Here is a 47885-nt window from a genome sequence, read left to right on the forward strand (position 1 = left end):
GGAGCGCCAGTGTGAATCCTTTTTGTCAACACAGCCTAGTGTGTTCAAACAAAAAGCAGTCCGCCACGTGTCGGCGCAACGGACAAAGGAGCAAGCCATGAGTCTGACGGTCTATCTTTCGGGTGAGATTCACACTGATTGGCGCGAGCAGATCATCGAAGGGGCCTATGGGCTGGACGTGCATTTCGAAAGCCCGGTGACCGATCATGCCGCCTCGGATGATTGCGGGGTGGCGATTCTGGGCGAGGAGCCGAACAAATACTGGCACGATCACAAGGGCGCGATGGTGAATGCCATCCGGACACGCAAAGGCATCGTCGGTGCGGATGTGGTTGTGGTGCGCTTTGGCGAGAAATACAAACAGTGGAACGCGGCCTTTGATGCGGGCTATGCTGCGGCGCTGGGCAAGTCTCTCATCATCCTCAGCCAGCCCGAACACCAACATCCGCTGAAAGAAGTTCACGCCGCCGCGCTGGCTGTTGCCGAGGAGCCTGTGCAAGTGGTTGAAATCCTGCGCTATGTGCTGACCGGCAAACTGCCGGGCTAAGTGGCGTAACGTCACTTTCGCGGACCGGTGTCAGCGGTCGCCCCCGCTGTTAGCGTTCTCACTCAGGAGGAGCAGCACATGGCATATGATTACGTGATTGTGGGGGGCGGCTCGGCGGGCTGCGTGATGGCGGCCCGGCTCAGCGAGGACCCGACAGTGTCGGTGTGTCTGCTGGAAGCGGGCGGCAACGGCAAGGATTTCGTGATCCGCGCGCCTGCCATGGTTGCCGCGATGATCTCGGGGCGACCCAAGATCAACAACTGGGCCTTCCAGACCGAACCGCAGCCAGAACTGAACGGTCGGCGCGGGTTCCAGCCGCGCGGGCGCACTTTGGGTGGGTCCTCGGCGATCAATGCGATGCTCTATATCCGCGGCCATCCCGGTGACTACGATGAATGGGCTGATCTTGGCTGTGAGGGCTGGGACTGGCAGAGCGTCCTGCCCTATTTCCAGAAAGCCGAGCGCAATCAGCGGGGCGGAGACGCGCTGCATGGGGATAATGGCCCGCTGCAGGTCGCCAACCAGTCGGAGCCGCGCGCGATCACCCGCGCCTTTGTCGAGGCCGCGACGCAGGTTCAGATTCGCGAGACAGAGGACTTCAACGGACCCGATCAGGAGGGGGCGGGCCTCTACCAGGTCACACAATTTCATGACGGGCAAAAGCGCGGAGAGCGCTGCTCGGCGGCGGCGGCCTACGTGCACCCGGCGTTGAGCCGACCCAACCTCACCGTGATCACCCGGGCCACGGCCCGTCGCATCCGCTTTGACGGGACCCGTGCAACCGGCGTGGAATATGCGAGGCGCGGTCAGGTTGCCGTGGCCGAGGCCAAGCGCGAGGTCATCCTGTCTGCCGGGGCCTTTGGCTCGCCGCAATTGCTGCTGCTCTCGGGCGTCGGGCCGCGTGACGAACTGGCCGCGCATGGGATCGCGCCGGTTCTGGAAAGCCCCGGTGTGGGGCGGAACCTGCAGGATCATCTGGACTATATCATCGGCTATCGCTCAAAACGCCATGACGTTCTGGGGCTGAACCCGCGTGGCTTGTATGATCTCGCCCGTGCTGGGCTGCGCTGGCGCAAGGATGGCGGCGGCATGTTCGCCTCGCCTTTTGCCGAGGGTGGTGCGTTTTTCAAATCGACCCCGGATGTCGGTCGTCCCGATCTGCAACTGCATTTTGTTGTGGGGATTGTGGATGATCACATGCGCAAGATTCACCTGCATCACGGTTTCTCCTGCCATGTCTGCGTGCTGCGTCCCGAAAGCCGGGGTCATGTCGGTCTGCTTTCGACCGACCCCAAGGCGGCGCCGCGCATCGACCCGGGCTTCCTCAGTGACCGACGCGATCTGGATCTGCTGATTGCGGGGGCGAAACGGACGGATGCGCTGCTGTCTGCCCCGCCGCTTGATCCGTGGCGTGACAAGCGATTGTATCCGCATGACGGAACGGATGCCGCGATCGAGTCCGATATCCGCGCCCGCGCCGACACGATCTATCACCCGGTCGGCACCTGCAAGATGGGCACGGATGACATGGCCGTGGTCGACCCGCAGGCCCGCCTGCATGGCTGCGAGGGGCTGCGGGTGGTCGATGCCTCGGTGATGCCGCGCCTGATCGGCGGCAACACCAACGCACCCACCATCATGATCGCCGAAAAGATCGCCGACCGGATCAAGGCCGAGATCAGTCGCGCGGCGGCGTGACCAGCCCTTTCTGCACGGCTGGGCGTTCAAGGAAGCGGTCGAGATAGGCCACGACATTCTTGTTGGCGTGCCAGCCGACAACGTCCTGCGCGCCGTAGAATTCCAGCCCCCGCAGCCAGGGCGCGATGGCGATGTCGGCGATGGAATACTCGCCCGCGATCCAGTCGCGATCCGCCAGTTGGCCGTCCACCACCGCCAGCAGGCGCATCGCCTCGGCGATGTAGCGGTTGCGCGGGCGCGGGTCCTCGATCTCGGCGCCTGCGAATTTGTGGAAATAGCCAAGCTGCCCGAACATCGGCCCGATGCCGCCCATCTGGAACATCAGCCATTGGGTGATATGCGCTTTTTCGGTTGCGGTCTTGCCGATCAGCTTGCCGGTCTTCTCGCCCAGATAGAGCAGGATCGCGCCGCTTTCGAACAGTTGCAGCGGCGCACCATCCGGGCCGTGTGGGTCGATGATTGCGGGGATCTTGTTATTCGGGTTCAGCGACAGGAACTCGGGGCTTTTGACATCCGCATCGGCCAGCGTGACCTTGTGGGCCTCATAGGGCAGCCCGATCTCTTCCAGCATGATCGAGGCCTTGACGCCGTTGGGCGTAGGAAAGGAATAGAGTTGCAGAATATCGGAGTTCTGCGGTGGCCATTTGCGGGTAATCGGGAAAGAGGAAAGGTCGGGCATGGGGCACTCCGTTATGATCCGGTTCCCAACATAAGTGCGCGGCTGTCGCGGAACAGCCATAATTCAGCCAACCCAGGGCACAGAGGATGTGTGTGTGCGAACAATCGGCCCCGGCTTGCCAGGGTGCCGCAAGATCGCGCGTTGCCTGAGCGGCGAGGTTCAGGGAGATTTTCCTGCTATCCGATATCGGCGGAAGCGGCGCGGCCTGCCTGGCGGCCCGAGAAGATGCAGCCGCCCAGGAAAGTCCCCTCGAGGCTGCGATAGCCGTGATAACCGCCGCCGCCAAAGCCCGAGACTTCACCCGCCGCGTACAGCCCCGGCAGCATCTCGGCCCCGCGCCCGTCTGCCTGTCGGAAACAGCGCCCGCCCAGATCGGTTTCCAGCCCGCCCAGCGTTTTGCGGGTCAGCAAGTGCAGTTTGACCCCGATCAGCGGCCCTTTGGAGGGGTCGAGGATTTTATGCGGCTTGGCGGAGCGGATCAGCCTGTCGCCGATATAGTTGCGGAAAGTGCGGATCCCCATGATCTGCTGATCCTTGGAAAATTTGTTGTCCATCTGCCGGTCGCGGTCTTCGATCTGGCGCTGGATATCGTCCAGTTTCAGCAGATCATTGCCAGCGACACCATTCATCTTTGCGACCAGTTCCGACAGCGTGTCGGCCACCACGAAATCCGCGCCATGTTCCTTGAACGCCTCGACCGGGCCGGTCGCTTTCGGGCCAAAGGCGCGGCCCAGCACCTGTTTCCAGTCGCGTCCCGTCAGGTCGGGGTTCTGCTCGGAGCCTGACAGCGCGAACTCTTTCTTGATGATGCTTTGGGTCAGGATGAACCAGGTATAATCATGCCCGGTCTTCGTGATCGCCTCGAGCGCGCCGAGGCTGTCATAGCCGGGATAGTTCGGCGCGACCATGCGCTTGCCGGTTGCGTCGAACCACATCGAGGACGGTCCCGGCAGGATGCGGATCGCGTGATCAGGCCAGATCGGGTCCCAGTTGCGCACGCCTTCGACGTAATGCCACATGCGGTCCTTGTTGATCGTGTTGGCCCCCGCCCGTTCCGAGATGCTGATCATGCGCCCGTCCACATGGGCTGGCACGCCCTTGATCATATGCGCGGGTGGGGTGCCCAGCCGCTCGGGCCAGCTTTGCCGTACCAGATCCAGATTGCCGCCGATGCCGCCGGAACAGACGATCACGGCGGGGGCGCGCAATTCGAAATCACCAACCACTTCGCGGTTTGATTCCTGCCCGCGCGGCTTGTCATCAGGGGCAAGCACCGAGCCCGTCACGCCCACGCAAGCCCCGTTCTCGATGATCAGGTGATCCACCTGATGGCGGAACTTGAAGGTGACTTTGCCCTCAGCTTCCATCGCCCGTGCGCGGGTCTCGAACACCTCGACCGTGCCGGGCCCGGTGCCCCAGGTGATATGGAACCGGGGCACCGAATTGCCCTGCGACGAGGCATCGACCCCACCGCGTTCGGCCCAGCCGACGATCGGAAAAATCCGGTGCCCCATGGCGCGCAACCAGTCGCGTTTCTCGCTGGCGGCAAACTCGACATACGCGCGCGCCCATTGTTGTGGCCAATGATCCTCGTCCCGGTCGAACCCGGCGGTGCCCTGCCAGTCCTGCCAGGCCAGATCAAAGCTGTCCCGAATGCCTAGTCGCCGCTGTTCGGGGGTGTCGACCATGAACAGCCCGCCAAGGCTCCAGAACGCCTGACCGCCCAGATTGGCCTCGCTCTCTTGATCCAATACAAGCACGCGGCGCCCGGCCTCGGCGGCCTCGGTCGCGGCGACGAGGCCTGCAAGCCCGCCGCCTACCACGATCACGTCCGATGTCTGGGCCATGGTTTGCTCCTGGGTGCCTGCGTTACCGTCTCCGATGCACTATTGTCTTGAAGCATTGCCGAGGCAAGACATGCGCTGATGGCTGTGTCACGGACAGGTAACATCCGTTACGCAATGTGGCATGACACCCCGAACAGGATATCCCGATGAGCCCAGCCAAGCTTTCCCCGACCGACGTATCCGGCCCGCGCCCGGCGTGGAGTGTCGACAAGTTCGACGATGCGGGCCGGGTGCGCGTCACGCCGGGCCTGACGACGCTGTGCCATATCGACCGGGGCTCTGCCGCGCATGCCGCTCTGGGCCGGATCGCCGCGGCGCTGCGGACGGGGCCGCATGCCCACGCCTTTGCCTTCCTGCCGCCCGACAGCTTTCACATGACCCTCTTCGATGGGGTCATCGACTATCGCCGCGATGGCGTGCACTGGCCCGAATACCTGCCATCGGACGCGCCCATAGCTCAGGTCGAGGCGGACTGGCGCGCGCGGCTGCAGGACTTCCATCTGCCGCAGCGCTTCGAGATCGACGTCAACGGAGTGGTCGGCGGCTATACCTGCCCGGTAAGCGGTGCCGACGCCGAGCATGAGCGGCAGTTGCGCGAGTGCCGCGATCAACTGGCAGAGCGGTTGCAGCTGCGCCGAGCCAATCACGACAGCTATGGGTTCCACATCACGCTGGCCTATCAGGTGCAATGGCTTGATCCGCAGGCCGGGCAAGACGTCGTTGCGCTTTCGGACCAACTCTTTGCCGATCATGGTGACGCTCTGCGGCGGGTCGAGATTGGCCCGGTTGAATTTTGTCGGTTCGAAAACATGTATCATTTCGAACCGCTTCTGAGACTGTAGCGCTCAGGGCTTGATGAATTTGGAGTTGCCGATCTGCCGCCTGTCGGTATTGCCCGCATTTGGGGCCGTGTCGCGCGACGCCTGCACGGTCTCGACCGACTGCGCCGGAATGGCGGCAATCGTCCGCGTCTCGCAGGCGACGCCGTTCCCGTCGGGATCATTGCGCAGGTGATAGCCGGGCATTCCTTCGCGCACTTCAAATACGCCGACCTTGGCAGCCGCCTCGCAGCCAGCCATCGCGACCAGATGTTGCAGGGCTTGTTCGGCCGGATAGGGACTGGTGCGGATATAGACACCGATCGCGGTGCTGCACATCAACAGCGGCAGGGCGGCAAGCAAGGTCGCGATGCGTGTCGGGGACAGCGCCTTGGCCCGTGTTGCGGCGGCGCGCTTTTCCCGGCGCATCCGGCGCTTGACTGATTTTCTTTTGGGCCTGAGTTCGCTGAGTTCCGTCATGCGCCCGACGTAAGGGATACAGATGGCAAAGACATGGCAGCAATGCGCCAAATCCGGTCAATACGGCAAAACCGCCGGTTTTTCAGCGGGCCGGATGTGGCTGAAATAACCGGGGAACAGTACCTGATGAAACTTGTCAACTATATGATTTATAATGATTTTCCCTCTTTACAATCGCTCATGGGCCGCCTAGTAAAAGTACAGAATACAGAGCCAGCCAGCCTCAGGCGCTCGCCCGCAGCACGCCATCCAGCGACCTGTCAAAGGTAGCCAGACAGCACGCCCCGCCCGCCAGCCAGATCTGAATCAAGCCAGCAGCGTATTCACCGCAGCCACCCGCCTTGCCGGGTGGCTTATTTGTTTGAATTGCCGCTGGACCCCGGCAATGGAATGTTACCGTTGCCGCCAGTCGCGCGCCTTGCGGCCCCGGTATTTCGCCGTCAGCTCCGGCGGCGCGTCATTCTCGTCATAAACGCCCAGCACGATGCCACGCTTGCCCGACTTCATGCGCATCTCTTCCAACTGGCGCAGCGACCGTGTGGTACGTTGCGAGGGGCGGCGCGCCCAGGCAAAAAGGTGGTCATAGAGCTCCTCGATCACTGCCTCATGCGCAGCGCTGACGCCCAGGTCATCCAATTCCTGCGGATCGTTCTCAAGATCGAAGAGCAGGGGCCGGAAGCCGCCTTCGCAATGGATCAGCTTCCATTTCTTGCTGGCGATCATGAACATCACCGCGTCGCGGGTTTCAACGCCCAGTTGTTCGGCAATCGGTGAGGTGGAGTAGTCGTATTCGCATATCGCATGGGCGCGGAACGTATCGCTACGCTGACCGCGCAGGATCGGCAGCAGGCTTTCACCTTCAAGGATGTGATCGGCAACCTCTCCGCCCGCTGCGTCGACAAAGGTCGGAGCGAGGTCGATGCTTTCGACCAGCGCATTGCAGGTGGTACCCCGCGTGGTATCGGCCTCTGGCGCAGGATCGTAGACAATCAGCGGCACTTTGGTCGAGGCATCCTGAAAGAACGTCTTTTCCCCAAGCCAGTGATCGCCCAGAAAATCGCCGTGATCCGAGGTGATTACGATCATCGTGTCCTGCATCCGCCCGGTATCCTCCATCCAGTCGAGCAGGCGGCCGATCTGGTCGTCGGCCTGTTTGATCAGCCCCATATAGGCGGGAATCACCGCCTCGCGCACATGGTCCTGCGAAAAGGCCTGCCCGACCTTGGTGTCCATGAAGGCCTTCAGCACCGGATGCGCCCGCTGCCGTTCGACATCACAGCGGTTGACCGGCAGGATGTGTTCCGGCCCGTACATCGAGGCATAGGGCTCGGGCACGATATAGGGCCAGTGCGGCTTGATATAGGACAGGTGGCAGCACCACGGGCCGTCATGGCTTTCCATGAACTCCATGCCGCGTGTCGTCAGATAGGGCGTTTCGCTGTCAGCTTCGTCGATATTTGCCGGGTGGGGCGCGTGTTTGAGGAACCAGCCGGACAGGACATTGCCATCACCATCCAGCGCCGAGTTTGCAAAATCATGCCACGGATTGTCGCTGTCATAGCCCTTGCCGCGCAGGTAGTCGTTATAGGCCCTGGCCCCGTCCGGATCATACAGCCCGTCCGGCCCCTCGGGTCGCATGCCGTCGTCACGCTCGAAGATGTCAAAGCCGCATTCCGCCACCCGCGCGCCGATCAGGCTGTCGTGGGCCAGGCCCAGCCGGGCCATCCCCTCGGCATCGGCGCGCATATGGGTCTTGCCCACCAGCCAGCTTTGCATCCCCGCCTTGCGCAGATGGTCGCCGATGGTCAACTCACCCACTTTCAGCGGGATGCCATTATTCGAGGCCCCATGGGACTGCACATAGCGCCCGGTATAGGTCGACATCCGCGACGAGCCACAGATGGGCGACTGGATGTAGGCGCGGGTGAAACGGACCCCGCGTTTGGCCAGACCGTCGATATGGGGCGTGTGCAGGTGCGGGTGGCCGTAGCAGCTCAGGTAATCCCAGCGCAGCTGGTCGAACATGATGAACAGGATGTTCTTTGCCTTGGCCATTGCGCGCCTCCGTGGTTGCCGACGTCATGCTAGTGGCATTTTGCCGGAACGAAAGGGGGCAGTCAGCGGGTGGCCGGGTCGGTCAGGGCATCCGCGATCAGAGCTGGCAGGGTGCCGCTATCGGCATAGGCCAGTTGGTGGGGCAGGGAGGCAACGGGGCTTTTGCGATAGCCTTCGGTAAAGAGGGCAAACGGAACCCCCGCGCGCTGTGCCGTTTCCGCGTCGACCTCGCTGTCGCCCACATAGAAACGCGGGCCTGCGCCCAATTGTTCGAACACGTGCAGCAAGGGGGCAGGGTCGGGTTTGCGTTGCGCCAGTGTGTCGCCGCCGACCACAACCGCAAAGAACCGCGACAGATCGAGCGCGTCCAGCACCTGGCGCGCCGCGGCTTCGGGCTTGTTGGTGCAGATACCCAGCGCATTGCCGCTGGTCGTGAAAGCCTCCAACATGTCCCGCACACCTGCATAGAGCACCGTTCGCGCGGTGGGCGCGCGCATGTAATTGTCCAGCGTGATCCGGGTCAGTTTGCTATGCAGGCCCATGTCGACTCCGCCATGGGTCATCACCCGCTCGACCAGTTTGGGCAGGCCATTGCCGACAAAACCGATGATCGTGGTCAGGTCCAGTTCCGGCAGGCCACGCGCGGTCAGCGTCAGGTTCACCGCCGCCGCCAGATCGGGCACGCTGTCGATCAGGGTGCCATCCAGATCAAAGACGATCGCCGGTTTCATCGCTGCTCTCCCATGTTTCACTGCATGGGTGACAGGGGGCGGGCCGCGTTGCAACTGCATTCGCGCGGGCGCCGTTCCGTGACGTAAAATACTGCGGCAGAACCAGCGCTTGACAAACCTTAGTGATTTACTCAGATTAAAGGTGAGACTGTCAGCCATCCTCGCCGAGTCCGAGCCAGCCAGACATATTCAGACCCTTACTGGAGCGCCGGAGTCGGACATGAAAACCAAGTTGACCTCTTCGACCGATGCCGGTGCGCCCTCCACACCTTGCAAATGTCACGGAGAGTCCCCCATGAACGCCCCGAACCCGACCCCCACACAGGCTTACCCTGTCCGCATGCTGCCCACGCACAAGGCCGAAGATTTGACCAAGGGCGGCAATCTTGCGCAGATCGAGCTGGGCGATCAGCTCTATACGTTGCGCATCACCCGCGCCGGCAAATTGATCCTGACAAAATGAGCGCGCGTCACCGTGGCGGAGAGGTCGTCGGGCGCGTCGACGATCTTGCCCCTGTCGAGGCGGGGGCGGTGCTGTTCCTCCGGCTATGGGGAAGCAGTGACCGCGACGCGCAACCCAGCGATCTGAGCCTGATGCGCGAGGTCGATGCAGGCTCGCGTGCATTGGAGACACTCGAGCGGATCTGCAGCCTCTGCGCCCAGCACGGGCGCAGGCCGCTCATGCGTCATTCGTTGGGGTGCGATTGTCTGGGGGCCGATGAGAATTTCTTTGCCCAGATGATCGGTGCCGCCGCTGATGGCGGGCGCGAGGATGCGATGATGCTGGCCACCCTGATCGTGCGGCCCGATTTCGCCCCGGCGCTGGCGGCCTTGTCCGAAGAGTTCGGTCTGGCGCTCAAGACCTTGTCCGGCCCGGTCAACCCCCGCGATCGCGTGTTACATTAACAACATCCGCACCCGCCGTGATGGTGGGTGTGGTCACATGTGGCGGGCGGGGCATAGTCGCCCACCTCACCCAGAATACCCCGCAGGGTGACCAGGATCATGTCCACATCCTCTGCCTCGATGGTCAGGGGCGGGCGGATTTTCAGGATGTTGTCCTTGGGTCCCTCGCTGCCGATCAGGATACGGTGATCGCGCATCCGATTCTTGACATAGGCGCAGATCTCGGTGGCTTCCGAGCGGTCCGGGTTCACCAGTTCGACCCCCAGAAACAGCCCCAGACCGCGCACGTCACCAACGCAGGTGAAATCGCGCTCGATCTGGCGTAATCCGTCGATCAACCGCGCCCCCATGCGCTGGGCGTTGTCCTGAAGGCCTTCGTCGTCGACGATGTCCAGAACCTCCTTGCCGACCCGGCAGGACAGGGTCGAGCCACCAAAGGTCGAGAAGAATTCCGGCCCCTGTGCGAAACTGTCAGCAATGGCGCGGGTGGTGACGACCACCCCGATCGGATGGCCGTTGCCGATGGGTTTGCCCAGCACCACAATATCGGGCACCGCGCCCTGCTGTTCGAACCCGAAATAATGTTCGCCCAACCGGCCCAATCCGGTCTGCACCTCATCGGCGATACAGACCCCACCGGCGGCGCGCACCTTGTCATAAACCGCGGGCAGATAGCCTGCGGGCGGGATGATCTGCCCGCCGACCGAGGGGAAGGTTTCGGCAATGAACCCGGCCAGCCCGTGCCCTTTGGCCTGCAGCGCGGCAATGGTCGGATCAACCAGATTGGCGAATTTGCGGGCGCGCTCGGGATCATCGCGCCGGAACCGGCCGCGATAGTCATCTGCCACTTCGACCAGTTCGACCCAGTCGCTTGGTCCGGTGCCACCCGGCGCGTTGAACTTGTAGGCCGAGATGTCGATCGCGCCGGTGGTGTTGCCGTGATAGCCGTGATCCGGCGTCACAATGCCCTTCGCGCCGCTATGGGCGCGGGCCAGTCTGAGTGCCAACTCATTGGCCTCGCTGCCGGAATTGACGAAAAAGCAGACCTGCAGAGGATCAGGCAGTTTCGATTGCAGCTTGTTGGCAAACGCCGTTTGCGCCGGGTGCAGGTAACGTGTGTTGGTGTTCACCCGGCCCAGCTGATCGGTGGCAATAGCCTGGATACGCGGATGCGCATGACCCACATGGGGCACGTTGTTATAGGCGTCCAGAAAGGGGCGGCCCCATTCGTCAAACAGATGATGCCGCCAGCCGCGTACCAGCATGACCGGTTCGTCATAGGTCAGCCGCAGATTGCCACCGAAATGCGCCAGCCGATCCTGCAAAACCTCTTGTCTGGATGTCGGCAGATAGGCGATTTTTTCGTCCGGCAAGTTCAGCAGCGCTGCCGGGTTCGGGCAAATCTCCGCCCAGAACGCAAGATCGTCGGGGTCCGCCACACCGGGCCAGTCCGGCGCCATGCCATCGGCCATCAGCGCCAGTTGAAAATGCGCGTGCGGCGCCCAGCCACCATTCTGCTCAGGCGTGCCCAACCGGCAAAAAGCCGAGCCCTGCGCCACCGGATCACCCGGTTTCAGCCGGTCGCAGACCTCGGGGTCCACATGGCCGAAAAGCGTATAAAACGCATCGCCCTGAGGCGTTTCATGATGCAGGATCACCACCCCGCCGTAATCGAGCGGATCGCTGCGGTTCTCGACCGCCTCGACCCGACCGCTGAGCGGTGCGTGCAGCAACGTCCCAGCAGGCGCTAAGACATCGACGCCCAGATGCACGGTCCGACGGTCCGACGCTCGCCACGGCCCGGCGCAAAAACCCGGTTCGGTATAGATCAGTCGCGGCTCACTGTAGTGGCCAAGCCAGACCGGTGCATCCGGCACCACCGCGCCAATTCTCGCCGCATCCTCGACCGGCATGTGAAACGGATCGCGTGGCCAGGTGGACCGCTCGACCGACAGATCCCCAATCGGCGCTTCGCTCAGGTCCTCACCGATCAGCGCCGGAAGCGCGCCGCGATGCGCATCGATATAGGTGCGGACGCGTTCTGCACCCTCGGTCACCGGCAGGCCACAGGCCGCCCGCAGGCGGGCGGTCATCAGCCCGTCACCCTGTGCGCCACGCTCCAGAAACCGCCACGCGGGGCGCTGGCTGATCGTTACATAAGGATCATCCGGATGATCCAGCGCCATCAGCGCCGAATTGACCACCGACACCGCCAGCCGCATCCGCAAGAGCGGCCAGATCAGGCCAATCTCTTCGGGTGAAAGCCGGTTCACTGCGTGATAGCCGCGCACCAGTGCCGCCAGCGCGCGCGCGGGCGTGGGGTGGTCCAGCACCACATACGCCCCGGCAATCGCAAGTTCGCAGACCTTGGGCGCGGCGCACATATCCCCGAAATCGATCAACCCCGAGATGCCGTGACGGCCCAGATCGCCCTCGACCAGAATATTGTAGTCATTGGCATCATTGTGAATCGCCTGTTTCGGCAAGGCATTCAGCCGGTCCTCAATCGCCGCAAATTCATCTGCGATGCCATTGATCAGCGCCCGCCGGGTATCGTCCCGAATGACATCCAGCTCGCCCTCGATCCAGCGAGCCGCCGTCAGATCCCATTTGAAGTCGCGTGACAACGCGGGATGCCCGAACCCGTCCAGCGCCCGGTCGGTGGCCCCCAGAACCCTGCCGAGCTTCAGGATCAGGTCTTCGGAATGTGGACATACGCGGGCATAACAGTCGCCGGTCAGGCCTTCCTGCAGCCAGACCAGCCGGGTCACCCCATCCGCATCCGCAACCTCGACAAGCTTGGAACCCTCCAGCGCCGCCACGGCCTTTGCAACAGGCAGCCCCGGTGCCGCTGCGCCAATATGATCGAGCGCTGCAATCTGCATCTCGACCAGTTCCGCACCGCAGCCTGCACGCATCACTTTCAGCAGATAGCGCGACCCGTTGGCGCTCTCGGCCAGAAAGTTCAGGTCATATTCCCCGTCGAGGCGTTTAAGCTCGGCGGCAATGCCCCAATGCCGGTTCAGCGCGTTCATCCAATGCTGCATCTTGCCTCTTTCGCCAAGCGCGGTGATCCGTTTTTCATCTGGCCAAAATATCCCGGTGGAGTCGCGCGCACGCGACGGCGGCAGCGCCCCCGATCCGTCAGCCCATTGCGCGCAACCGTTTGATCAGCGAGGAGGTGTCCCAGCGCCCGCCGCCCAGTTTCTGCACATCCTTGTAGAATTGATCGACCAGAGCCGTGACCGGCAGGCTGGCCCCGGTATCATCGGCGGTGTCCAGGCAGATGCCCAGATCCTTGCGCATCCAGTCGACCGCAAACCCGTGCTCGAAATGATCATCCAGCATGGTTTCATACCGGTTCGACATCTGCCAGCTTCCGGCGGCCCCCTGGCTGATCACCTCGACCACAGCGCGCCCGTCGAGCCCGGCTTTCTCGGCGAAATGCAGCGCTTCGCTGAGACCCTGCACAAGCCCGGCAATGGCGATCTGGTTGCACATCTTGGTCATCTGGCCCGCACCGCTGTCGCCGATGCGGCGGCAGATTTTGGAATAGACCTGCATCACCGGTTCTGCCTGCGCATACGCGCCCTCATCGCCACCACACATGATCGACAGCGCACCGTTTTCCGCCCCGGCCTGACCGCCCGAGATCGGCGCGTCGACAAAGGCAAGTCCAAGCGCCTTGCCCGCCTCGCAAAGCGCGCGTGTGACCTTGGCCGAGACGGTGGTGTGATCGACAAAGATCGCGCCGGATTTCATCGCGGCAAAGGCGCCCTCCGTACCGGTGCACACGCCGCGCAGATCGTCGTCATTGCCAACGCAGGCCATCACGAAATCGGCGCCTTGGGCCGCCTCTGCCGGTGTCTTTCTCATCGCGCCGCCATGCTGGGCCACCCAGGCCTCGGCCTTGGCAGTGGTGCGGTTATAGACGGTGACTTGGTGGCCCGCCGCCTGCAGATGTCCCGCCATGGGATAGCCCATGACCCCAAGCCCGAGAAATGCGACTTTCGCCATGTGATTACCCTTCCGTTGATCTCATGCGGTTGTTGCCCAGAGACAAAGCAAAGCCGCGCCCAAAGGGCAAGGCAGATCAGCCCTCGCGGCCCAGATCGCGCAGAATCGGGCAATCGGGACGTGCGTCTCCGGCGCAGGCATCGACCAGTTCGGTCAGCGTGTCCTGCATCGCGCGCAGGTCTGCGATCTTGGCCTCGATCCGGCGCAGGTGATCTCGGGCGATGCGTTTGACATCGGCGCTGGCCCGCGTGTCATCCTCGTAGAGCGCCAGCAGTGCGCGGCAATCCTCGATCGTGAAGCCAAGCGCGCGGGCGCGGGCCAGAAAGGCCAGCTTGTGCAGGTCCTGCTCGGCAAAGCGCCGATAGCCGTTGTTGTCGCGGGCCGGAGAGATCAGGCCGATCTCTTCGTAATATCGGATCGTGTTTGCGGGCAGGCCCGAGCGGTCGGCGACATCTCCGATATTCATGCGCCCGATGCCTTTGGCTGATGCGTGGCTACCGGTGGCGGATATCGCTGCGGCGAGGACCCTGCAGGCTGGATGCGGCGCAGGCGCAGGGCGTTGGTGACCACAAAGACGCTGGAAAACGCCATTGCCCCGGCGGCCAGCCCCGGCGACAGCAGCGGCCCGCCAAAGGCATGCAGCAGACCGGCGGCGACCGGGATCAGCAGGATGTTATAGCCAAAGGCCCAGACCAGATTCTGACGGATATTGCGCATGGTGCGGCGCGACAGGTCCAGCGCGGTCACCGCGCCGTTCGGGTCTCCATTCATCAGCACCACATCAGCGGCCTCGATGGCCACATCGGTTCCGGTGCCGATGGCGATGCCCACATCGGCACTGGCCAGCACCGGCGCGTCGTTGATCCCGTCCCCGACAAAAGCCACCGCGCCATGCGCCGCCCGCAGCGCCTCCAGCGCGTGGACCTTGCCGTCGGGCAGAACCTCGGCACTGACCTGATCGACCCCCAACTGGTCGGCCACGGCCTGCGCGGTGGCGCGGTTGTCGCCACTGATCAGCGCGGTTCGCAGCCCCATCTCATGCAAGGTGGCAATGGTCGCGGCGGCCTCTGGCTTGACCGGATCGGCCACCGCCAGAACCGCCGCTGCGCGACCGTCAAGCGCGACATAGACCGGTGTTTTGCCCTGCGCGGCCCAGGCTTGCCCTGTCGCGCGCAAGCCGCCCAGTTCGATTGTGTCGCGGTCAAACAGCCGGTCCGCGCCGATCACCACCTCCACCCCGTCGATCCGGGCGCTCAGGCCCAACCCGGTGATCGTCTCGAACTGTGCCACCTCGGGCAGGGAGCCTGTCCAGGCGCGGGTGATGGCGCTGGCGATGGGATGTTCCGAGCGCGCCTCGGCCGCGGCTGCCAATTGCAGCGCGTGGTCGCGGGTGATGCCCTCGGCGACGCTCAGGTCGGTCAGTTCGGGCCGCCCTTCGGTCAAGGTTCCGGTCTTGTCGAAGGCGATCACCTTCGCGTCTTGCAGGCGCTGCAGGGCGTCGCCCTTGCGGAAAAGCACGCCAAGCTCGGCCGCGCGTCCGGTGCCGACCATGATCGAGGTGGGTGTCGCCAGCCCCATGGCACACGGGCAGGCGATGATCAGTACCGACACGCCCGCCACCAGCGCCAGCGGCAGCGCGGGGGCCGGACCCCAGAGCAGCCAGCCCGTAACCACCAGCCCCGCAATCAGCAGCACGGCGGGCACGAACCACATGGTGACCCGGTCGACCAGCCCCTGAATGGGCAGCTTAGTGGCCTGCGCCTCTTCGACCATCTGGATGATCCGGGCCAGCACCGTATCCGCACCGACCCGCGTTGCCTGCGCGCGCAAGGCTCCGGTGCCGTTGACGGTGCCGCCGATGATCTCGGCCCCTTCGGCCTTGGCAACCGGCACAGGTTCGCCGCTGATCATGCTTTCATCGACCCGCGAGTGGCCGTCCAGAACAAAGGCGTCCACCGGGATGCGCTCACCGGGGCGGATCAACAGGATATCGCCTTCGCGCAGTTCGCTAAGGGGAATGTCGGCGGGTGTGCTGTCGCGCTCGACCCGGGCGGATTTCGGTTGCAATCGCAGCAGGGATTTAATGGCCGAACTGGCACGGCCCTTGGCGCGCGCCTCCAGCATCCGTCCGAACAGGATCAGCACGGTGATCACGCAGGCGGCCTCGTAATAGACATGCGCGGTACCCTCGGGCAACAGGCCTGGCGCGAAGGTTGCCACCACCGAATAGCCATAGGCCGCCGCCGTCCCCAGTGCCACCAGAGCGTTCATGTCAGGTGCCGCGCGCAGCAACGACGGGATGCCCTTGGCATAGAAGATACGCCCCGGCCCCAGCAGCAGCAGCGAGGTCAGCACGAATTGGATCAGGGCGCTGGTCTGGGTGCCGATGCTGTGCTGGACCCAGTGATGGAACGCGGGAACCACATGGCCGCCCATTTCGAGAATGAACACCGGCAGTGCCAGCGCCGCCGCAAGGAGCGTGGCGCGCAGCAGGCCCGTATCCGCATCCTGCGTGGGGGCCGTATCGTATTCGGCCTGCGCCGGATAGCCCGCATCAGAGACAACCTGCGCCAGCCGGTCGGCATCGGTGAGGCGGTGATCAAACCGGATGACGGCTTTGCCGGTCGCCAGATTGACGCTGGCGTCGACCACACCGGGCGCGTCCATCAGCGCATTTTGCGCCCGCCCCACGCAGGAGGCGCAGGAGAGGCCGGTCAATTGTAAAGTGGCTGTTTGCGATTCGGGCATGGCAGAGACCTTGGATGTCGCGGGTATAGGTCAGATAAGGCCTCCAGTAACTGGAAGGTCAAGGTTTCTGCGGTCGATTTTTTTGGTGTTTTAGTCCGTTTGGTGCCCTGGGCGCGGGTCGTCGATCCCGGACGGGAAGCGGTGGGGCATCAGGCTGGCCTGAAACCACTGGATCATGGTGTAGATCGAAAACACCGGCAGCCCGGTTCTGCGTCTGATATCGGCGGCAAACGGCACCATATTGGTGCATTCCAGAACGATCGCCCCGGCCTGTGGTTCACCCGCGATAATCGCATCTGCGGCCTGCAGCATGTCCTGCCGGCAGGCTTCGAAATCGATTTCGGAAGCATCGCCCAAAATATCGCGGGTAAAGACCTGACCGTCATCGGTGCCATAGATCGGCGTGTCCAGCGGCACTCGGGCTGCGGATAGATGCTGAGGCGTCAGGGTCGCTTTCGAGATGGTCAGGATCACCGGTTTTTGCCCCGGTGGCAGCATGGCCTGCACCATTGGTACCTGCATCAGCGACGAGGTGGCCACAGGCACGCCAAGAGCGGCGCGCAGATCATCCTGAACCAGCGACAGAAATCCGCAATTGGTGGTGATCCCGTCGCAGCCCATCGCCACCAGCTCGCGCCCGGCGTCGATGAAATCGTCAAGCCGGGAGCACGGGTCGCCCCGCACGATCCGCTCGGGCGAGGCGCCGCGCACCACCCGGTATTGCACAGGGAAGGGCCAGGTCATCGCATTGCCCATATCGCCCGGAATGCGCGGGAATTGCGTTTCCAGCATCAGGATGCCGACGCTGGCGCCAAAGACCGTCTTACCACCTGTTTGCAGGGACATGCCGGAACCTCACAGATCGGGAACATAAAGCTGCGCGAAGGCGTCGCGCACGGCCTGCGTCGCGCCCTCGCGCCGGCGTTCGATATGGGCGCGCATCTGCGCCGTGGCCGCGTCCGCATCACGCCGGACTACGGCGTCAATGATCCGGCGATGGGCCGAGACCATGCTTTGCCTGTCAGGCGCGGTTTCGCGCAGGCGGCGCAGGTCGATCAGGCGCAGATAGCGGATGCGGTCATTGAGATTGTCCAGCATCCGGCAGAGTTCGCCATTCCCGGAAAGCTGGCAGAGCTGGGTATGGAACGCCTCATCCAGCGCCAGCAGGCTGTCGGCATCGGCAGCGGGGATGTAGTCGGATGCAACCGCATCCAGCGCGTGCCCAAGCGCGGCGATGGCCTCATCCGTGGCGCGCTGACAGGCCAGTCGCACCGCTTCGGTCTCAACCGCGACGCGGGCCTCGTAGAGGTCCATCACAAGCTCTGGCGACAGCGAGCGGCAGAAGAAGCCACGACCGGAACGGAAGGTCAGAAACCCCTCGGCCACCAATCGGTTCAGCGCCTCACGGATCGGCGTGCGCGAGGCGTTCAACTCTGCCGCCACCGCGCTTTCGTTGATGCGGGCGTCAGGCTTGAAGGCGAAATCGGCGGCCATGCGCCGCAGCGCTTCATAGATCCGGTCAACATTGCTTTCGGATTTCGCCATGCCTGCTCCTTGTTCCGTTAAAGATTAGGACGGGATTGACATGTGCGCAACCTTTCATTCAAAGCTGTATACAATTTTGAATGCAAAAATGGGTGAGTCGCATGGAAAACCGGATGAACGGGGCCGAGGCAATGGTCCGCATGCTGGAGGCGCAGGGTGTGCAGCATATCTTCGGGCTGTGCGGGGATACCACGTTGCCCTTCTATGACGCGATGCTGCGGCTGGATCATTCGATCACCCATGTGCTGACCCGCGATGAACGCTGCGCCACCTATATGGCCGATGGCTATTCCCGCGTGACCGGGTGGGTCGGCGTGGCCGAGGGGCCATCGGGCGGCGGCGCGACCTATATCCTGCCGGGGCTGATCGAGGCGTCAGAAAGCTCATATGCCGTGCTGGGGATCACCACGGACATTTCGGTCTCATCTTATGGAAAATACCCGCTGACCGAGGTGGACCAGAACGCCTTGATGGCACCGCTGACCAAATGGAATACGGTGCTCAGCCGGGCCGACCACATCCCGCGCATGGTGCGGGCGGCGTTCCGGGCCATGACCACCGGGCGTTCCGGGGCTGCGCATATCGGCTTGCCCTATGACATCCAGTATGACCCGGTCGATCCCAGCGACATCTGGGCCGACCCGGCAACCGCCACCTATCCGGCCTATCGTCAGGCCCCGCCCCCCGGCGCGGTCGAGGCGGCGGTCGAGGCGATCGGGTCGGCGAAATCCCCGCTGATCGTCTGCGGTGGCGGCGTGGTGATCGCGCAGGCCTGGGAGGCGCTGGACCGGCTGGCCACCCGGTTGGACATCCCGGTGGCGACATCGATCTCGGGGCAGGGCGCGCTGGCTGAAACCCACCCGAACTGCCTCGGCGTGGTCGGCTCGAACGGTGGCACCGACGAGACATGGGAGATGATGGAGGCCGCCGATCTGGTGATCTTCATGGGTTGCCGCGCCGGGTCCACCACCACCGCGCGCTGGGAGGCGCCGGGGCCGGGCACACGGGTTGTCCATTTTGACAGTGATCCGATGGTGATGAACGCAAACTACCGCACCGAGGTTGCGGTGGTCGGCGACCTGCAACTGGCGCTGGAGGAGGCAAATGCGGTACTCGACAATCGTGGTCAGGGTGGCGAGGGTTTCGGCGGCGCGACGGCGGTGGCCGAAAAGAAGGCGCGCAAATTCGAGACCTTTGAGCGCTTTGCGCGCACAACCGATGGCCCGATCCGCCCCGAACGGGTGATCAAGACGCTGATGGAGGTCCTGCCCGAGGATGCCACCGTGGTCTCTGATCCCGGCACGAGCTGCCCCTATTTCTCGGCCTATTACCAACTGCCCAGACCGGGGCGGCACTTCATCACCAACCGCGCCCACGGCGCGCTGGGCTATGCGCTGTCGGCGGCGCTGGGCGCCTGGTTCGGGCGACCCGCGTCAAAGACCGTCGCGCTGATGGGTGACGGGTCGTTCAGCTTTACCTGCGGCGAGCTGGAAACCGTCTGCCGGGTCGGCGCGCCGATCACCTATGTGGTGTTCTCGAACTCGAATTTCGGCTGGATCAAGGCCAGCCAATATGCCGACAAGGACGCGCGTTACTACAACGTGGATTTCAACCGAACCGATCAGGCCGCTGTGGCGGCGGCTTATGGGGTGAAATCCTGGCGGGTCGAAGATCCTGACGATCTTGACCGCGTGCTGCGTCAGGCCATTGCCCATGACGGGCCGACTTTGGTCGATATCATCTGCCAGCCGTTGGAAGAGAGCAACGCACCGGTTCGCCGCTGGATGGGCTGAACGCCGTCGCGGAAACGCTCCGGTGGAGCGTTTCCGGCCCGCCCGAGGTGTCAGTCGGTATTCCCCTGTTGCGCAAGCGCCTGTTTCAGTGCGGCATTTTCGGCCCTGAGCTGTTCCATCTCGGCGCCGATCCTCTGAAGTTGCGGCTGCAACTGTGCCTCGGTGAAGCGCGGTGTGATATGGCTGGGGCAGTTCCAGTCCAGCGCCTCAATATGGATGATCGCGGCGCGTTCTGCGGTCGCGTCGGCCCCGTCGGGAAACAGGCTGGCGGCGGCGGCCGCGCCTTCGGTGAACTCCACCCGACCGAGTATTTTCAGGCGGCGTTTGATGGCATAGTCCATCAGGATCATCGCGATCCGATTGTTGCCGTCGAGATTGCCGCGCGAGATATACTGCCGGTTGCCCGAGAAGTCGGCATAGCCTATGGTCGTCGGTCCCAGCACCTTCAGAAAGCCCTCGGGCCCGCCGCGAAACTGCACATAGGGCCAGCCGGTCTCGGATACGGTGGCCTGATAGAAACCGTCGCGCGCCTCGACAAAGGCCTTTTCCGCGTCACCGATCAGGTGGCCCTGCTGCGGGCCCCCTTCGATGAATTTGGCATAGGTTCTGGCCGATCCCATCCGTTCCTGATGGGCGCGGACGGCAGGGGTGAATGTGCGTTCCGAAAAGGCGCGGGGCATCTCGTGGTCTCCTTCAAAGTCCCAGACCGGTCAGGCCGGGGTGATCCTCGGGGCGGGGGCCTTGCGGCCAGTGAAACAGCCGGTCATCAGCGGAAATCGACAGATCGTTGATCGAGGCGATGCGCCGGGCCATGCGGCCATCTGCGGCAAATTCCCAATTCTCGTTGCCGTAAGAGCGATACCACAGCCCGGCCTCATCGCTCCATTCATAAGCGAAGCGCACCGCGATACGATCACCCGCGCAGGTCCACACTTCCTTGATCAGGCGATACCCCTGCTCGCGCTGCCATTTCCGGGTCAAAAAGGCGTGAATCTGGTCGTGACCTTGCAGGAATTCCGAGCGGTTTCGCCATAGGCTGTCGTCGGTATAGGCCTTTGTGACGATGTCGGGGTCGCGGCTGTTCCAGGCGTTTTCCGCCATCCGCACTTTTTGCGCGGCAGTCTCAGAGGTAAAGGGCGGCAATGGAGGGCGGCTCATCTGGGGTCTCCTTCCGGCTCAGGCCAGTGACGTGGCCAGAAGCGCCAGCGACAACAGCGTGATGACGGTCCGATGTGGAACGCGGAATTCAATGGCGGGCATGGCGATGCTCATGGTGTACCGTTCTGTTAACTTTTCTTAAGGTGTACCGATCGGTACCTTGTTTCAAGGGGTGCGCTGCAATTTCTTTTTGAAGGCACACCGGGCAGGTAAAGAGTGACATAATTTCAGCTGGATACCCGGGGCATTGAAAGGCGAGCGGGTATCGAATATGTACTGATCTGTACACTAAAGGTGACGACATGCGCCCCAATAAACGCGATGAACTGGTCCGCAAGGCATTGGAGATATTCTACCGCGACGGGTTCAATGCCACCGGCATGGATCGGCTGGTGGTGGAAACCGGGGTCTCGAAAACCTCAATGTACAAGCATTTCCGCACCAAGGAGGATCTGATCCTTGCCGCTTTGCGGCTGCGTGACGAAAACTTCCGCAACTGGCTGTTCCGGGAATGCGAAAATCGGGCCGACACGCCCGAGGCGCAAATGCTGGCGATGTTCGACGCGCTGGCCGCATGGTTCGCGCAGGACGGGTTTCGCGGCTGCATGTTCATCAAGGCCAGCGCCGAGTTTCAGGACAAGGCCCATCCGATCAACGTTCAGGCGGCGGAACACAAGCGCCTGTTGCTGAACTGGCTGACCGGGCTGGCGCAGCAGGCCGGTTTCGCCGCGCCGGAAAGCCTGGCGATGCAACTGCTGCTGCTCAAGGAAGGCGCGATTGTCGCCGCCGCAATGCTGGGCATCGACGGACCTGCACAAGAGGCCAAACAGGCCGCGCGTGTTCTGCTTGACCACGCGCCGGGGTCGCGCTGACTGTCGGTCCTTCCTGTTGACCGGGCCGACCGTGCGATCCTACAAATGATCCAGACGCTCATAGGCGCGTCGCCGCAGGAAGGAGGAGCCGCGGATGAACAACCTTCTGCGGATCGGAGGAGCCAGCGGTTTCTGGGGCGAGGCCCCGCATGCCACGGCGCAATTGCTGGCGGGCGGCGTCGATGTGCTGGTTTATGACTATCTGGCCGAAATCACCATGTCCCTTCTGGCCCGCGCCAAGGCGCGGGACCCGGAGGGGGGCTATGCGCCCGACTTCATCACGGATGCCGTCACTCCGAATCTGACCGCGATTGCACGGGGCGGCGTCAAGATTCTGTCCAATGCAGGCGGCATGAACCCCATGGCCTGCGCGGCGGCGCTGCGCGCGTCCATCGACGCGGCGGGCGCATCGCTGCGTGTGGCGGTGGTCGAAGGGGATGACCTGATGCCGCGCGCGCGCGATTATGCGCAGGCGACCGAGATGTTCTCGGGGGCGGCAATGCCGGCGCCGGATCGGCTTGCCTCGATGAACGCGTATCTGGGCGCACTGCCGGTTGTTGCGGCCCTGAAGGCCGGTGCGGATATCGTGATCACCGGGCGCTGTGCGGATAGTGCGCTGACGCTGGCGGCCTGCATGTGGCGCTTTGACTGGGCGCCGGACAGCCATGATCTGCTGGCCGCCGGATCGCTTGCCGGGCACCTGCTGGAATGCGGGCCGCAGGCAACAGGTGGCAATTTCACCGACTGGGAGGCGGCGGGAAACCTGGCCCATGTCGGCTATCCGATTGCCGAGGTGGCGGAAGACGGGTCGATCCTTTTAACCAAACCGCAAGGCACCAGCGGAACGGTCACCCGCGCCTCGGTGGCGGAACAGATGCTCTATGAGATCGGCGATCCGCGCGCCTATCTGCTGCCCGATGTGATCGGTGATTTTTCAGGAGTTGAGTTGCATCAGGCCGGACCCGACCGCGTCTCGGTCACCGGCGCTCGCGGCCGCAAGCCGACCGGGCAACTCAAGGTTTGCGCAACCTATCAGGACGGCTATCGCGGCGGCATGGTGTTTCAGATGAACGGGCGAGATGCCCGGCGCAAGGCGCGCGCCTTCGCGCAGGCGGGGCTTGAACGGGCACGCGCGCGGCTGCGGGACATGGGCGCGCCGGATTTCACCGAGGTCGCGCTTGAGGCATTCGGCGGCTGCCCCGGATCGGGCGATTACCAAGAGGTCGCCTGCAAGGCGGCGGTTCGCCATCCCGATGCGCGCGCGGTCGGCCTGTTTCTGAAGGAACTGACCGGCACCGCGCTTGCGACGCCGCCGGGGCTGCATTTCTTTACCGGGGCGGGGCGTCCGAAACCGTCACCGGTTGTGGCGCTGTTCTCTTTCCTGATCGATGCGCGGGACATCAACTGCCGGGTGACGCTGGACGGGGATGAGGTGGCGTTCGCTCCAATCCTGTCTGCGACCGCACAGGATTCCCCCGGACCGGCCCCGCAGCCTCCCAGGCCTGACAGCAGCGGGGATCTCGTGCAGGTCAGGCTAGAGACCCTCGCCTGGGCCAGATCGGGGGACAAGGGCGACAGCGCCAATATCGGTGTCATCGCGCGCCACCCCGACAGCCTGCCTCATATCTGGGCCGCGCTGACGCCCGAGGTGATCGCAGAGCTGTTTGACCCCGAACTCAAGGGCGAGGTTCTGCGGTATTACCTGCCCGGATCGCAGGCGATGAACATCGTGATGACGTACGTGCTGGGCGGCGGCGGGGTCGCCTCGCTGCGCAATGATCCGCAGGGCAAGAGTTTTGCGCAGCGGCTGCTGTCTCTGCCCATCGCCGTGCCCGAATCCCTGACACATAGAACGGAGAGCGGGGCGGAATGACATTCACCACCCAGATCGTGGCTGGCAGCCAAGCTTTTGCCGAAAACCGTCGCGCCATGCTCGCGCTGATCGACGATTTGCGCGGGCTGGAACAACGCGCCGCCGACCTGTCCGAACGCCGCCGCGAGAGAATGGAGGCGCGCGGCCAGATGACCCCGCGCGACCGGCTCTCTGCGCTGCTGGACCCCGGTTTGCCCTTCCTGCAACTGCACTCACTGGCGGGCTATCTCACGGATAGCGACGACCCCGTGCAATCGGTGCCCGGCGCATCGGTGCTGATCGGGATCGGTTATGTTTCGGGCACCCGCTGCATGGTGGTGGTCGATGACAGCGGCATCAAGGCAGGCGCCATGTCCGAGATGACCGCCGCCGCCTTCCTCAGCGCACAGGAGATTGCGCTGCGGCAGAAACTGCCCTTCCTGCATCTGGTGGAAAGCGCCGGGGCCAACCTGATGGAATACCGGGTCGACCTCTGGGCCAACGGCGGCAAGCTGTTTCGCAATCTGGCGCGGATGTCGGCGGCAGGCGTTCCCAATCTGGCGGTATTGCATGGGCCGTCCACGGCGGGCGGGGCCTATATGCCGGGTTTGGCCGATTACGTGATCGGTGTGCGCGGCAACGGCATGGCGGCGCTGGCGGGGGCCGCCCTTGTGCAGGCCGCTACCGGCGAAGCGGCGGATGAGCGCGATCTGGGCGGGGCTGAGATGCACGCCTCGGTCTCGGGTCTGGTCGAGTATCTGGCCGGGGACGACGCAGAGGCCATCGCCATCGCCCGCGATGTGGTGGCCCGGCTGGGCTGGACCGGGGCAGGGGCCGTTACCAACCACAAGGGCGCACCCCCGGCGCACCCGCCTGATGCGCTTGCCGGGGCGGTGCCGGTCGATCCGCGCACGCCCTATGACATGCGCGAGATCGCTCTACGGATCACCGACGGCTCCGCGTTTCGCGATTTCAAACCGGGTTACGGTGTCGCGACCGTCTGCCTGCAAGCCTCGATCTGCGGCATCCCGGTGGGGCTGATCGGCAATAACGGCCCCATTGATCCCGACGGGGCCACCAAGGCGGCGCAGTTCATTCAGCTGTGCGGGCAGGCTGGCACGCCGCTGATCTTTCTGCACAATACCACCGGGTTCATGGTCGGCACCCGCTATGAACAGGCGGGCATGATCAAGCATGGCGCCAAGATGATCCAGGCGGTGACATCGGTCAATGTGCCGCGCATCGCGCTTTATGTGGGGGCCAGTTTCGGGGCCGGAAATTACGGCATGGGCGGTTATGCCTATGAACCCGATTTCCTCTTCGCCTGGCCCAATGCCACCACCGGCGTGATGGGCGGCGCGCAGGCGGCGGGCACGATGGAGATGGTGGCCCGCGCCGGGGCGCACCGGCGCGGTGATGCCGTTGACGAGGACAAGCTGGCGCAGCAAAGCGCGCTGATCGCGCAACATTTCGACCGGCAGGCGGGGGCGTTCCATACCTCGGGCCGGTGTCTGGATCATGGCGTGATCGACCCGCGAGATACGCGCCGGGTGCTGGGCTTTTGCCTGAACACGTGTCTTGAGGCCAGCGCCCGGCCGGTCCGGCCCGGCTCTTATGGCGTTGCGAGGTTCTGAGGCGATGCGCTTTGACACCATCCTGATCGCGAACCGGGGCGAAATCGCCCTGCGCATCATCCGCACCGCCCGCGCCATGGGGCTGACCACGATTGCTGTCTTTACCGAAGCCGACGCCGCCGCGCCGCATGTGGCTGCGGCGGACAGGGCCCTGCGCATCGGCGCGGGGCCGGTGGGCGATAGCTATCTGAACGCCGACAGGCTGCTGGCGGCGGCACGGGACAGCGGCGCGCAGGCGATCCATCCCGGCTATGGCTTCCTGTCCGAAAACGCGGATTTTGCCGAGGCCGTCGCGCAAGCCGGTCTGGTGCTGATCGGCCCGTCGCCCGAGGCCATGCGCGTCATGGGCGACAAGGCCGCCGCCCGCGCCGCGATGATCGCAAGTGATGTGCCCTGCCTGCCCGGATATGAGGGCGCAGATCAGAGCGATGACGCACTGCTGCAGGCCGCCGAGCAGATCGGCTATCCGGTCATGGTCAAGGCGGCAGCGGGTGGTGGCGGTCGCGGAATGCGGCTGGCAGCAACCGCAAAGGATATGCGCGCGGCACTGGCAAGCGCCCGGTCCGAGGCGGCGGCGGCGTTCGGCTCTGACACGCTGATCCTCGAACGCGCGCTGACCGGGGCCCGGCATGTCGAGATTCAGATCATCGCCGATGCCCAAGGCACGGTCCTGCATCTGGGCGAGCGTGATTGCTCGGTACAGCGTCGGCATCAGAAGATCATCGAAGAGGCGCCATGCCCGGTCCTCACCAACGACCTGCGTGCGCGCATGGGGGCGGCAGCGGTCGCGGCGGCGCAATCGGTGGACTATACCGGCGCCGGAACGGTCGAGTTTCTGCTGGATGGCGACGGGTCCTTCTATTTCCTGGAAATGAACACCCGCCTGCAGGTCGAACATCCGGTGACCGAATGCGTAACCGGGCTGGACCTGGTGGAACTGCAGATCGTGGTTGCGCAGGGCGCGCCGCTGCCGCTGGCGCAAGCCGATGTGCAGATCGCCGGTCACGCTATCGAGGCGCGGCTTTATGCCGAGGACCCCGCCAACGGCTTCCTGCCCGCAAGCGGCCCTGTGCACCGCTGGCTCCCGGCCGAGGGGGACGGTCTGCGCGTCGATGCCGGGATTGCCGAGGGGCAGCAGGTCTCGTCCCATTACGATCCGATGTTGGCCAAGATCATCGCCCACGGCCCCGACCGCGACAGCGCATTGCGCAGGCTTCGGCACGGCATAGCCGAGACTGTGCTGCTGGGCTGTGACACCAACGCGGCGTTTCTGGCGGATGTTCTGGCACAGCCCGCTTTCGTGACCGGACAGGCAACCACCGGCCTGCTCGCGCAGGCCTATCCGGAGGGTTTCACCGGCGCACCGCCCGAACCGCAGGAGATCGCGATTGCCGCATCACTTTTGGTGCAGGACCGGCGCGACCGGATGGCGGCGCGGGCCGGGGGCATCGATGCCGATCTGCTGGGCTGGTCGGGGGCTCGGCTTGCCCCGACGATGCTGCGGCTGCGTTGCGCCGGACAGATACACGCGTTGAAGCTGCGTGCCCTTGGGCAGGCGTGGCAGGTGGCGCTGGGCGGCGCGGTGTTTCACATTCACCTGACGCGGAACAGGGCGCAGATCGTGGCCGAAATCGACGGCGCGCGGCGCAACATTCACGCGCATCTCGGGGCCGGGCGGGTCTGGCTGGCCTCAAAGGCAGGGCAACGGGTGTTTGACGAGGTTACGGCACATGCCTCTGCCCAATCACCCGAAACAAGCGGTCAGGTTGTCGCCCCGATGCCGGGTGTAGTGCTCAATATTGCGTGCAAAGGGGGCGACAGGGTCGCTGCCGGTGACACTCTGGCCGTGATGGAGGCGATGAAGATGCAGCACCGCATCGTTGCGCCGGTTGCCGGTCAGGTCGCGCAGGTGCGTGTCGCGGCCGGACAGCAGCTTGATGCGGGCAGCGAGATTGCCGAGATCACGCCCGACGCGGATCGGGATACATAAGGAAAGGGGCGCAGGATGCAGCAGGCAGCGGATTTCGTGGCAGAGAGCGAGACGCTCGATGCGGCACTGGAGGCGGTAAACGGTCAGGGCTGGGAAACCGTCACCCAGTTCAAGGGCTGGACCCTCAACGATGTGCTGGTGCATCTGCATTTCTGGAACGGCATGGTCGATTTGGCGCTGCATGATCCCGACGGCTTTGCCCGCGACAGCCGTACCGTGATGGCCGCGATCCAGACCGATGGATTTCGCGCAACCGAAAACGCCCGCGTCTCCGAGCGCGGGCCAGCGCTGCGCGCGGCCTGGCGCGCGCGTTATCTCGACATGGGTCCGCGCTGGGCCGCGCTGGACCCCAAGGCGCGGGTCCAGTGGGTGGGCCCCGAGATGTCGGTCCGCTCGGCGATGACGGCACGGCAGATGGAAACCTGGGCGCATGGGCAGGAGGTGTTCGATGCGCTTGGCCAGCAGCGGGTGGAGCAGGACCGTATCCGCAATATCGTCATGCTGGGGGTGAACACCTTTGGCTGGTCCTTCCGTGTACATGGGCGCGAAATGCCCGCGCAGATGCCGCAATTGCGCCTGACCGCGCCGTCAGGGGCCGAGTGGCGCTTTGGCGAGGACCCGGAAAACACCATCACCGGTGCGGCGTTTGAATTTGCGCAGGTCGTGGCCCAGACCCGGAACGTCGCCGATACCGGCCTTGCGGTTTCGGGCCCGGTTGCGGCGAAATGGATGGCGATCGCGCAATGTTTCGCCGGCGGCCCCGAGATCCCGCCCGCACCCGGCCAGCGCCACCTCCAATAGCCAAAGAACGTTACGTAGCAGGGCGCGGAACCGTCTGGAACTTCCGGATTCGCCCGCTAGGGTCTCGCCAGGACCGGAAGAAGGAGATTGCCCCATGAGTCTGATTACAAGCACCGCAAGCTGGCCGCTTGAGGAACACCAGATGTTCTCGGACATGGTGGGGCGGTTCATGGACGACGAACTGGTGCCGAACACGGACGAATGGTCCAGGAACGGCGTCGTCGACCGCGCATTCTGGAACAAGGCCGGTGAGGCCGGGATCATGGGCGGCGCCGTTGGCGAGGGTTATGGCGGCTCGGGCGGCGGGCTTGGGTTCGATGCGGTGGTTCTGTATGAGCAGGCGGCGCGGGGCGATTGTGGTTGGGGTTATGGCATCCAGTCGATCGTGATCCACTACGTCACGGCCTATGGCAGCGAAGACCAGAAGCAGAAATGGCTGCCCAAGCTGATCTCCGGCGAGATGGTCGGTGCGCTGGCGATGACCGAGCCGGGTACCGGTTCGGACGTGCAGGCGGTGCGCACCACCGCCGACAAGGATGGCAACTCCTACAGTCTGAACGGGTCCAAGATCTTTATCACCAATGGCCAGACCGCTGATCTGATCATCGTCACCGCCAAGACCGACAAGACTCTGGGTGCCAAAGGTGTCTCGCTGATCGCGATGGAGACCGAGGGCGCCGAAGGGTTCCGCCGGGGCCAGCCGCTCAAGAAACTGGGCATGAAGGGCAACGACACCGCCGAGCTGTTCTTCGAGGACGTCAAGGTGCCGATGACCAACCTGCTGGGATCGGACGAAGGGCAGGGCTTCTATCAGTTGATGAAGCAATTGCCGTGGGAGCGTCTGACCATCGGGATCATGGCGCTTGGCGCGATTGATTTCGCCATCGCCGAGACCACCAGATATGTGCAGGAACGCAAGGCCTTCGGTCAGCGGGTGATGGATTTTCAGAACACCCGTTTCAAACTGGCCGAGTGCAAGACCAAGGCCGAATTGCTGCGCAGCTTCGTCAATGACTGTATCGCCAAAGCCGAAAAGGGCGAATTGGACGCGGCCACCGCCTCAATGGTGAAATATTGGGGCAGCGAGACCCAGAACGAAGTGGTGCATGAGTGCCTGCAGCTCTTTGGCGGCTACGGGTTCATGATGGAATACCCGATCGCGCGGCTTTACGCCGACAGCCGGGTTCAGATGATCTATGGCGGCACCAACGAGGTGATGAAGGAATTGATCGCCCGTTCGATCGACGTCTGAGCGACGCAAAAAAGACCGACCGCACGGCCTTGGCCACGCAGTTTCCAAGCTGCGTGGCAAGCGCTTTGCAAGGCGCTTGAGAAAAAGGCGCTTCGAAGCGCCTTTTTCGTTGGGACACTCTTTTGCCTAAACCGACCGGGTGATGCCGCCATCGACCCGGATGTTCTGCCCGGTGATATAACCGGCGCCCTCGGAGGCGAGGAATGCCACAACCGAAGCGATCTCATCATAGCTGCTGCCATAGCGGCCCATCGGAATGCGGGCGCGGAACTCTTCTTTCTCCGGCAGGCTGTCGATGAACCCCGGCAGAACGTTGTTCATGCGGATATTGTCGGCGGCGTAGCGGTCGGCATAGAGCTTGGAAAATGCCGCCAGCCCGGCGCGGAACACGCCGGAGGTTGGAAAAACCGGATCAGGTTCGAACGCGGCGAAGGTCGAGATGTTGATGATCGATCCGCCGCCCTGCGCCTGCATGATCGGGGTCACCAGACGGGACGGGCGCACGGCGTTGAGGAAATAGACCTCCATCCCCAGATGCCAGTCCTCGTCGCTCAGGCCCAGCACGTCATTGCGGGGGCCGTGGCCTGCGGAATTGACCATCACGTCGATGCGGCCCCAATGGGCCATCGCTGCATCCACCAGTTTTTGCAGATCGTCATTTGACTGGTTCGAGCCGGTCACGCCGACGCCCCCCAGTTCCTGCGCCAGCGCCTCACCTTTGCCCGAGGAGGACAGGATGCCCACCTTGAACCCATCTGCCGCCAGACGCCGCGCGGCATCGGCACCCATGCCGCTGCCCCCCGCCGAGATCAGAGCCACCTTGTCTGTCATGTCGCATACTCCCGCTGAATTGCTGCGGTCAGAATGACGCGATACCAGCGATTTCTCCAACAAGTTCCGCCCGCATCTCGGTGTAGAAAAACTACTGCCATCCATCAGCCATCAGCCAGCGCCGGAGGCGCCCACAAGGCCGCGCGCGATCGCTTCGATCCGATTGCGCAGCCAGCGATGCGCGGGATCGGCCTGCGAGCGTTCGTGCCAGACCAGATAGATCGAGACCGGCTCGCACGCGAATGGCAGCGGCGCGCAATCGAGCCCCGCCAGCGGCCCCTGACGCATAAGCGCGGTATCCGTCGAGATCAGCGTGCTGGCGCGCAGAAAAGGCGGGATCGCGTTGAAATGGGGTAATGTGACGACCGGTGCGCGTATCCGGGTCTGGTCAACACCGCGCAGCGCGACTTGCGCGCTGCGCCCGTCGGCAAAGCGCACGGCGACATGATCGGCGTTGCAATATGCCTCCCATGTTGCGGGCGGATCGCGCTGGCTGGCGTCGTAATAGACCATCATCGGACTGCTCAGCAGGCGTTTCTGATAGAGGTCGCGCGTGTCCGGCGGCAGCGGGGTCAGCATCAGCTGGCAGCGATTGCTGCGCAATAGATCAGCGTCCGGAACGCCCGAAGGCACAAAATCCAGCCGCAATCCGATCCCCTGTGCAAGGCTGTCCCGCAGCAGTGCGGGAAAGATCAGATCGCGCGGCATGTCATTGGTTGCAATGGCGAACTGCATGCCTTCGCGCTGCGGATCGAACGGGCGCGCATCAGTCAGCGCCTTCAGGCGGTCGAGTACCCCTTGCACCGGGTCCTTCAGGGTCAGCGCCCGCTCTGTCGGGATCAACCCCTGCCCGGACCGCACAAACAGCGGGTCGCCCAGCACCCTGCGCAGTTTGCCCAGCGTATGGCTCATCGCTGATTGCGTGACGCCCATCCGGTCGGCAGCTTTCGACACCGAACTTTCTTCGAGTATGGTGAGAAAGCAGCGCAGAACCTTGCCGTCGAGCTCAGTGAAATCGAAATCATTCATGCCGGTTATTAATATACATGAATAGATTTGCTGTCGATGGCGGGGTAAACCCATCGGATCATGAGGAGGATCAGATGGGTTTCCGGGTCTTTTCGGATCGTAAGCGTCCGGTGCATATGGGGCCATACCCGCTGGAGCGGCTGGCGCGCGGGCCCAGACCAATGCGCTATGAACAGGTCCCCGAAATGGAGGGGCTCAGCTTCAGCAGGCCCGCGCAACCGGAAAGCATCGTCAACGCCATGGGCGAGTTCCAGGCAATGTTGGATGCGATCCGGGTGGGGCAGGCAAACCCGGTGCGCTCGGACATCCCCGAAGACCCGCTTGAACGGTCCAACCACCTGAAAGCCTTTGGCTATTTCAACGATGCCTCGATGATGGGCGTTGCACCTCTGGCGCCCGATGCCGTGTTGCCCACCCCGCGCCGCAACCCCGAGATTGACCGGCTGGCCGATGCCCTGAAGACCCGTCAGACCAAGACGCTGGCCTCGGGCATCGACATGATCATGGCCGATCTGAAAGAGGCGATGACGGCAGAGCCGACCTCAATCGACGGCCATACCAGCGCCATCGTCTTTCTGTATGAACATCACCGCGACCCGAAACCGGACGAGCCGGGCTGCGACTGGATCATTGATGCGCAGGATCACCGCGCCTGTCTGCGGGCCAGTGAGAACGCGGTGGTGATCGCGCAATATATCCGGCTGCTGGGATTTTCTGCGCGGGCACACAGCGTGACCACAAGTGATGTCGACCTTAACCGGCTGGCCGTTGCGGCGGGGCTGGCAACGGTCGGGGACGGGCACCTCAGCGCGCCCTGGCTGGGGCCGCGCTTTGGTCTGGCGGCGGTGAGCACGGATATGGATCTGGCCCATGACCTGCCACTCGCCCAGGAGCAACCCTGGCTAAAGGTGAACGGTCCGGGCTGGTGGCTGGGCACGCGCTCGGCCAAGTCGGCGCTGAACCGCGATCCTTATGCAAAGCGGCGCTATGTGGATGGGGCGCATCCGTTCGAGGATCTGAAACGGGTCGACAGGCCCACCACCTATATCGACGAGGCCAACGTGGCGCGGGTGCCCAAGCGCACCGACATGTTCGCGCGCGCGCTGTTCGGCGATATGGGCAAGGCGCTGCAGGACGGGGCCAAGGGCGGAAAATACGTGATGAAATCGGCACCAAGCGCGGCGCAGCGGCGGGCACTGGGGGCGTTTGTACTTTTGCAGGACGGCGAAAGCGCGCGCGTGGCAAAGCTCACCGATGCTGCGCGCAACGCCGCCAATCTCAAGGCTGCCACCTATTTTCTGGGCGCTGACGCGGTGGGCCTGTCGCGCTGCCCGGACTGGGTGTGGTATTCGCATGACGCCACCGGCGAAGAGATCGTGCCGCCTCATGATCAGGCGATCAGCATGATCATCGATCAGGGCTATGAAACCATGGAAGGGTCCAGCGGCGACGACTGGATCGCGGTCAGCCAGTCCATGCGCGCCTATTTGCGGTTCTCGCTTCTGGGGGGCGTGATCGCCCAGCAGATCCGCAATCTGGGCTACAGGGCCCGTGCGCATACGGTGATGGATGGCGAAGTGCTGCAGCCGCCGCTGCTGCTGCTCAGCGGGCTGGGCGAGGTCAGCCGGATCGGCGAGGTGATCCTGAACCCCTATCTGGGGCCGCGGCTGAAATCGGGCGCGGTGACCACCGACATGCCGATGTCCCATGACAAGCCGATTGATTTCGGGCTGCAGAAATTTTGCGAAAGCTGCAACAAATGCGCCCGCGAATGCCCGTCGGGCGCGATCACCGCCGGGCCCAAGCGGATGTTCAACGGCTATGAGATCTGGAAATCCGACAGCCAGAAATGCGCCACCTACCGGATCACCACCCCCGGCGGCGCCATGTGCGGGCGCTGCATGAAGACCTGCCCCTGGAACCTCGAGGGGATCTTCTCGGAACGGCCCTTCCGCTGGGCGGCGATGAACATCCCCGCTGCAGCGCCCGCACTGGCAAAGCTGGACGATGCGGTGGGCAACGGCGCGCTGAACGACACCAAGAAATGGTGGTGGGATATCGAACGCGGCGCGGATGGGGCGTTTCACCCGTCCGAACACCCATTGAACCGACGCGGATTGCAGACCGATCTGGACCTGAAATTCGCGGATCAGACGCTGGCGGTCTACCCCGCACCGCTGGCGCCGCATCCCTGGCCCTATCCCTTTCCAATGGATCGCGAGGCCGGGATCGCGGCCTATGAGGCCCTGCTCAGCGCCGATGATTACAAGGCACGGCTGGCAAGAGGCGACAGCACGCCCGTCCACCGCTACACCATTGATGGTGATGCTCCGGTCATGCAGGTCGCGGTGTCCAAAGTGCACAAGATGAGTGATGACGTGACCAAGTACGAGTTCTCGGCCATGGATGGCGCGCCGCTGCCGGACTGGTCCGCCGGGGCGCATCTGGACGTGCTGGTCGCGCCCGAATACCTGCGGCAGTATTCGATGTCGGGCGATCCCTCGAACCGGTCGACATACCAGATCGGTGTCTTGCGAGAGGAGGATGGCCGGGGCGGATCGGCGCTGTTGCACCGGATTTTCGACGAGGGACGCAAGGTCTTCATCTCAAAACCGATCAACCATTTCGAACTGCAGGAAACGGCCACGCGGACCTTCCTGATGGGCGGTGGCATCGGCATCACGCCGATGATCGCCTTTGCCCACCGCCTGCACGAACTGGGCGCGGAGTTCGACCTGCATTACTCCGCCAGCACGCGGGCATCTGCGGGCTATCTGGACGATCTGGCGGCAGCCCCCTGGGCGGACCGCGTGCATCTGCATATCTCGGATGAGGACACGCGGGCGGACCTGAGCGCGATCCTGTCCGGCTATCAGCCCGGATGGCATGTCTATACCTGCGGCCCAGACCGCTACATGGAGGCGGTGATGCAGGCCGCCGAGGCACAGGGTTTCCCAGAAGAGGCGCGGCATCTGGAATATTTCTCGGTCCCGGAACAGCCCGAATACGAAAATCACGACTTTACCGTGAAACTGGCCCGCTCGGGGCGGGAATTCCTTGTGCCGCAGGACAAGGATGCCGCGCAGGTTCTGGTCGAGAACGGCATTCATGTGGATGTGAAATGTTCCGACGGCATCTGCGGTGTGTGCAAATGCGCGCTGATCTCGGGCGCGGTCGAGCATCGCGATTTTGTTCTGTCGGCCAAGCAGCGCGACGGGGCGATCATCCTGTGCCAGTCCCGTGCGGCCGAGCCCGGCGGTGTGGTCGAGATCGATCTCTGAGCGCAGGCCATTCCCCCTTGGCCCCGCATCGGTGTCGCTCTACGGTTCCACGGCACAGGGAGAAATGCATGATCGACTGGGACGACGCCTTTGACAATTCCAGCTATGTGCCGGGGTCTGCGGCGCTGCCCGCGCGCTGGGCAGGCGAAGCGGCAGCGTTTCGCGCGCGGCGCGGCGAGATCGACATTGCCTATGGCGACGGGCCACGCAACCGCATGGACCTCTTTCGCCCCGACGGGGCCTGTGCGGGCTTGGTTGTCTTTGTCCATGGCGGCTACTGGCACATGCTGGACAAGAACTATTGGTCGCATCTTGCCCACGGCCCGCTGTCGCGCGGCTGGGCGATGGCGATCCCCAGCTACACGCTCGCGCCCGAGGTACGCCTGACGGCGATCGCACGCGAGATTGCGGCGGCGGTGAACGCCGCCGCTGAACGGGTCGCGGGGCCGGTGCGACTGGTCGGGCATTCGGCGGGCGGCCATCTGATCTCGCGCCTGGCCTGCGCCGACAACGCGGTGACCGCGCGGCTGGACCGGGTGCTGTCGGTCAGCGGCATCCACGATCTGCGCCCGCTGCTGCACACACGCATGAACGACGTGCTGGGGCTGGACGCGCCCGAGGCCGAGGCGGAAAGCCCGGCGCTGCATCGCCCTCGCAAAGGCGTGCAGGCCCGGTTCTGGGTCGGCGCGCTCGAGAGGCCCGAACTGATCCGCCAGACCCGGTTGATCGCGGAAAACTGGCAGGCCCCGAATGTCTTTGAGCAGGGTCAGGACCATTTCTCGGTGATCGAAGGGCTGGGCTGCCCCGATGCCCCTCTGCTGCAGGCCCTGCTGGACGGGTGATATCCGCCGTCGGACCGCATCATTGCTCCCTTCTGGTGCAAAAAAGTGACGTTTCAAAAAATGCGACTTGGCAGGCGCGCTGTGATTTGAACAATTTGAGGTTGTTCACGCAGGAGGGGACATGCGCCGACTGATTCAGATCTCCGGGATCGCAACACTCTGTTTGTTTGCGGCAATTCTGCTCTATGGGCTGAGCGCGCTTGTCTATAATCGCCATCTGGTCGCATACGAGATCGAGGTCGAGGGCTGGCCCGAGGCGGAGGCGTTCAGCGCACCGGCGGCCTGGCACACCGATCATCCCAGGCGCGCGCGCATCCTGGCGCTGGAAGGCGGCGCGATGTTCGGCCTTGCCGAGCTTGAGGTTCTCAAGGCGCTCGAAGAGAAGTCCGGCAAGCGGATCTACGAGATGTTCGATTTCGTGGCGGGCGCGTCGACAGGGGCCGTCATCAGCGCATTGTTGTTCTATCCCGATCCGGACACCGGCGAACCGATGACCGCCGCAGAGGCCATCGACGCCTATACGCGCTTTGGTGCCGATGTGCTGGAAACCCCGCTCTACCACAAGTTCCTGACCGGGGGCGGGCTGTTCGGCCCGCTGATCCGCAACAAAGGACGGATCGAAGTGGCGAACAGGTTGCTTGGTGACGGGCAGTTCAACGATCTGTTGCGCCCGGCCATGTTTCCGGCCTTTTCGCAGCAGAGCAATGGGCTGACGGTCTTTCGCAACTGGGATGGGGTCGAGGGCAACATGTACCTGCGTTCGCTGGTGACCGGGGTCACAAGCGCGCCGATCTATTTTCCCGCTATCGTCTTTTCCGGTGCCCATGCGGACGGGCATTTCATAAGCGATCCGGCGATGATCCTGAATGCTCCCGGCGAAATAGCCTATCTGCATGCCCGCACCCACCTGCCCGAGGCCGAGGAATTCGTGGTCGTGTCGCTCGGCACCGTCAGAAATCAGTCGATCTCGGGCGAGATTGCCGAGCAGGGCGGTTTGATCCAGTGGTTCAAACCGATGATGCGCATGGTGTTCCGGGGCGAGGCAAGCGTCAGCGCGCATGCGCTCAAGCGCCATTCGGGCTTTGACTCGACGATTGACCTGCAGGCCTTCATTCTCGCCCCGGAGGAGCCCGCTGAGGTGAACGAATTCGACCCGTCGCCGACAGGCCTCGAAACCATCCGCAAGACCGGACAGCAGTTTGTTGCCGACAATCAGGCGATCCTCGACAAGATCGTCGGGATTCTGGCGGCCCCTACAGGCTGAAAGGCCGGTTCGGGCAGCCAAAGGCGCGCGGGCAACCAGCGGCACGGTCGAATTTGGCACGTGACCTGATAGCGTCTGACAAAAACCACCCTGAGGGTGTGATTTTCCGGTGTTCCGATGATGGACGAGGGCCGGTTGCTGCACTAACGTCCCGGCAAGAGCCCAGCGACTCTCATTTCAGGACATGCGAGGTAGACAGATGGATTATCACAGCCCTGCCAGTTTCACCGAAGCCTCGGCACTGGCCGCCGCGACAACGGGCGTCACCCGTTTCCTCGCTGGCGGAACTGATGTTCTGGTGCAATTGCGCTCGGATATGGTGACGCCCGATCTGCTGATCGACATCAAGAAGATCGACGGTGTCAGCGACATCACCCGTACCTCGGATGGCGGCTGGACCCTCGGGGTTGCGGTGACCGGTGCCGAGATGAGCGAGCATGGCGAACTGGGCCGTGACTGGCCCGGCATCGTCGAGGCGATGGATCTGATCGGCTCGACCCAGGTGCAGGGGCGCGCGACGCTTGTGGGCAACCTGTGCAACGGATCGCCGGCGGCGGATTCGGTGCCGGCGATGATCGCGGCGGGCGTGACCGTCTCTGTCACTGGTCCGGACGGAGAGCGGACCGTGCCGGTCAAGGACATTCCGACCGGGCCCGGCAGAACCTCGCTGGCGAAGGGCGAAGTGATCTCGGCGGTGAACATTCCGCCGCGCGGGCCGAACGGCGGCGACGCCTATCTGCGCTTCATCCCGCGCACCGAAATGGATATTGCGGTGGTCGGTTGCGGCATCAGCCTGCGGGTCGATGGCGATACGGTGAGTGAAGCGCGGGTGTCGCTGGGTGCGGTGGCGCCCACGGTGCTGCTGGTCGAGGAGTGCGCCAAGGCGATCATCGGCACCGCGCTGGATGACGCGGCGCTGGATGCACTGGCGGCAGCGGCATCGGCAGCCTGCAACCCGATTGATGACAAACGCGGCACGATTGCGTTCCGCACCGAAGTGGCCGGGGTTCTGGCCAAGCGCGCGGCAAAAATCGCCTATGCCCGTGCGAAGGGAGAGCAAGCATGAGCAAACTGCACGTATCCACCACCGTGAACGGGGACTCGGTCGAGTTTCTCTGTGATCCACGCGAGACGCTGCTGGATTGTCTGCGTGACAAGCTGAACCTGACCGGCGCCAAGGAGGGCTGCGGCACCGGCGATTGCGGAGCCTGTTCCGTCACCGTCGATGGGCGTCTGGTCTGCTCCTGCCTGATGCTGGGCGTTGAGGCGGACGGCAAGGACATCGCCACCGTCGAAGGCATGGCCGAGGGCGAAGAGCTGCATCCGCTGCAGCAGAAGTTCATCGAATATGCCGCGCTGCAATGTGGGATATGCACGCCGGGCGTTCTGGTCGCGGCCAAGGCGCTGCTGGAAAAGAACCCCGATCCGACCGAAGAAGAGGCCCGGTACTGGCTGGCGGGCAATCTCTGCCGGTGTACGGGATATGACAAGATCATCCGCGCCGTGATGGACACGGCGGCGGACATGCGGGAGGCTTCGTAATGGCACTCGACGATCAGAAATCCGTCTTCAAATTCGTGGGCACACGCCCTGATCGCCCCGATGGGCTGGACAAGGTCACGGGGCGGGCGAAATTCGGCGCGGATGTCTCGGCGGCGGGGATGCTGCACGGCGCGATCCTGCGCTCGCCCCACGCCCATGCGCGGATCGTGAAGATCGACGCCTCGAAGGCTCAGGCGCATCCGGACGTGAAGGCGGTGGTCACCCGCGCCGATTTCTCCGACAAGGTGCCGTTCAAACCCGGGCTCGCGGGCGAGTTCTGGAACGTGCTGGAAAATGTCATGGCTGGCGACAAGGCGCTTTATGACGGGCATGCGGTGGCGGCTGTGGCCGCGACCTCGGCGCTGGCGGCGCGCGATGCGCTCAAGCTGATCGAGGTCGACTATGAGGTGCTGCCCCATGTCACCGATGTGGACAAGGCGATGGCAGCAGACGCGCCGGTGATCCGTGAGGGGGCCGCCGATTACTCGGTGCCCGAGGGCCTGCATCCCAACGTCGTGCGCTATCACGAGAGCGGGCATGGCGATGTCGAGGCAGGGTTTGGTGAGGCCGATCTGGTGGTCGAGGACAGTTTCACCACCGAAGCCACCCATCAGGGCTATATCGAACCGCATGCCTGCCTCGCCCAGCTTGGCGCCGACGGCAAGGGCGAGCTGTGGTGCACCACGCAAGGCCACTGGATCGCGCAGAAAACCTGCGCCGCGCTTCTGGGGATCGAGACCGCACAACTGCGCGTGACGGCCTCGGAAATCGGCGGCGGGTTCGGTGGCAAGACCACCGTATTTATCGAGCCGGTGGCGCTGGCGCTCAGCCGCAAGGCCAACCGCCCCGTCAAGATCGTGATGAGCCGGTCCGAGGTGTTCCGCGCCACCGGGCCGACCTCTTCGGCGTCGATGGATGTCAAGATCGGCATGAAAAAGGACGGGTCCATTACCGCCGCGCAGGGCATCTTTCGCCTGCAGGGCGGTGCCTTTCCCGGCGCGCCGGGTGACATGACTGCGATGTGCGCCTTTGCGCCCTACAACCTGACCAATGTGCGGCAGGTGGGTTATGATGTGATGGCCAATCGTCCGAAACAGGCCGCCTATCGCGCGCCGGGCGCGCCGATGGGGGCGTTTGCGGTTGAATCGGTGCTGGACGAGCTGTGCAACCAGCTTGGGCTGGATCCGGTCGAAGTGCGGCTGAAAAACGCCGCGCATGACGGCAGCAAGGCCAGCTATGGCCCGACCTACGATCAGATCGGTCTGGTGAAAACGCTGGAAGAAGCCAAGGCGCATCCGCATTACGCAGCCCCGCTGAAGCCGGGGCAGGGGCGCGGGATCTCCTGTGGCTTCTGGTTCAATCATGGCGGCGAGACCAGCGTTTCGCTGGCTCTGTCCGAGGATGGCTCGGCACAACTGATGGTCGGCACACCCGATATCGGCGGCTCGCGCGCCTCGATGGCGCTGATGGCGGCCGAGGTGCTGGGTATTCCCTATGAGAACATCCGCGTGACTGTCGCGGACACCGCGACGCTGGGTTACAACGACGTGAGCCATGGCAGCCGGGTGACCTATGCCAGCGGTCTGGCCACGATCAAGGCGGCCCGGCATGCGGTCGAACGGCTCTGCGCGCGGGCGGCGGCCAAATGGGGCATCCCGGAGGATGCGGTGAAATGGGAAGATGGCTGCGCGGTGCCTTCGGGGCCGAACGCGGGCGATTTCGACCCGCTGCCGCTGGCTGACATCACCGCCAATATGGGCGCGACCGGCGGGCCGATCTCGGGCCATTTCGAAGCGACGCCGGAAGGGGCGGGCGTGTCCTTCGGCACCCATATCGTCGATGCCGAGGTTGACCCGGAGACCGGCAAGACCGCGATCACCCGCTACACGGTCATCCAGGACGCCGGCAAGGCGATCCACCCGGCTTATGTGGAGGGCCAGTATCAGGGCGGTGCCGCGCAGGGTATCGGCTGGGCGCTGAACGAGGAATATATCTATGGCGAGGACGGGCGGCTGCAGAACTCGATCTTCCTCGATTACCGCATCCCCGTCGCCAGCGATCTGCCAATGATCGACACGGTCATCGTCGAGGTGCCGAACCCCGGCCACCCCTTCGGTGTGCGCGGAGTGGGCGAAACCGGCATCGTGCCACCGCTGGCAGCCATCGCCAATGCGGTTTCAAACGCCGCGGGTGTGCGAATGCGCGACCTGCCGATGTCACCGCCGCGCATTCTGGCGGCGCTGAAGGCCCGTGACGGTTAAGGTCCATCTCTGGTCCGGCCTGCGCACCCTGACCGGCGGTCAAGAGGTGGTGGAGGTCGAGGCCTCGACCATCGGAGAAATGCTGCGCGAGCTGGTCCGTCTGCATCCCGCGCTGCAAGCGCCGATCGAGGCGGGGGTTTCGGTCTCGGTCGATGGCCGGATCATGGCCAGCGACCTGACCGCGCCGGTCTCGGCCGAGGATGAGATTTACCTCATGCAGCGTCTGCGCGGTGGGTAGGGCACTGGGTCCTGTTGAATGGTCTCGTTTGGGATCAAACCCTTGCAGCCCTGTGCGACGATGCTAGGGTTCTGGTAACAGGCCGATTGGAGATTTGGGATGAACCGTTTTGTTATCGCCTTAGGATGTCTTGCCCTGGCGGGCTGTGCCGAGCTGACGGATGCCAGAACCGGGCAAGTGCATTCCTATGACGGCAACACCGTGGTCATCCGTGGGCCGGTCGCTTCGGGTCAGACGTCGCGCCCGCCGGTTGCGATGCGGGAAATGGCGCGGGATCTATGCCCCGACGCGCGCTATATCTCAAGCGATGCGGGCGGCACCGGGGCGCTTTACACGTTCAGCTGCCGCTGACGCCCGCGCTGGGATCAAAGCTCGGGCTCGCTGCGCCGGAGCCGGATCATCACATAGACCGGCAGCCCGGCCAGCATCAGCAGAAACGCCCACATCACCGGCTGAGACCCCGCGCCGAAGATCGTGAACATGGAAAAGCCGAAGCCGATGATGGCAACCGGCAGATAGGTCAGCGGTTTCAGAAAGCCGATGCGGCGGCCCAGCGACAGCAGGATCAGCCCCTCGACCACGCAGCAGAACACATAGGGCGCCATCTCGGTCACGATGGAAAGCTGGATGATGAACTCGTACGCCGCCAGCAGGGACTTGGACCCGGTCGATTGCAGCAACAGCACCAGGATCGACAGCGACATCGAAATCATGATCCCCTTGGCCGGAACGCCATTGGTGCTGAGTTCGGCAAAGGCCCGCGGCAGCAGCCCGTGGCGCGCGGCGGCCAGGGGCACCAGCGCCATCACCAGCGTCCAGCCATTGAGTGCGGCGAGCGAGGACAGGATTGCGGCGGCCGCCACCATATAACCCGCCCAGTTGCCCCACATCACCTCGGCGGCATCCGCGAAGGGGGCGTTGGATTGTTCCAGCGCGGTCCGCGACATCACCCCCATCACCGACAGGGTTCCGAAAGTATACAGCGCCGCCGCCAGCAGGACCCCGGCGATGGTTGCGATGGCGATGGTGCGGCGCGGGTCCCGCACCTCGCCCGCCGGGACGGTGGCGGTTTCCAGCCCGGTGAAGGCGTACATGATGAAGGGAGTGGTCGCCGCAAAGGCCATGAAAAAGGACATTGGCGTCGGGTTGATCGGGGAGAAATGGCTCCAATCCACCCAGAACAGGCCGATGAAGGCCACTGCAAGGAACGGCACCAGCTTGACGCTGACGATGATCAACTGGACCATCCCGACCTCTTTCGTACCCTTCAGGTTCAGCAGCCCGACGGCCAGAATCATCATCAGTGCCAGGGCGGAATTCGCATAGGGCCTGCCTTGCAGTGCGGGAAAGAAGAAATGCAGATAGTCGGTCGCCCCCAGGGCGATGGCGGGCAGCGATATCCAGATCGAGATCCAGTAGAGCCAGGCCACCAGAAACCCGGCGAAATCGCCAAAGCCCAGCCGCACATAGGCATACGGTCCGCCGGTTTCCGGCGCGATGCGGCTGAGCCGGGCAAAGACCAACCCCAGGCACAGCGCCCCGATCGAAACCACGCCCCAGGCGATCAGCGCCACCGCCCCGTAAGGGGCCAGCGCCGCCGGAGCCAGAAAGAAGCCCGAGCCCACGATATTGCCGACCACCAGCGCCGTGCAGGTCCAGACGCCGTATGAACCGGGCGATGCGGCGGGTTTCGGTAGATCCGGCATCCCGCAACTCTGGCACTTGTTCCGGCACACGGAAAGCCCCGATGCTGCGGGCGGCGGGTCGAAAGCGGCGCTGTCGGGCGCGGTTCTTGACGTGAACGCGCAATCGCCCTACCGAATGTGACATGCGTCAGAGGTGGCTATGACAAACCCGAGACCAGCGTCCGGGCGGGCCCGGTCGGGGTCGGCAGCGCTGTCCCCCAACCTGCGCGGGGCGTTGCTGATGTGCGGCAGCATGGCCGGGTTCACATTCAACGACGCGATCATCAAATATCTCGGTACCGAACTGCCGCTGTTTCAGATCGTTGTGCTGCGCGGGGTGCTGACCTGCTTCTTCATCTATCTTCTTGCGCGGCGGCTGGGCATGTTTCACCTGCGCTTTCCCGCACAGGACAGGGTGCTGGTACTGATCCGCTGCCTCAGCGAGGTGGCGGTGACCTATTTCTTTCTGAATGCGCTGCTCCATATGCCACTGGCCAATGTGACGGCGGTGCTGCAGGCGCTTCCGCTCACCGTGACGCTGGGGGCTGCGCTGTTCTTTCGTGAACAGGTGGGTTGGCGGCGGATGCTGGCCATTGCGGTGGGGTTCTGCGGCATGCTTCTGATTGTGCGGCCAGGGGCGGAGGGATTTACCCAGCACAGCTATTTTGCCCTGCTGGCGGTGGTAATGATCACGATCCGCGATCTGGTCACCCGCCAGATGTCGGCACAGGTGCCATCGATGATGGTGACCTTCGCCACGGCACTTACAGTGACGATTGCGGCAGGATTTGCCTCGCTGACCGAGCCCTGGGTGCCCGTGACCCTGCCGTTGGCGGGGCTGATCCTGACGGCTTCGGGTTTTATCCTGCTGGGCTATCTCTGCAGCGTGCTGGTGATGCGGGCGGGTGATGTCGGCTTTATCGCGCCGTTCCGCTATTCCGGGCTGATCTGGGCTTTGGCTCTGGGCTGGATGGTGTTTGGCGACTGGCCCGACCCGGTCACCATGCTGGGCGGCGCGCTGGTTGTGGCTACGGGGCTTTTCACGCTGTTCCGGGAGCGGTTTGCTCAGACACAACCAAAAACCTGACGCACGCGATCGCTGTCGATTGCGAATCTCATCGAGAATTCCACCTCCTGCTCGGGGCTCAGGGGCGTGACCGGTACCGGCTTTACCGGCTTTTGGCGGGACTCATTGCAACCGCGATGCGTGCGCACCCACATTGGCTGATCCGTATTGCTGACTGTCGGCATGACACGATCGATCTTCCAATGCGCGAAGTTCATGAGTGTCGCCTTGCATTTCCCCGCAATATACAACCCGAGCGCCTCGACAAAGCCGCGATTGTAGTCAAACGCAACCGTCAGATTGCCCCGCACCAGCCCGTCGTATTCCTCTACGGCGGATCTGAGGCGTTCGATGAAGTCGACCGAGACGGCGGCGTCGTCGTCATGGCGAAATTGCAGCCAGGGTTGCGACGGGTCCATTCGCGCGGCGTTGAGGATGTTTTGCATCACTCCGCGGTGCTTGCCCGGCGGGTGTGAGACGATCTGAACCTGCCGCATAGCGCTGGTCAGATCGCACAGCCTGTCCCGATAAGGTTTTGGCGGGCTATGCCTGCGGTCGTTGCGGGCCGCAAGATCACGGTTGCATCCACTGCGAAACGGGTCCCTCAGGTGCACTGGCAGGACCAGTTTCGGACCCGCTGTTGACACCACCGGCGACTCCTCCTATACGCCCGCTATCTCGGCATCGGGGGTCGCCCCACCGCCGACTTCATAGTTGAAGTGGTCAAGGCCCGGACAATTTTGCAGTTCGCGCCCTCTGATACCCAACCGCGACGTTCACCTCGGAATGGGAACGCTCGCGGATTTTGCGCTTGTGGACGCATAAGTGCAGCGAATTGAAACCGCACGCGACGCGCGTGCATGTCATATGTGTTGCGAAACGGGGATATAACCGGAATGCCAACGATCCAACAGCTGATCCGCAAGCCGCGGCAGCCTAAAGTTAAACGCTCGAAGTCCATGCACCTGGAACAGTGCCCGCAGAAACGCGGCGTCTGTACACGTGTTTACACCACCACACCGAAAAAGCCGAACTCGGCGATGCGGAAAGTTGCCAAGGTTCGCCTGACCAACGGCTTCGAGGTGATCTCGTATATCCCCGGTGAAAGCCACAACCTGCAGGAACACTCGGTTGTTCTGATCCGTGGCGGCCGTGTAAAAGACCTTCCCGGTGTGCGGTATCACATCCTGCGCGGTGTTCTGGATACCCAGGGCGTCAAAGACCGTAAGCAACGTCGTTCGAAATACGGCGCAAAGCGTCCCAAGTAAGAAGGAGAGGCCGAGATGTCACGTCGTCACGCCGCAGAAAAACGCGAAATCCTGCCCGACGCCAAATTTGGCGACAAGGTGCTGAGCAAATTCATGAACAACCTGATGATCGACGGCAAGAAGTCGGTCGCAGAGCGCATCGTTTACAACGCGCTGGACCGGGTTGAGACCAAGATCAAACGCGCCCCCGTCGAAGTGTTCCACGAAGCGCTCGACAACATCAAACCGTCGGTCGAGGTTCGCTCGCGCCGGGTTGGTGGTGCCACCTATCAGGTTCCGGTCGAAGTGCGCCCCGAGCGCCGCGAAGCCCTGGCCATCCGCTGGTTGATCACCGCCTCGCGCAACCGCAACGAAAACACCATGGAAGAGCGCCTTGCCGGTGAACTGATGGATGCAGTTCAGTCGCGCGGCACCGCCGTGAAAAAGCGCGAAGACACCCACAAGATGGCCGAGGCGAACAAAGCCTTCAGCCATTATCGCTGGTAATCCAGAGGATCTGAGACCTATGGCACGCGAATATACACTGAACCATTACCGCAACTTCGGTATCATGGCGCATATTGATGCAGGCAAAACCACCTGTTCGGAACGCATCCTGTATTACACCGGCAAATCCCACAACATCGGTGAGGTGCACGACGGTGCAGCCACCATGGACTGGATGGAGCAGGAGCAGGAACGCGGCATCACCATCACCTCGGCTGCGACCACCACCTTCTGGGAACGCACCGAAGACGGTGAAACAGCTGACAGCCCCAAGCACCGCCTGAACATCATCGACACCCCCGGCCACGTGGACTTCACCATCGAAGTCGAACGCTCGCTGGCGGTTCTCGACGGTGCTGTCTGTGTTCTCGACGCCAACGCCGGTGTTGAGCCGCAGACCGAAACCGTGTGGCGTCAGGCTGACCGCTACAAGGTTCCGCGGATGGTGTTCGTCAACAAGATGGACAAGATCGGCGCGGATTTCTTCAACTGCGTTGCAATGATCGAAGACCGCACCGGCGCCCGCGCCGTTCCGGTTGGTATCCCGATCGGTGCCGAAACCGAGCTGGAAGGCCTGGTTGACCTGGTCACCATGGAAGAATGGCTGTGGCAGGGCGAAGATCTGGGTGCCTCCTGGATCAAGGCTCCGATCCGCGACAGCCTGAAGGACATGGCTGACGAATGGCGCGGCAAGATGATCGAAGCGGCCGTCGAAATGGACGACGACGCGATGATGGAATATCTGGAAGGCAATGAGCCCGACGTTCCGACCCTGCGCGCCCTGCTGCGCAAAGGCACTCTGGAAATCGCGTTTGTTCCGGTTCTGGGTGGCTCTGCCTTCAAGAACAAAGGTGTTCAGCCGCTGCTCAACGCTGTGATCGACTATCTGCCCAGCCCGCTGGACGTTGTCGATTACATGGGCTTCAAACCCGGTGACGAAGAAGAAACCCGTGACATCGCCCGCCGTGCGGATGATGACATGGCGTTCTCGGGCCTGGCGTTCAAAATCATGAACGACCCTTTTGTTGGCTCGCTGACCTTTACCCGCATCTACTCGGGTACCTTGGGCAAGGGCGATACGCTCCTGAACTCGACCAAGGGCAAGAAAGAGCGTATCGGCCGGATGATGATGATGCATTCGAATGACCGTGAAGAGATCACGGAAGCATTCGCAGGCGACATCATCGCGCTGGCGGGTCTGAAGGACACCACCACCGGTGACACGCTCTGTGCCGTCAACGATCCGGTTGTTCTGGAAACCATGACCTTCCCCGATCCGGTGATCGAGATCGCGGTTGAGCCGAAAACCAAGGCTGACCAGGAGAAGATGAGCCAGGGTCTGGGCCGTCTGGCCGCCGAAGATCCCTCGTTCCGGGTGGAAACCGACCTCGAAAGCGGTCAGACCATCATGAAGGGCATGGGCGAACTTCACCTGGACATCCTGGTGGACCGTCTCAAGCGTGAATTCAAGGTTGAAGCCAACATCGGTGCGCCGCAGGTGGCCTATCGTGAGACTGTCAGCCGCGAAGCCGAGATCGTTTACACCCACAAGAAACAGTCGGGTGGTTCGGGTCAGTTTGCCGAAGTAAAGATGATCATCACCCCGACAGAGCCGGGCGAAGGATATTCGTTCGAATCTCGCGTTGTTGGCGGTTCGGTGCCCAAGGAATACATTCCGGGTGTCGAAAAAGGGATCAGATCGGTCATGGACAGTGGTCCGCTGGCTGGCTTCCCGGTGATCGACTTCAAGGTGGCGCTGATCGAGGGTAAGTTCCACGATGTGGATTCCTCTGTTCTGGCCTTTGAAATCGCGGCTCGTATGGGTATGCGTGAAGGTATGCGCAAGGCGGGTGCCAAGCTGCTGGAACCGATCATGAAGGTCGAGGTGATCACGCCTGAAGAATACACCGGTGGTATCATCGGTGACCTGACTTCGCGTCGGGGTCAGGTTTCGGGTCAGGAAAACCGCGGCAACGCAATCGCAATCGACGCGTTTGTGCCGCTGGCCAACATGTTCGGCTACATCAACACCCTGCGTTCGATGTCGTCGGGCCGTGCCCAGTTCACCATGCAGTTCGACCATTATGACCCGGTTCCGCAGAATATCTCGGACGAAATTCAGGCGAAATACGCATGATGATCAGACGCGCATTCTTGATTTCGGCATTGGCGGCACTCGCCGCCTGTGCCGATCCGGCCTCCAAGGCCTCGCAGAAACCGCTTCCTTTCGAAGTGCGCGAGGTCACGCTCGACACGACCAATCTCAAGGTCGAGCATTTTGCCGATGTCGAAAAGTTCGAGCGTAGCCCGCAGCAGGTCAAAAGCGATGTGACGAAGGCGCTGCAAACTGCCCTCGAAGCGTCGCCATCGGGCGATGTGGATGTCACCGTGGCGCTGACGAAGCTCTATCTGATTTCGGCGGTCGAAGCGGCCGTTCCGGGATTGGACAGCAACGTGACCGGCACGATCAAGGCCGTTAACACAAATACCGGTGAGACCGTGGTAGAGCCGTTCGAGTTTACCGCGGGGGCGCCCGATTTCCATGGTGCGGGCCTTGTTGGCATCGTTTTGGCCCCCGGCCTCGACAAGGATTACACCGACACGATCACAGGCTTCGCGTATGCGGTGCGTAACCGCCTCGCAGAACAGTAATACAAATTAGGAGTACC

42 protein-coding genes are annotated in these 47885 nt (G+C 63.3%); 25 read left to right on the forward strand and 17 right to left on the reverse strand.

Annotated elements, in window-relative coordinates; translation table 11 throughout:
- Nucleotides 1–97 precede the first annotated feature (97 nt).
- Both M3P21_RS18160 and M3P21_RS18165 read left to right on the forward strand, forming a co-directional pair.
- Entirely contained in the window at nt 98–547 is a 450-nt protein-coding gene (locus M3P21_RS18160) for a YtoQ family protein (protein ID WP_249712274.1), read from the forward strand.
- A gap of 78 nt (nt 548–625) precedes the next feature.
- On the forward strand, nt 626–2245 hold the full coding sequence (locus M3P21_RS18165; protein ID WP_249712276.1) for a GMC family oxidoreductase: 1620 nt from the start codon (nt 626–628) through the stop codon (nt 2243–2245).
- Here M3P21_RS18165 and M3P21_RS18170 read toward each other — a convergent pair.
- Complete coding sequence (locus M3P21_RS18170) at nt 2226–2924, reverse strand: glutathione S-transferase family protein (RefSeq protein ID WP_249712278.1); 699 nt, start codon at nt 2922–2924, stop codon at nt 2226–2228. The genes M3P21_RS18165 and M3P21_RS18170 overlap by 20 nt on opposite strands.
- A gap of 176 nt (nt 2925–3100) precedes the next feature.
- Nucleotides 3101–4771, reverse strand: a complete 1671-nt coding sequence (locus M3P21_RS18175) for an FAD-binding dehydrogenase (protein WP_249712280.1) — start codon at nt 4769–4771, stop codon at nt 3101–3103.
- A 146-nt stretch (nt 4772–4917) separates the two neighbouring features.
- Between M3P21_RS18175 and M3P21_RS18180 the strand changes: the two genes are divergently transcribed.
- Entirely contained in the window at nt 4918–5613 is a 696-nt protein-coding gene (locus M3P21_RS18180; protein WP_249712281.1) for a DUF1868 domain-containing protein, read from the forward strand.
- A 3-nt stretch (nt 5614–5616) separates the two neighbouring features.
- On the opposite strand, the gene M3P21_RS18185 is transcribed toward M3P21_RS18180, so the two are convergent.
- The 3 genes from M3P21_RS18185 to gph all read right to left on the reverse strand — a co-directional run bounded on the left by M3P21_RS18185 (nt 5617) and on the right by gph (nt 8855).
- Nucleotides 5617–6069, reverse strand: coding sequence for an excalibur calcium-binding domain-containing protein (locus tag M3P21_RS18185; RefSeq protein WP_249712283.1), 453 nt, complete (start codon nt 6067–6069; stop codon nt 5617–5619).
- 393 nt (nt 6070–6462) lie between these two features.
- Nucleotides 6463–8124, reverse strand: coding sequence for a sulfatase-like hydrolase/transferase (locus M3P21_RS18190; RefSeq protein WP_249712285.1), 1662 nt, complete (start codon nt 8122–8124; stop codon nt 6463–6465).
- Nucleotides 8125–8186: 62 nt separating this feature from the next.
- Nucleotides 8187–8855, reverse strand: a complete 669-nt coding sequence (gene gph, locus M3P21_RS18195; RefSeq protein ID WP_249712287.1) for a phosphoglycolate phosphatase — start codon at nt 8853–8855, stop codon at nt 8187–8189.
- Between the two features lie 295 nt (nt 8856–9150).
- Between gph and hemP the strand changes: the two genes are divergently transcribed.
- Together hemP and M3P21_RS18205 are read left to right on the forward strand one after the other, a co-directional pair.
- The gene (gene hemP / locus M3P21_RS18200) at nt 9151–9318 is read left to right on the forward strand and encodes a hemin uptake protein HemP (protein ID WP_249712289.1); all 168 of its coding nucleotides are present in this window, start codon (nt 9151–9153) and stop codon (nt 9316–9318) included.
- Nucleotides 9315–9761 (forward strand): hypothetical protein, encoded by a 447-nt coding sequence (locus M3P21_RS18205; protein WP_249712292.1) that lies wholly within the window; start codon nt 9315–9317, stop codon nt 9759–9761. Before hemP ends, M3P21_RS18205 begins: the two co-directional genes overlap by 4 nt.
- On the opposite strand, the gene M3P21_RS18210 is transcribed toward M3P21_RS18205, so the two are convergent.
- From M3P21_RS18210 to M3P21_RS18235, 6 genes are all read right to left on the reverse strand, one after another.
- Nucleotides 9758–12808, reverse strand: a complete 3051-nt coding sequence (locus M3P21_RS18210) for an aminotransferase class III-fold pyridoxal phosphate-dependent enzyme (RefSeq protein WP_249712293.1) — start codon at nt 12806–12808, stop codon at nt 9758–9760. The genes M3P21_RS18205 and M3P21_RS18210 overlap by 4 nt on opposite strands.
- A gap of 97 nt (nt 12809–12905) precedes the next feature.
- Nucleotides 12906–13778 carry an NAD(P)-dependent oxidoreductase gene (locus M3P21_RS18215; protein ID WP_249712295.1) on the reverse strand — a complete coding sequence of 291 codons (873 nt, stop codon included), beginning with the start codon at nt 13776–13778 and terminating at the stop codon, nt 12906–12908.
- A 76-nt stretch (nt 13779–13854) separates the two neighbouring features.
- On the reverse strand, nt 13855–14244 hold the full coding sequence (gene cueR, locus M3P21_RS18220) for a Cu(I)-responsive transcriptional regulator (protein ID WP_249712297.1): 390 nt from the start codon (nt 14242–14244) through the stop codon (nt 13855–13857).
- Nucleotides 14241–16526 (reverse strand): heavy metal translocating P-type ATPase, encoded by a 2286-nt coding sequence (locus M3P21_RS18225; protein ID WP_249712299.1) that lies wholly within the window; start codon nt 16524–16526, stop codon nt 14241–14243. The genes cueR and M3P21_RS18225 overlap by 4 nt, the downstream gene beginning before the upstream one ends.
- A gap of 90 nt (nt 16527–16616) precedes the next feature.
- Nucleotides 16617–17366 carry an aspartate/glutamate racemase family protein gene (locus tag M3P21_RS18230; RefSeq protein ID WP_249712345.1) on the reverse strand — a complete coding sequence of 250 codons (750 nt, stop codon included), beginning with the start codon at nt 17364–17366 and terminating at the stop codon, nt 16617–16619.
- 15 nt (nt 17367–17381) lie between these two features.
- Nucleotides 17382–18071 (reverse strand): GntR family transcriptional regulator, encoded by a 690-nt coding sequence (locus M3P21_RS18235; RefSeq protein ID WP_249712301.1) that lies wholly within the window; start codon nt 18069–18071, stop codon nt 17382–17384.
- Between the two features lie 101 nt (nt 18072–18172).
- Between M3P21_RS18235 and M3P21_RS18240 the strand changes: the two genes are divergently transcribed.
- Complete coding sequence (locus M3P21_RS18240; protein WP_249712303.1) at nt 18173–19864, forward strand: thiamine pyrophosphate-binding protein; 1692 nt, start codon at nt 18173–18175, stop codon at nt 19862–19864.
- Nucleotides 19865–19914: 50 nt separating this feature from the next.
- On the opposite strand, the gene M3P21_RS18245 is transcribed toward M3P21_RS18240, so the two are convergent.
- Both M3P21_RS18245 and M3P21_RS18250 read right to left on the reverse strand, forming a co-directional pair.
- Nucleotides 19915–20544, reverse strand: coding sequence for a pyridoxamine 5'-phosphate oxidase family protein (locus M3P21_RS18245; RefSeq protein WP_249712305.1), 630 nt, complete (start codon nt 20542–20544; stop codon nt 19915–19917).
- A 13-nt stretch (nt 20545–20557) separates the two neighbouring features.
- Nucleotides 20558–21022 (reverse strand): nuclear transport factor 2 family protein, encoded by a 465-nt coding sequence (locus M3P21_RS18250; protein ID WP_249712306.1) that lies wholly within the window; start codon nt 21020–21022, stop codon nt 20558–20560.
- A gap of 302 nt (nt 21023–21324) precedes the next feature.
- Here M3P21_RS18250 and M3P21_RS18255 point away from each other — a divergent pair, with 302 nt between their 5' ends.
- From M3P21_RS18255 to M3P21_RS18280, 6 genes are all read left to right on the forward strand, one after another.
- Nucleotides 21325–21894 (forward strand): TetR/AcrR family transcriptional regulator, encoded by a 570-nt coding sequence (locus tag M3P21_RS18255; protein ID WP_249712308.1) that lies wholly within the window; start codon nt 21325–21327, stop codon nt 21892–21894.
- Between the two features lie 94 nt (nt 21895–21988).
- Nucleotides 21989–23767 (forward strand): acyclic terpene utilization AtuA family protein, encoded by a 1779-nt coding sequence (locus tag M3P21_RS18260; protein ID WP_249712310.1) that lies wholly within the window; start codon nt 21989–21991, stop codon nt 23765–23767.
- Nucleotides 23764–25380, forward strand: a complete 1617-nt coding sequence (locus M3P21_RS18265) for an acyl-CoA carboxylase subunit beta (RefSeq protein WP_249712312.1) — start codon at nt 23764–23766, stop codon at nt 25378–25380. The genes M3P21_RS18260 and M3P21_RS18265 overlap by 4 nt, the downstream gene beginning before the upstream one ends.
- A gap of 4 nt (nt 25381–25384) precedes the next feature.
- On the forward strand, nt 25385–27370 hold the full coding sequence (locus M3P21_RS18270) for an ATP-binding protein (protein ID WP_249712313.1): 1986 nt from the start codon (nt 25385–25387) through the stop codon (nt 27368–27370).
- A 15-nt stretch (nt 27371–27385) separates the two neighbouring features.
- Nucleotides 27386–28171, forward strand: a complete 786-nt coding sequence (locus M3P21_RS18275) for a TIGR03084 family metal-binding protein (protein ID WP_249712315.1) — start codon at nt 27386–27388, stop codon at nt 28169–28171.
- Nucleotides 28172–28265: 94 nt separating this feature from the next.
- Complete coding sequence (locus M3P21_RS18280; protein ID WP_249712316.1) at nt 28266–29423, forward strand: acyl-CoA dehydrogenase family protein; 1158 nt, start codon at nt 28266–28268, stop codon at nt 29421–29423.
- A gap of 126 nt (nt 29424–29549) precedes the next feature.
- On the opposite strand, the gene M3P21_RS18285 is transcribed toward M3P21_RS18280, so the two are convergent.
- Both M3P21_RS18285 and M3P21_RS18290 read right to left on the reverse strand, forming a co-directional pair.
- Entirely contained in the window at nt 29550–30254 is a 705-nt protein-coding gene (locus M3P21_RS18285) for an SDR family oxidoreductase (protein WP_249712318.1), read from the reverse strand.
- Between the two features lie 111 nt (nt 30255–30365).
- Nucleotides 30366–31283 carry a LysR family transcriptional regulator gene (locus M3P21_RS18290; protein ID WP_249712320.1) on the reverse strand — a complete coding sequence of 306 codons (918 nt, stop codon included), beginning with the start codon at nt 31281–31283 and terminating at the stop codon, nt 30366–30368.
- Between the two features lie 74 nt (nt 31284–31357).
- On the opposite strand from M3P21_RS18290, the gene M3P21_RS18295 reads away from it, so the two are divergent.
- The 8 genes from M3P21_RS18295 to M3P21_RS18330 all read left to right on the forward strand — a co-directional run bounded on the left by M3P21_RS18295 (nt 31358) and on the right by M3P21_RS18330 (nt 41062).
- Nucleotides 31358–34564 carry a reductive dehalogenase gene (locus tag M3P21_RS18295; protein WP_249712347.1) on the forward strand — a complete coding sequence of 1069 codons (3207 nt, stop codon included), beginning with the start codon at nt 31358–31360 and terminating at the stop codon, nt 34562–34564.
- A 68-nt stretch (nt 34565–34632) separates the two neighbouring features.
- Nucleotides 34633–35406 carry a hormone-sensitive lipase gene (locus M3P21_RS18300; RefSeq protein WP_249712321.1) on the forward strand — a complete coding sequence of 258 codons (774 nt, stop codon included), beginning with the start codon at nt 34633–34635 and terminating at the stop codon, nt 35404–35406.
- Nucleotides 35407–35527: 121 nt separating this feature from the next.
- On the forward strand, nt 35528–36670 hold the full coding sequence (locus M3P21_RS18305) for a patatin-like phospholipase family protein (RefSeq protein ID WP_249712323.1): 1143 nt from the start codon (nt 35528–35530) through the stop codon (nt 36668–36670).
- A 199-nt stretch (nt 36671–36869) separates the two neighbouring features.
- On the forward strand, nt 36870–37736 hold the full coding sequence (locus tag M3P21_RS18310; protein ID WP_249712325.1) for an FAD binding domain-containing protein: 867 nt from the start codon (nt 36870–36872) through the stop codon (nt 37734–37736).
- Nucleotides 37733–38212 (forward strand): (2Fe-2S)-binding protein, encoded by a 480-nt coding sequence (locus tag M3P21_RS18315; protein ID WP_249712327.1) that lies wholly within the window; start codon nt 37733–37735, stop codon nt 38210–38212. The genes M3P21_RS18310 and M3P21_RS18315 overlap by 4 nt, the downstream gene beginning before the upstream one ends.
- Nucleotides 38212–40473: a xanthine dehydrogenase family protein molybdopterin-binding subunit gene (locus tag M3P21_RS18320; RefSeq protein WP_249712329.1), complete on the forward strand. Its 2262-nt coding sequence runs from the start codon at nt 38212–38214 to the stop codon at nt 40471–40473. The genes M3P21_RS18315 and M3P21_RS18320 overlap by 1 nt, the downstream gene beginning before the upstream one ends.
- Nucleotides 40463–40711 carry a MoaD/ThiS family protein gene (locus tag M3P21_RS18325; protein WP_249712330.1) on the forward strand — a complete coding sequence of 83 codons (249 nt, stop codon included), beginning with the start codon at nt 40463–40465 and terminating at the stop codon, nt 40709–40711. Before M3P21_RS18320 ends, M3P21_RS18325 begins: the two co-directional genes overlap by 11 nt.
- Nucleotides 40712–40810: 99 nt before the next feature.
- Nucleotides 40811–41062, forward strand: a complete 252-nt coding sequence (locus M3P21_RS18330) for a hypothetical protein (RefSeq protein WP_249712333.1) — start codon at nt 40811–40813, stop codon at nt 41060–41062.
- A gap of 14 nt (nt 41063–41076) precedes the next feature.
- Here the strand turns inward: M3P21_RS18330 and M3P21_RS18335 are convergent, their stop codons facing one another.
- A complete protein-coding gene (locus tag M3P21_RS18335) occupies nt 41077–42417 on the reverse strand; it encodes an amino acid permease (RefSeq protein ID WP_249712335.1) in 1341 nt (446 codons plus the stop codon).
- A 139-nt stretch (nt 42418–42556) separates the two neighbouring features.
- Between M3P21_RS18335 and M3P21_RS18340 the strand changes: the two genes are divergently transcribed.
- Nucleotides 42557–43483, forward strand: coding sequence for a DMT family transporter (locus M3P21_RS18340; RefSeq protein WP_308445969.1), 927 nt, complete (start codon nt 42557–42559; stop codon nt 43481–43483).
- Here M3P21_RS18340 and M3P21_RS18345 read toward each other — a convergent pair.
- The gene (locus tag M3P21_RS18345) at nt 43462–44112 is read right to left on the reverse strand and encodes a glycosyltransferase (RefSeq protein ID WP_308445970.1); all 651 of its coding nucleotides are present in this window, start codon (nt 44110–44112) and stop codon (nt 43462–43464) included. The genes M3P21_RS18340 and M3P21_RS18345 overlap by 22 nt on opposite strands.
- A gap of 246 nt (nt 44113–44358) precedes the next feature.
- On the opposite strand from M3P21_RS18345, the gene rpsL reads away from it, so the two are divergent.
- From rpsL to M3P21_RS18365, 4 genes are read left to right on the forward strand one after another with little or no spacing between them, the layout of a single operon-like run.
- Nucleotides 44359–44730, forward strand: a complete 372-nt coding sequence (gene rpsL, locus M3P21_RS18350) for a 30S ribosomal protein S12 (protein ID WP_005621086.1) — start codon at nt 44359–44361, stop codon at nt 44728–44730.
- A 15-nt stretch (nt 44731–44745) separates the two neighbouring features.
- The gene (gene rpsG / locus M3P21_RS18355) at nt 44746–45216 is read left to right on the forward strand and encodes a 30S ribosomal protein S7 (RefSeq protein WP_249712339.1); all 471 of its coding nucleotides are present in this window, start codon (nt 44746–44748) and stop codon (nt 45214–45216) included.
- 19 nt (nt 45217–45235) lie between these two features.
- Nucleotides 45236–47353, forward strand: coding sequence for an elongation factor G (gene fusA, locus M3P21_RS18360; RefSeq protein WP_249712341.1), 2118 nt, complete (start codon nt 45236–45238; stop codon nt 47351–47353).
- The gene (locus tag M3P21_RS18365) at nt 47350–47868 is read left to right on the forward strand and encodes a hypothetical protein (RefSeq protein ID WP_249712343.1); all 519 of its coding nucleotides are present in this window, start codon (nt 47350–47352) and stop codon (nt 47866–47868) included. The genes fusA and M3P21_RS18365 overlap by 4 nt, the downstream gene beginning before the upstream one ends.
- The last annotated feature ends 17 nt before the right edge of the window (nt 47869–47885 follow it).

This window comes from Ruegeria spongiae, assembly GCF_023502395.1.
GTDB classification, from domain to species: domain Bacteria; phylum Pseudomonadota; class Alphaproteobacteria; order Rhodobacterales; family Rhodobacteraceae; genus Ruegeria_C; species Ruegeria_C spongiae.

Bases quoted from the DNA above. Each gene is read 5' to 3' on its own strand.
- M3P21_RS18215 (WP_249712295.1), bottom strand. From the start codon at position 13,778: ATGGCGAAAGTCGCATTTCTCGGGCTTGGGGTCATGGGCTATCCCATG.
- M3P21_RS18160 (WP_249712274.1), top strand. From the start codon at position 98: ATGAGTCTGACGGTCTATCTTTCGGGTGAGATTCACACTGATTGGCGC.
- M3P21_RS18165 (WP_249712276.1), top strand. From the start codon at position 626: ATGGCATATGATTACGTGATTGTGGGGGGCGGCTCGGCGGGCTGCGTG.
- M3P21_RS18205 (WP_249712292.1), top strand. From the start codon at position 9,315: ATGAGCGCGCGTCACCGTGGCGGAGAGGTCGTCGGGCGCGTCGACGAT.
- M3P21_RS18335 (WP_249712335.1), bottom strand. From the start codon at position 42,417: ATGCCGGATCTACCGAAACCCGCCGCATCGCCCGGTTCATACGGCGTC.
- cueR (WP_249712297.1), bottom strand. From the start codon at position 14,244: ATGAATATCGGAGATGTCGCCGACCGCTCGGGCCTGCCCGCAAACACG.
- M3P21_RS18270 (WP_249712313.1), top strand. From the start codon at position 25,385: ATGCGCTTTGACACCATCCTGATCGCGAACCGGGGCGAAATCGCCCTG.
- rpsL (WP_005621086.1), top strand. From the start codon at position 44,359: ATGCCAACGATCCAACAGCTGATCCGCAAGCCGCGGCAGCCTAAAGTT.
- M3P21_RS18290 (WP_249712320.1), bottom strand. From the start codon at position 31,283: ATGAATGATTTCGATTTCACTGAGCTCGACGGCAAGGTTCTGCGCTGC.
- M3P21_RS18265 (WP_249712312.1), top strand. From the start codon at position 23,764: ATGACATTCACCACCCAGATCGTGGCTGGCAGCCAAGCTTTTGCCGAA.
- M3P21_RS18175 (WP_249712280.1), bottom strand. From the start codon at position 4,771: ATGGCCCAGACATCGGACGTGATCGTGGTAGGCGGCGGGCTTGCAGGC.
- M3P21_RS18170 (WP_249712278.1), bottom strand. From the start codon at position 2,924: ATGCCCGACCTTTCCTCTTTCCCGATTACCCGCAAATGGCCACCGCAG.
- M3P21_RS18340 (WP_308445969.1), top strand. From the start codon at position 42,557: ATGACAAACCCGAGACCAGCGTCCGGGCGGGCCCGGTCGGGGTCGGCA.
- M3P21_RS18260 (WP_249712310.1), top strand. From the start codon at position 21,989: ATGAACAACCTTCTGCGGATCGGAGGAGCCAGCGGTTTCTGGGGCGAG.
- M3P21_RS18190 (WP_249712285.1), bottom strand. From the start codon at position 8,124: ATGGCCAAGGCAAAGAACATCCTGTTCATCATGTTCGACCAGCTGCGC.
- M3P21_RS18250 (WP_249712306.1), bottom strand. From the start codon at position 21,022: ATGAGCCGCCCTCCATTGCCGCCCTTTACCTCTGAGACTGCCGCGCAA.
- hemP (WP_249712289.1), top strand. From the start codon at position 9,151: ATGAACGCCCCGAACCCGACCCCCACACAGGCTTACCCTGTCCGCATG.
- M3P21_RS18300 (WP_249712321.1), top strand. From the start codon at position 34,633: ATGATCGACTGGGACGACGCCTTTGACAATTCCAGCTATGTGCCGGGG.
- M3P21_RS18365 (WP_249712343.1), top strand. From the start codon at position 47,350: ATGATGATCAGACGCGCATTCTTGATTTCGGCATTGGCGGCACTCGCC.
- M3P21_RS18185 (WP_249712283.1), bottom strand. From the start codon at position 6,069: ATGACGGAACTCAGCGAACTCAGGCCCAAAAGAAAATCAGTCAAGCGC.
- M3P21_RS18320 (WP_249712329.1), top strand. From the start codon at position 38,212: ATGGCACTCGACGATCAGAAATCCGTCTTCAAATTCGTGGGCACACGC.
- M3P21_RS18315 (WP_249712327.1), top strand. From the start codon at position 37,733: ATGAGCAAACTGCACGTATCCACCACCGTGAACGGGGACTCGGTCGAG.
- M3P21_RS18255 (WP_249712308.1), top strand. From the start codon at position 21,325: ATGCGCCCCAATAAACGCGATGAACTGGTCCGCAAGGCATTGGAGATA.
- M3P21_RS18275 (WP_249712315.1), top strand. From the start codon at position 27,386: ATGCAGCAGGCAGCGGATTTCGTGGCAGAGAGCGAGACGCTCGATGCG.
- gph (WP_249712287.1), bottom strand. From the start codon at position 8,855: ATGAAACCGGCGATCGTCTTTGATCTGGATGGCACCCTGATCGACAGC.
- fusA (WP_249712341.1), top strand. From the start codon at position 45,236: ATGGCACGCGAATATACACTGAACCATTACCGCAACTTCGGTATCATG.
- M3P21_RS18285 (WP_249712318.1), bottom strand. From the start codon at position 30,254: ATGACAGACAAGGTGGCTCTGATCTCGGCGGGGGGCAGCGGCATGGGT.
- M3P21_RS18245 (WP_249712305.1), bottom strand. From the start codon at position 20,544: ATGCCCCGCGCCTTTTCGGAACGCACATTCACCCCTGCCGTCCGCGCC.
- M3P21_RS18180 (WP_249712281.1), top strand. From the start codon at position 4,918: ATGAGCCCAGCCAAGCTTTCCCCGACCGACGTATCCGGCCCGCGCCCG.
- M3P21_RS18305 (WP_249712323.1), top strand. From the start codon at position 35,528: ATGCGCCGACTGATTCAGATCTCCGGGATCGCAACACTCTGTTTGTTT.
- M3P21_RS18280 (WP_249712316.1), top strand. From the start codon at position 28,266: ATGAGTCTGATTACAAGCACCGCAAGCTGGCCGCTTGAGGAACACCAG.
- M3P21_RS18310 (WP_249712325.1), top strand. From the start codon at position 36,870: ATGGATTATCACAGCCCTGCCAGTTTCACCGAAGCCTCGGCACTGGCC.
- M3P21_RS18235 (WP_249712301.1), bottom strand. From the start codon at position 18,071: ATGGCGAAATCCGAAAGCAATGTTGACCGGATCTATGAAGCGCTGCGG.
- M3P21_RS18210 (WP_249712293.1), bottom strand. From the start codon at position 12,808: ATGCAGCATTGGATGAACGCGCTGAACCGGCATTGGGGCATTGCCGCC.
- rpsG (WP_249712339.1), top strand. From the start codon at position 44,746: ATGTCACGTCGTCACGCCGCAGAAAAACGCGAAATCCTGCCCGACGCC.
- M3P21_RS18225 (WP_249712299.1), bottom strand. From the start codon at position 16,526: ATGCCCGAATCGCAAACAGCCACTTTACAATTGACCGGCCTCTCCTGC.
- M3P21_RS18240 (WP_249712303.1), top strand. From the start codon at position 18,173: ATGGAAAACCGGATGAACGGGGCCGAGGCAATGGTCCGCATGCTGGAG.
- M3P21_RS18330 (WP_249712333.1), top strand. From the start codon at position 40,811: ATGAACCGTTTTGTTATCGCCTTAGGATGTCTTGCCCTGGCGGGCTGT.
- M3P21_RS18295 (WP_249712347.1), top strand. From the start codon at position 31,358: ATGGGTTTCCGGGTCTTTTCGGATCGTAAGCGTCCGGTGCATATGGGG.